The organism is Granulicella aggregans (genome assembly GCF_014203275.1).
Classification (GTDB): domain Bacteria; phylum Acidobacteriota; class Terriglobia; order Terriglobales; family Acidobacteriaceae; genus Edaphobacter.
The window spans coordinates 1-57,097 of the sequence record NZ_JACHIP010000008.1 but is presented as its reverse complement, the minus strand read 5'-3'; the positions used below and the strand labels follow the sequence as shown (position 1 = coordinate 57,097).

The 57,097-nt window shown below is 57.3% G+C and carries 53 protein-coding genes, 1 tRNA gene and 1 pseudogene (1 of these 55 cut by a window edge); 28 read left to right on the top strand and 27 right to left on the bottom strand.

What is annotated here, in order from left to right; translation table 11 throughout:
* Positions 1-180, bottom strand: partial view of a glycosyl hydrolase family 8 gene (locus HDF16_RS22720; protein ID WP_184221956.1) — the 5' end (the start) only. The gene continues 1,317 nt to the left of window position 1, outside the view; only the first 180 of its 1,497 coding nucleotides appear in the window; it begins with the start codon at positions 178-180; its stop codon lies off the left edge, out of view.
* Positions 181-279: 99 nt separating this feature from the next.
* Between HDF16_RS22720 and HDF16_RS22715 the strand changes: the two genes are divergently transcribed.
* The gene (locus HDF16_RS22715) at positions 280-609 is read left to right on the top strand and encodes a DMT family protein (RefSeq protein ID WP_184221954.1); all 330 of its coding nucleotides are present in this window, start codon (positions 280-282) and stop codon (positions 607-609) included.
* Here HDF16_RS22715 and HDF16_RS22710 read toward each other — a convergent pair.
* Positions 606-3,500 carry a ligand-binding sensor domain-containing diguanylate cyclase gene (locus tag HDF16_RS22710; protein ID WP_184221952.1) on the bottom strand — a complete coding sequence of 965 codons (2,895 nt, stop codon included), beginning with the start codon at positions 3,498-3,500 and terminating at the stop codon, positions 606-608. The two genes, HDF16_RS22715 and HDF16_RS22710, sit on opposite strands and share 4 nt — an antisense overlap.
* A gap of 520 nt (positions 3,501-4,020) precedes the next feature.
* Between HDF16_RS22710 and HDF16_RS22705 the strand changes: the two genes are divergently transcribed.
* Entirely contained in the window at positions 4,021-4,242 is a 222-nt protein-coding gene (locus HDF16_RS22705) for a Flp family type IVb pilin (RefSeq protein WP_246409726.1), read from the top strand.
* 147 nt (positions 4,243-4,389) lie between these two features.
* Positions 4,390-4,584 (top strand): Flp family type IVb pilin, encoded by a 195-nt coding sequence (locus HDF16_RS22700; protein WP_246409723.1) that lies wholly within the window; start codon positions 4,390-4,392, stop codon positions 4,582-4,584.
* Positions 4,585-4,635: 51 nt separating this feature from the next.
* On the opposite strand, the gene HDF16_RS31650 is transcribed toward HDF16_RS22700, so the two are convergent.
* Complete coding sequence (locus HDF16_RS31650; RefSeq protein WP_348641399.1) at positions 4,636-4,779, bottom strand: hypothetical protein; 144 nt, start codon at positions 4,777-4,779, stop codon at positions 4,636-4,638.
* A gap of 36 nt (positions 4,780-4,815) precedes the next feature.
* Positions 4,816-4,929 (bottom strand): annotated as a pseudogene (locus HDF16_RS31645) (hypothetical protein); the annotation flags it as partial.
* Positions 4,930-5,383: 454 nt separating this feature from the next.
* Here HDF16_RS31645 and HDF16_RS22690 point away from each other — a divergent pair.
* The 3 genes from HDF16_RS22690 (at position 5,384) to HDF16_RS22680 (ending at position 8,345) form a co-directional block, all read left to right on the top strand.
* Entirely contained in the window at positions 5,384-5,938 is a 555-nt protein-coding gene (locus tag HDF16_RS22690; RefSeq protein ID WP_184221946.1) for a hypothetical protein, read from the top strand.
* A gap of 341 nt (positions 5,939-6,279) precedes the next feature.
* The gene (locus HDF16_RS22685) at positions 6,280-7,734 is read left to right on the top strand and encodes an energy transducer TonB (RefSeq protein ID WP_184221944.1); all 1,455 of its coding nucleotides are present in this window, start codon (positions 6,280-6,282) and stop codon (positions 7,732-7,734) included.
* A 44-nt stretch (positions 7,735-7,778) separates the two neighbouring features.
* Complete coding sequence (locus HDF16_RS22680) at positions 7,779-8,345, top strand: hypothetical protein (RefSeq protein WP_184221942.1); 567 nt, start codon at positions 7,779-7,781, stop codon at positions 8,343-8,345.
* Positions 8,346-8,480: 135 nt separating this feature from the next.
* Here the strand turns inward: HDF16_RS22680 and ispG are convergent, their stop codons facing one another.
* Together ispG and HDF16_RS22670 are read right to left on the bottom strand one after the other, a co-directional pair.
* Positions 8,481-9,725: a flavodoxin-dependent (E)-4-hydroxy-3-methylbut-2-enyl-diphosphate synthase gene (gene ispG / locus HDF16_RS22675; RefSeq protein ID WP_184221940.1), complete on the bottom strand. Its 1,245-nt coding sequence runs from the start codon at positions 9,723-9,725 to the stop codon at positions 8,481-8,483.
* A gap of 151 nt (positions 9,726-9,876) precedes the next feature.
* Positions 9,877-10,269 (bottom strand): winged helix-turn-helix transcriptional regulator, encoded by a 393-nt coding sequence (locus HDF16_RS22670; RefSeq protein WP_184221939.1) that lies wholly within the window; start codon positions 10,267-10,269, stop codon positions 9,877-9,879.
* Between the two features lie 126 nt (positions 10,270-10,395).
* Between HDF16_RS22670 and HDF16_RS22665 the strand changes: the two genes are divergently transcribed.
* The 4 genes from HDF16_RS22665 (at position 10,396) to HDF16_RS22650 (ending at position 15,326) form a co-directional block, all read left to right on the top strand.
* Positions 10,396-11,250 (top strand): SDR family oxidoreductase, encoded by an 855-nt coding sequence (locus HDF16_RS22665; RefSeq protein WP_184221937.1) that lies wholly within the window; start codon positions 10,396-10,398, stop codon positions 11,248-11,250.
* A 124-nt stretch (positions 11,251-11,374) separates the two neighbouring features.
* Positions 11,375-11,451: transfer RNA gene (locus HDF16_RS22660), tRNA-Arg, on the top strand.
* A 720-nt stretch (positions 11,452-12,171) separates the two neighbouring features.
* On the top strand, positions 12,172-13,092 hold the full coding sequence (locus HDF16_RS22655; protein ID WP_184221935.1) for a DmsE family decaheme c-type cytochrome: 921 nt from the start codon (positions 12,172-12,174) through the stop codon (positions 13,090-13,092).
* A 14-nt stretch (positions 13,093-13,106) separates the two neighbouring features.
* Complete coding sequence (locus HDF16_RS22650; protein WP_184221933.1) at positions 13,107-15,326, top strand: hypothetical protein; 2,220 nt, start codon at positions 13,107-13,109, stop codon at positions 15,324-15,326.
* 14 nt (positions 15,327-15,340) lie between these two features.
* Here the strand turns inward: HDF16_RS22650 and hypE are convergent, their stop codons facing one another.
* Genes hypE through HDF16_RS22595 form a run of 11 tightly spaced genes read right to left on the bottom strand, consistent with a single transcriptional unit; the run spans position 15,341 to position 26,764 of the window.
* Positions 15,341-16,381 carry a hydrogenase expression/formation protein HypE gene (gene hypE / locus HDF16_RS22645; protein WP_184221931.1) on the bottom strand — a complete coding sequence of 347 codons (1,041 nt, stop codon included), beginning with the start codon at positions 16,379-16,381 and terminating at the stop codon, positions 15,341-15,343.
* Positions 16,344-17,471 carry a hydrogenase formation protein HypD gene (gene hypD, locus HDF16_RS22640; RefSeq protein WP_184221929.1) on the bottom strand — a complete coding sequence of 376 codons (1,128 nt, stop codon included), beginning with the start codon at positions 17,469-17,471 and terminating at the stop codon, positions 16,344-16,346. The genes hypE and hypD overlap by 38 nt, the downstream gene beginning before the upstream one ends.
* Positions 17,468-17,725 carry a HypC/HybG/HupF family hydrogenase formation chaperone gene (locus tag HDF16_RS22635; RefSeq protein WP_184221928.1) on the bottom strand — a complete coding sequence of 86 codons (258 nt, stop codon included), beginning with the start codon at positions 17,723-17,725 and terminating at the stop codon, positions 17,468-17,470. The genes hypD and HDF16_RS22635 overlap by 4 nt, the downstream gene beginning before the upstream one ends.
* Positions 17,716-19,959 (bottom strand): carbamoyltransferase HypF, encoded by a 2,244-nt coding sequence (gene hypF, locus HDF16_RS22630; protein ID WP_184222050.1) that lies wholly within the window; start codon positions 19,957-19,959, stop codon positions 17,716-17,718. Before hypF ends, HDF16_RS22635 begins: the two co-directional genes overlap by 10 nt.
* A 39-nt stretch (positions 19,960-19,998) precedes the next feature.
* Positions 19,999-20,712: a hydrogenase nickel incorporation protein HypB gene (hypB, locus tag HDF16_RS22625; RefSeq protein WP_184221926.1), complete on the bottom strand. Its 714-nt coding sequence runs from the start codon at positions 20,710-20,712 to the stop codon at positions 19,999-20,001.
* Entirely contained in the window at positions 20,643-21,071 is a 429-nt protein-coding gene (gene hypA, locus HDF16_RS22620) for a hydrogenase maturation nickel metallochaperone HypA (protein ID WP_184221924.1), read from the bottom strand. The genes hypB and hypA overlap by 70 nt, the downstream gene beginning before the upstream one ends.
* Positions 21,072-21,083: 12 nt before the next feature.
* Positions 21,084-21,656, bottom strand: coding sequence for a hydrogenase maturation protease (locus HDF16_RS22615; protein ID WP_184221922.1), 573 nt, complete (start codon positions 21,654-21,656; stop codon positions 21,084-21,086).
* Entirely contained in the window at positions 21,653-23,350 is a 1,698-nt protein-coding gene (locus tag HDF16_RS22610) for a nickel-dependent hydrogenase large subunit (protein WP_184221920.1), read from the bottom strand. Before HDF16_RS22610 ends, HDF16_RS22615 begins: the two co-directional genes overlap by 4 nt.
* A complete protein-coding gene (nrfD, locus tag HDF16_RS22605) occupies positions 23,350-24,663 on the bottom strand; it encodes an NrfD/PsrC family molybdoenzyme membrane anchor subunit (protein WP_184221918.1) in 1,314 nt (437 codons plus the stop codon). Before nrfD ends, HDF16_RS22610 begins: the two co-directional genes overlap by 1 nt.
* A complete protein-coding gene (gene hybA / locus HDF16_RS22600; protein ID WP_184221916.1) occupies positions 24,660-25,604 on the bottom strand; it encodes a hydrogenase 2 operon protein HybA in 945 nt (314 codons plus the stop codon). Before hybA ends, nrfD begins: the two co-directional genes overlap by 4 nt.
* Positions 25,601-26,764 carry a hydrogenase small subunit gene (locus HDF16_RS22595; RefSeq protein ID WP_184221914.1) on the bottom strand — a complete coding sequence of 388 codons (1,164 nt, stop codon included), beginning with the start codon at positions 26,762-26,764 and terminating at the stop codon, positions 25,601-25,603. The genes hybA and HDF16_RS22595 overlap by 4 nt, the downstream gene beginning before the upstream one ends.
* A gap of 312 nt (positions 26,765-27,076) precedes the next feature.
* Here HDF16_RS22595 and HDF16_RS22590 point away from each other — a divergent pair, with 312 nt between their 5' ends.
* Together HDF16_RS22590 and HDF16_RS22585 are read left to right on the top strand one after the other, a co-directional pair.
* A complete protein-coding gene (locus tag HDF16_RS22590; protein WP_184221912.1) occupies positions 27,077-27,394 on the top strand; it encodes a c-type cytochrome in 318 nt (105 codons plus the stop codon).
* A 10-nt stretch (positions 27,395-27,404) separates the two neighbouring features.
* A complete protein-coding gene (locus HDF16_RS22585) occupies positions 27,405-28,835 on the top strand; it encodes a NapC/NirT family cytochrome c (protein WP_184221910.1) in 1,431 nt (476 codons plus the stop codon).
* A 40-nt stretch (positions 28,836-28,875) separates the two neighbouring features.
* Here HDF16_RS22585 and HDF16_RS22580 read toward each other — a convergent pair whose 3' ends face one another.
* A complete protein-coding gene (locus HDF16_RS22580) occupies positions 28,876-30,495 on the bottom strand; it encodes an oleate hydratase (RefSeq protein ID WP_184221908.1) in 1,620 nt (539 codons plus the stop codon).
* A gap of 174 nt (positions 30,496-30,669) precedes the next feature.
* Here HDF16_RS22580 and HDF16_RS22575 point away from each other — a divergent pair, with 174 nt between their 5' ends.
* Positions 30,670-31,353 (top strand): hypothetical protein, encoded by a 684-nt coding sequence (locus HDF16_RS22575; protein ID WP_184221906.1) that lies wholly within the window; start codon positions 30,670-30,672, stop codon positions 31,351-31,353.
* Positions 31,354-31,371: 18 nt separating this feature from the next.
* Here HDF16_RS22575 and HDF16_RS22570 read toward each other — a convergent pair whose 3' ends face one another.
* Entirely contained in the window at positions 31,372-31,971 is a 600-nt protein-coding gene (locus HDF16_RS22570; protein ID WP_184221904.1) for a response regulator, read from the bottom strand.
* Positions 31,972-32,303: 332 nt separating this feature from the next.
* Here HDF16_RS22570 and HDF16_RS22565 point away from each other — a divergent pair, with 332 nt between their 5' ends.
* The 3 genes from HDF16_RS22565 (at position 32,304) to HDF16_RS22555 (ending at position 33,820) form a co-directional block, all read left to right on the top strand.
* Positions 32,304-32,831 (top strand): general stress protein, encoded by a 528-nt coding sequence (locus tag HDF16_RS22565; RefSeq protein ID WP_184221902.1) that lies wholly within the window; start codon positions 32,304-32,306, stop codon positions 32,829-32,831.
* A gap of 108 nt (positions 32,832-32,939) precedes the next feature.
* Positions 32,940-33,392: an STAS/SEC14 domain-containing protein gene (locus HDF16_RS22560; protein WP_184221900.1), complete on the top strand. Its 453-nt coding sequence runs from the start codon at positions 32,940-32,942 to the stop codon at positions 33,390-33,392.
* Positions 33,393-33,460: 68 nt separating this feature from the next.
* A complete protein-coding gene (locus HDF16_RS22555) occupies positions 33,461-33,820 on the top strand; it encodes a carboxypeptidase-like regulatory domain-containing protein (protein ID WP_184221898.1) in 360 nt (119 codons plus the stop codon).
* Positions 33,821-33,841: 21 nt separating this feature from the next.
* On the opposite strand, the gene HDF16_RS22550 is transcribed toward HDF16_RS22555, so the two are convergent.
* Together HDF16_RS22550 and HDF16_RS22545 are read right to left on the bottom strand one after the other, a co-directional pair.
* Positions 33,842-34,354, bottom strand: a complete 513-nt coding sequence (locus HDF16_RS22550) for a DCC1-like thiol-disulfide oxidoreductase family protein (protein WP_184221896.1) — start codon at positions 34,352-34,354, stop codon at positions 33,842-33,844.
* Positions 34,351-34,701, bottom strand: a complete 351-nt coding sequence (locus HDF16_RS22545; RefSeq protein ID WP_184221894.1) for a thioredoxin family protein — start codon at positions 34,699-34,701, stop codon at positions 34,351-34,353. The genes HDF16_RS22550 and HDF16_RS22545 overlap by 4 nt, the downstream gene beginning before the upstream one ends.
* Positions 34,702-35,101: 400 nt before the next feature.
* Here HDF16_RS22545 and HDF16_RS22540 point away from each other — a divergent pair, with 400 nt between their 5' ends.
* Positions 35,102-35,908 carry a nitroreductase family protein gene (locus HDF16_RS22540; protein ID WP_221313026.1) on the top strand — a complete coding sequence of 269 codons (807 nt, stop codon included), beginning with the start codon at positions 35,102-35,104 and terminating at the stop codon, positions 35,906-35,908.
* A gap of 51 nt (positions 35,909-35,959) precedes the next feature.
* Here the strand turns inward: HDF16_RS22540 and HDF16_RS22535 are convergent, their stop codons facing one another.
* Positions 35,960-36,703: a Crp/Fnr family transcriptional regulator gene (locus tag HDF16_RS22535; protein WP_184221891.1), complete on the bottom strand. Its 744-nt coding sequence runs from the start codon at positions 36,701-36,703 to the stop codon at positions 35,960-35,962.
* 228 nt (positions 36,704-36,931) lie between these two features.
* On the opposite strand from HDF16_RS22535, the gene HDF16_RS22530 reads away from it, so the two are divergent.
* The 4 genes from HDF16_RS22530 (at position 36,932) to HDF16_RS22515 (ending at position 40,930) form a co-directional block, all read left to right on the top strand.
* Positions 36,932-38,044: a zinc-dependent alcohol dehydrogenase gene (locus HDF16_RS22530; RefSeq protein WP_246409718.1), complete on the top strand. Its 1,113-nt coding sequence runs from the start codon at positions 36,932-36,934 to the stop codon at positions 38,042-38,044.
* A 140-nt stretch (positions 38,045-38,184) separates the two neighbouring features.
* Positions 38,185-38,667 carry a universal stress protein gene (locus tag HDF16_RS22525; protein WP_184221890.1) on the top strand — a complete coding sequence of 161 codons (483 nt, stop codon included), beginning with the start codon at positions 38,185-38,187 and terminating at the stop codon, positions 38,665-38,667.
* 25 nt (positions 38,668-38,692) lie between these two features.
* Positions 38,693-39,712 carry an NAD(P)-dependent oxidoreductase gene (locus HDF16_RS22520; RefSeq protein WP_184221889.1) on the top strand — a complete coding sequence of 340 codons (1,020 nt, stop codon included), beginning with the start codon at positions 38,693-38,695 and terminating at the stop codon, positions 39,710-39,712.
* A gap of 21 nt (positions 39,713-39,733) precedes the next feature.
* Complete coding sequence (locus HDF16_RS22515) at positions 39,734-40,930, top strand: VIT1/CCC1 transporter family protein (protein ID WP_184221888.1); 1,197 nt, start codon at positions 39,734-39,736, stop codon at positions 40,928-40,930.
* Positions 40,931-40,959: 29 nt separating this feature from the next.
* On the opposite strand, the gene HDF16_RS22510 is transcribed toward HDF16_RS22515, so the two are convergent.
* Complete coding sequence (locus HDF16_RS22510) at positions 40,960-41,898, bottom strand: L,D-transpeptidase (RefSeq protein WP_246409715.1); 939 nt, start codon at positions 41,896-41,898, stop codon at positions 40,960-40,962.
* Positions 41,899-42,741: 843 nt separating this feature from the next.
* Entirely contained in the window at positions 42,742-43,413 is a 672-nt protein-coding gene (locus HDF16_RS22505) for a universal stress protein (RefSeq protein ID WP_184221886.1), read from the bottom strand.
* Positions 43,414-44,440: 1,027 nt separating this feature from the next.
* Here HDF16_RS22505 and HDF16_RS22500 point away from each other — a divergent pair.
* The 6 genes from HDF16_RS22500 (at position 44,441) to HDF16_RS22475 (ending at position 52,057) form a co-directional block, all read left to right on the top strand.
* A complete protein-coding gene (locus HDF16_RS22500) occupies positions 44,441-44,866 on the top strand; it encodes a hypothetical protein (RefSeq protein ID WP_184221884.1) in 426 nt (141 codons plus the stop codon).
* Positions 44,866-45,531 (top strand): hypothetical protein, encoded by a 666-nt coding sequence (locus HDF16_RS22495; RefSeq protein WP_184221882.1) that lies wholly within the window; start codon positions 44,866-44,868, stop codon positions 45,529-45,531. Before HDF16_RS22500 ends, HDF16_RS22495 begins: the two co-directional genes overlap by 1 nt.
* Before the next feature lie 45 nt (positions 45,532-45,576).
* On the top strand, positions 45,577-46,296 hold the full coding sequence (locus HDF16_RS22490; RefSeq protein ID WP_184221880.1) for a 2Fe-2S iron-sulfur cluster-binding protein: 720 nt from the start codon (positions 45,577-45,579) through the stop codon (positions 46,294-46,296).
* Entirely contained in the window at positions 46,293-47,336 is a 1,044-nt protein-coding gene (locus HDF16_RS22485) for an FAD binding domain-containing protein (protein ID WP_184221878.1), read from the top strand. Before HDF16_RS22490 ends, HDF16_RS22485 begins: the two co-directional genes overlap by 4 nt.
* The gene (locus tag HDF16_RS22480; RefSeq protein ID WP_184221876.1) at positions 47,333-49,579 is read left to right on the top strand and encodes a xanthine dehydrogenase family protein molybdopterin-binding subunit; all 2,247 of its coding nucleotides are present in this window, start codon (positions 47,333-47,335) and stop codon (positions 49,577-49,579) included. Before HDF16_RS22485 ends, HDF16_RS22480 begins: the two co-directional genes overlap by 4 nt.
* A gap of 636 nt (positions 49,580-50,215) precedes the next feature.
* Positions 50,216-52,057, top strand: a complete 1,842-nt coding sequence (locus HDF16_RS22475) for a S8 family serine peptidase (RefSeq protein WP_184221874.1) — start codon at positions 50,216-50,218, stop codon at positions 52,055-52,057.
* 482 nt (positions 52,058-52,539) lie between these two features.
* On the opposite strand, the gene HDF16_RS22470 is transcribed toward HDF16_RS22475, so the two are convergent.
* The 3 genes from HDF16_RS22470 to HDF16_RS22460 all read right to left on the bottom strand — a co-directional run bounded on the left by HDF16_RS22470 (position 52,540) and on the right by HDF16_RS22460 (position 56,469).
* Positions 52,540-54,570, bottom strand: coding sequence for a putative bifunctional diguanylate cyclase/phosphodiesterase (locus HDF16_RS22470; RefSeq protein ID WP_184221872.1), 2,031 nt, complete (start codon positions 54,568-54,570; stop codon positions 52,540-52,542).
* Positions 54,571-55,122, bottom strand: coding sequence for a heme NO-binding domain-containing protein (locus HDF16_RS22465; protein ID WP_184221870.1), 552 nt, complete (start codon positions 55,120-55,122; stop codon positions 54,571-54,573).
* 345 nt (positions 55,123-55,467) lie between these two features.
* Positions 55,468-56,469, bottom strand: coding sequence for an HD-GYP domain-containing protein (locus HDF16_RS22460; RefSeq protein WP_184221868.1), 1,002 nt, complete (start codon positions 56,467-56,469; stop codon positions 55,468-55,470).
* Between HDF16_RS22460 and HDF16_RS22455 the strand changes: the two genes are divergently transcribed.
* A complete protein-coding gene (locus tag HDF16_RS22455; RefSeq protein ID WP_184221866.1) occupies positions 56,468-56,671 on the top strand; it encodes a hypothetical protein in 204 nt (67 codons plus the stop codon). The two genes, HDF16_RS22460 and HDF16_RS22455, sit on opposite strands and share 2 nt — an antisense overlap.
* Positions 56,672-57,097 lie beyond the last annotated feature (426 nt).

The following is a 57,097-nucleotide window of genomic DNA, read 5'->3' as shown; positions in this document are numbered from 1 at the left end:
GAGATTCCTGTAACGGCCGGTAGCGAACGCTCCCGCCCCATCGCCCGGCATGCGCGGAATCACGCCTTCCGGCGCATTCACATGCGGTGTCCTCGACGGTGGTTGTCCGACTACAACGACACCGGCCCAGCAACCCGCCGCCATAACTGTCCACGCAATATTCTTGAAAAATCGATTCACGACTGGCCTTTTCGCGATCTACGAACACAAACACTATACCCGGAGCCGCATCCGCCACGCCGCACTTCAGATCTGATTGCGAAACGCATCTAAGCGAACATGTGGACTGTAATTCTTCTCATCGGCTCAAACATCTTCATGACCTTCGCTTGGTACGGCCACCTGAAGTACAAGGAGGTCTCGTTGTGGAAGGTCATCCTCGTAAGCTGGTCGATTGCCTTCTTCGAATACTGCCTGCAGGTTCCTGCCAACCGCATCGGCGCGCGAACCTTCTCGCCCGACCAGCTCAAGGTCATCCAGGAGGTCATCACCCTCAGTGTCTTTGGCGTATTCAGCGTCTTTTACTTCGGCGACCGACTTCACTGGAACCACCTCGCCGCCTTCGGCTGTCTCATCGCGGGAGCATTCTTTATGTTCCACAAGTTTTAAGCGCCGGCTTGAACCCTGATCCCCGCGTCGGTCACGGCGAACTCCACCCGGTTCCGCCCGTTTGCCTTGGCCTGGTAGAGCGCCTGGTCCGCCGCGTGAATCAATGCTTCAAGGTCATCGCCCGCTCCCAGCCAGGCCACCCCGAAGCTGGACGTCACCCGCAGACTCGCATCGCCGCAAAGGAAAGGCTCGTCCTCGATGATCTTTCGGATGCGCTCGATCAGACTCACAGACTCGGCATCTCCGAGACCCGGAATGATGATCAGGAACTCTTCCCCACCGTACCGCCCCAGCGAATCGTAAGCCCGAATCGCCGAACGCAGACGCTGGGTCACCTCGCGCAGCACGGAGTCGCCACATTGATGCCCGTAGATATCGTTGATCCGCTTGAAGTGGTCCACATCCGCCATCACAGCCACCAGCGACTGCTTCTCGCGCCCTGCCCGTTCAATCTCCTGCTGCAGGAGCTCGTGGATCGCCCCGCGATTCAATATCCCCGTCAACGAGTCCCGCGTCGCCTGCTCCATCAACGCCGCGCGGGCGTCCAGCAGCGATGCATTCTTCTCCTCGAGCTCCCGCGTCCGCTCCTTCACCTGTCGCTCCAGGGCATATCTCCGCGCCAGCGTGACCCGGTTACTCCAGCGCCACGCACCGATGATCAGCCCGGCGAATCCAAGGGCCGCTAGTGCGAAGAACCACGGCGTGCGCCACCAAGGAGGGCGAATCACGAACTCCAGCACCTGCTGCTCCGAGACGCGGTGGTTCGCTGCGTCTACCGCAGTCACTACCAACCGATGACGCCCATCCGGGACGAAGGAGTAGCGAATATCATGCCCCTCCGTCTCCTGCGGGACGTCGTCAACCCCGGATAGCTGATAGCTATATCGGATCGCCTGTCCCCGGGCAAAATCCGCAGATGAAATATGAAATGTCAGCGGATAGTGGCCCCAGTTCACCGTGCTTCGAACGCCCCGCTTCAACTCCAGCGCACCCAGCTTCGCCTGGCTCAGCTGCGCATCCAGGGGCTCCGTCGAAAACAGCCGTTCAGGATGCAGCAGATGGGACAGTCCCCCGCTCGTCCCGATCCACACCGATCCATCCGCATCCGCCAGGAACGCGCCGGTATCGGTGTCATTCCAGACCATCCCATCCTCTTCTCCTGCGTGTCGCCACTCCGTTCCGTTAAAAACGTCGATCCCGGAGTCGGTCCCCGCCCAGAGCCAGCCCCGCTTATCCGAAGCCATCAGGTACACGTTCGCCGATGCGAGCGTCGGCACCGACGCCTCGCTCACCTCTGTTGCCTTGTCTCCATCGATCCGCACCTGTATCAGTGACGGCGACGTACCCGAGATCCACACCGTACCGCCCTTGCCCACAGCAACCTGGGTGTTGTACCCAGACTTGTATGACGCGGGCATCTGGATGTGGCTCCAGTGCTGCTTTGCCAGCCTGAAGATCCCTTCCTCCGACGTGAAGATCAGCGCGCCCGATGCGTCCTGCACAGCGCGGAAGAATCGTGTCGCCGGCACTTCGTCTACCGGTGGCGTTCGCAACTCCCTCCTTCCGCCGCTTCGATCCACCCAGAAAAGTCCGCTCGCCGTAAGCACCCACACCCGGCCCTCGCGGTCCACAAGCACCTGGTACACATTTCTCTTGCCCGGAAGCAACCTGGAACTCGAACGCTCTGCATCGAACTCCACAATGCTTCCGTCGTCGCTGCCAATCCATAGGTGATCGTCCGCAGTCTCCGCGATGCTCTGCACCCGACGCACGTGAAGGTGGTCGCCCACCCGCTGCAGCTCCCGCCCTTGTAGGGTCGCCTCCATCCGTTCCAGGTCCAACTCCGTGCCCAGCCACAGCCTGCCCCCCGAGCAGCGCATGATCGCCCATATCAGGTTGCTTGCCAGCCCGTCTTCCGTTGTCCAGTTCTCCCACTGGTCGTAGCCGACCCAGCGCTGCAGCCCCGCTTTCCCACCGTCAAACCAAAGCGAACCCTGCCGGTCGAACAGCATCGTCTGCACCAGCCCACCGGGGAGGCCGTTCTTCTTGTTGAATACCGTCCAGCTTCCCTGGCTCCATCGCGCCAGCCCATCTGCCGTATTCGTCAGAATCCGTCCCTGCGGGTCTTCAATCAGGACGGGCGTGCGAAGCTCCAATACCGCCGGCGGTACGTTTTTGTCCTCGGATACGAACTGCGCGGCCTGCATTCCAAGTCGCACGATGTGATGATCCCCACGCGCCCAGACGTTTCCGCGATGGTCCTCCAGGACCGCCGACCACTCATCGGCCGGAACACCCTGCGCCCGTCCCCAACGCGTCACACCGCCATGGCCCGTCTCGCAAAGCTCATCGTCGCATCCGACCCATAGGTGTCCCTCCCGGTCTGCATAGGCACCCTTGACCTTTGCCAGCATCGGGTACCGAGCGAGCGTCGCCTCGTCATAAGCCTCCACGATCTGCCACGACCCGCCGCCGTCGTGTGTGCGCGCCTGCATCAATCGATGCTGGCTGATGAAATACACCTGGCTCGGATCTCCGGGCGTCACGACAATTGGCGTCCGCAGATCGATCTTCAGGTTCATGCCTGCGGGGCCGACGTTGTGGACCCCGAATCGATCGCGATACAGCAGCCGCTCCGGCGTACTTATCCAGATTCGACCCGCCAGGTCCTCCGCAAGTCCCTGAATCAGTGGAGAGGAAGATCCCTCCACAGTCGGGACGAGCTCAAACCTCGATCCGTCGTACTGGTAGAGTCCAAACTCCGTACACACCAGCAGGCTGCCGTTGTCCTCCTGCAGCAGGCAATTGAAGTTCAAGTTGCGGAGACCGTCTCGTTGCGCGAAGTTCTGGAATGTAAACCGCTGAGCTACCGCTTGTGACGTGTGCAGCATGCACAACATCGACAATACCGCGCATAGCCGTGCACCCGAGGGGATCTTGAAGACCAGACGAGCAGCGCCCAGAAGGGTGTCCAGGAGATCCCGTCGGGCCCCTTCCGATCTCCGCTCTCCCCTTGATTGCACCCGATAGCCGCCCTTCAAAGAGACCTCTCCCGAATCGCTCACGCAAGCAGAGAGCGAAATCCCATCTGTATCCAGAACAATGCAAGCCACCTGCCGATCAGAACTCGCGTTCGGCAGTCTTTCCGGTATGGACGGCAAGCAAATAATGGGAGACAGTTATACCCCACACCTTAGCGCAGCCAGCGAGAATCTTCTCAATCTCTCATATCGGCATAGCTGGAAAATCTTCCACTCGATTCCCCTTCTATCTACTTCAAGGAGGAAAGGGATGGGGCGATGCTAATGAGACCCAGACTACTGAAAAATGAGACATTTGGGGGATCGTCAGAGGCTGTACGGCGGCCGATGATTGAAGGGTTAGACACCCCGGACGAGAACGGACTGCTCTATGATGACATTGATCGTTAGCTTGAAGAATGGCATTACAGAATCCGAGGCGGCAAGAGTCTGGATCCGCTTGCTGGCGGATGAGAGCGGGCAGGACTTGATCGAGTACGGATTGATCGTCGCGTTCATCGCGCTCGGGTCTGTAGCGACGATGAAGGGCCTGGCGAGCAGCCTGGGAACCTTCTTCGGAAGTCTTGGGACAACCCTTACAAGCTCCGTTTAGGGTTCCTCCATGACCTATGAGCATGAGACTCTAACGTACTTTTGTGGGATATTCGTTACTCCGGTACCGGCTTGATGATGGGAAAGCATTCATTCCATTCAGGTTCAAGTGACGGTGTCGACAATGTCCTTCCGATACGCAATCGATTTGAGAAACACTTTCAAGGCTTTCCAGAAACCTCTGCGGCGTTTTCTGCGCGATGAGGCGGGGCAGGATTTGATTGAGTATGCCCTGGTGGCTGCGCTCGTGGGCCTCGGAGCGGTGGCGTCGATGAAGACACTGAGCACGAAGATTGGAACCGCGTTCACGACGATTGGAACGTCGCTAACCAGCAACGTTTAGGGACGAGCCACGTTCAGGGCCGGGTGGGCCGGGCCTAAAGCCGCAAGATATCTACCGAATGATCAAAAGATAGACCGCCATAGCGACGCCAACGAGAGCGAGCAGCGTGGCGAGGATGATCGCGTTGCGGGAGCTCCGACCGGGGGTCCATGTGCCGGTGCTGAGTTCACGGATGAGCACGAGATGCTGGACCACGGACGCGATCAGGACGATGACTCCGAGAGAAACGATGGCTGTGCCCGACAGGACCGAGATTCCTGACTGATGGATTGGGGCGTGTGCCTGCGAGGCCTGCATCTGACGAAGGAATAGGCCGAAGCGGGCTACGGCGAAGCCTACGCCCATAAGGCCGAGGCCGGTTCTGATCCAGGCGAGGAAGGTGCGTTCGGCGGCAAAGTAGACGCGGGGGTCTTGTTCCGGAGTGGTGGGCATGGTGGTTAGAGGGTATCTGGGGACCCGAGGGTTGTGGTGGACCTGAGACCCACATCTCAGAGTCGAGATGTGGAGCGCCCGGTTTCTGTGGTGGAAGACTCACATCTGGCGATGAAGCTGCCAGATATGGGGCACCCGGTTCCTCGATAGAAGCAGAGGGCGCGCTGGCATCGAGGTTCACGGTGGAGGTGACGGGTTCGTAGGTGCTGAGGCGAGCTTCGAGCTCCTTGATTCGGTTGCGGGAGATCATAATCTCCTGATGCTGCTGCATGTTTTCGAGGAGACTGCGGGCAAAGCTGGGGCGCTCTTCGGGTTCTTCGGGATCCTGGAACTCTGAACGCGGGGCGAGGATGCCAAGGTCCGGGTCGTGGGTGATGAGATCGACCGGCTCAGCTTCGGTGGTGTTTTCTGCGGGCAAGTTCGCTGTGTGGCGGGGGAGGGCGCAGTTGGCTATCTGCAGCGCGTAGAGCATCATACCGGCGCGACGGAGGTCGATGTTGTTGGCGGCGACGGCGTGGAGGATCTGTCCGGCGGCGAGACCAATGGCGGCGCGGTCCTCGAGCATGGGGAGATTGAGCAGGCCGGAGGTGCCGAGTTCTGTCGATTGGCGCGCTCGGCGCTGACGAGCGTTGTAGATGGGGACGCGGGTGGTGTGGTGGTGGTAGCAGAAGTCTTCTCCTCGGAGACAGGCGCTGCCGCAGCGCCTGCCCTGAGTGAAGATGTGGCGGCATTGGAAGCGGGTTTGGAAGAAGGCGTCGTTTTCGGCGGCAGTAGGTGCGCCTTCGGGAAACTCTTCCAGGAAGTCGTTGTCGGAGCCAGAGATGGTCATCACGTTGTATCCCCCTCCCCCATGATATGGGGCAAGATATTGAGAACATGCGAGTTGGTGGTATACCAAGGCTTCTGTGACGGGGCCGAGTAGCTGAGGGTGCCAGGCTGTGATTCGCCGCGCATCTTTTTAGCTTTATATTTTAGTATTTCACGGAGTACGCCTCGTGTCTATATTTTTTGCGGATTGGTGCGGAAATTTTCGGAGTTGGTGGCTAAGGAAGGAAGGCGGTTCGTACTCCGCACGAATGCCCCACCCATGCGATAAAGCTGCATGGATGGGGCACCCGGCGTTGCGCTCCGGTTGATGGTGTTTCCGTTCCGCAGATCGAGGACGGCAGGAGTGAAAACGGTTGACCTGGCCGGGGCCGGGTGCGATGCTCGGTGGACGATATTGGCAGTAGTTTGCGGGCCCTGGTCTTCGACGGAGGATGCATGGCGGGTGGTATTCGCAGATGGGTTGCCGGAGCGGTGATAGCCCTGCTGGCCGGAGTGGGTGGGTCGGCTAACTCACGGGCACAGGAGCCGGTGTTTTTCTATAACAACGGCGCGATCCGGTATACGGAAGCGGCTGGGGTTTATCACTATGTGTTTCCGTGCAAGCAGCGAGAGTCAGCGGCATCGGACGCGGCGGTGAAGTTTGAGGGAATCTGCTGGCCGGTGGTGGGAACGATGATTCTGAAGTCAGCGGGCAGTGAGATGCCGAAGGCACCGGTTGCGGGAGTCCTGCTGGTGTCTGCGGGGGTAGTGCATTTCGGGCCGATCGATCCGGGGAATTCGGGTTTGATTCCAGACCAACATCCAGGTGAGGTCCGGTTCAGTTACCTCCGGGAGAAGTCGGTAGCGGTGATGGAGTCCGCGTTAGGGACGCTGGTGTTAAAGCTTCGCCCGGTGTGCGAGGGGTGCACGCCGGGAGCGCCGTCGGCGGATCCGGCGAGGCAGGCGCAGGTTGACGGAGAGTACGCGGAGTTGAAGGAGAGTCTGACCGATTACGCGGCGCTGGCGAAGCGTGTGAAGGAACGGGCGGCGTTCCTTGAGGTTGCCATCGCTCCGAAGACAGAGCCGGGAATGGAGGATGTGGCGGAGGCGATGGGGCTGTATGCGGCAATGAATGAGCGCGTGGCCCCGATGTGCGGAGAGACGGCACGAGCGTGTGTGCGGCAGTATTCGAAGTATGAGGCGTGCAAGAAAGACGACCTGCACGCGGAGTGCGGTGTACCGCCAAGCTGCGAGGCGACGTGTGCGCTTACGGAGACCGGATTCAGGTCGCTGAATGCCACGGTGTGCCGGACACCCAAAGACAAGGCGTCGATGCTGATTCCGGACTGGTCGGCTGCAGGAGAGAGGCTGAGGGCGCAGCAGAAGGCGTACCGGGAGAAGATGGCGGCTGGAACGATTGCGGCTCCTGCAACTCCGACTATCGCGCTGCCTAAGGTGGGCACGCAGCGGATGGATTTCATGGGGAAGCCGATCGATCCGGCGGCGGGATGCACCGTGGAGGAAGGCTATGCGCTGGCGATGATGACGGCGTCGACGCAGGGTGTGTTTGGGCAACTGGGGACGTCTCCCGCGGGTACGGCTCTGGATGTGTCGCGGATATCCGGGGGTGTCGCCGCGAGCAATCTTTTGAGCAAGGTTGATCCGGTCTATCCGGCGGTGGCCAAGGCCGCGCATATAGCCGGAACCGTCGCCCTGCACGTGTTGATTACGGAGCAGGGTGAGGTGACCAACCTGACAGTGGTGAGCGGACCTCCGCTGCTACGGGCGGCGGCGGTGGATGCGGTGAAGCAGTGGCGCTATAAGCCGTATGTTGTGGATGGGGTGGTGCGGAAGGCGGAGACGGTTGTGCTGGTGAACTTTAATTTTGGAGGACCGCCGGGGGCGAAGTAAACGATGAGTGGGGATGGGTAAAGAGTCTTCGAGGGGCGGCACAGATGAAAATCATTGAGAGCGTGTTGCAGTTTCTGAAGAGCCGGCAGGAGGCAGCCAAGCCACTCACTTTTGTACCGCCAGTCAGCGCCAGCTTGCAGACTGCATCGAGCGAGCGATCTGTTCCATCGGCGACAGAGGCGAAGACACCCGCGAAATCCTTGCCGGAAAGGCCGCCAGGTAACTTTTACAGCTTCGAGTTCTTCATTGAGCTGGAGTTTCGGGGAGTGGTGAATCTTGGATATCCGAAGGTCCCGCTGCGCGATATGAGGACGGGGGTCGTAAGGTGGGGATCGAGCATGGAGTGGTCCTGGCCGGATCCGGCAAAGACTCGCGCTCGCTGGCAGGACGATGCGGAGGCGGGTCTCCTGCAGAGATCAATAGAGCATCCTGAAGATGCGCTTGGAGCAGAAGGATCCATCGGGGAGATAAGGCTGACTTTTGATGCCCTTCTCGATAAGGGAGAGAACCAGGTTGTGTATGCGCTGTATTGCCCTGAGAAGCAGATACGTCTGGCGTATGGCTTTGACCGGACACTCTTTGAGCCGACACATCAAGTTACTGTTCACTGAAAGCGCTGCGGAGGTACCCCTGCGGTTGCAGACAGAGATTCTTTCGGGAATGACACCAAAAGGAAAAGGCCAGAATAAAAGCAAGATCCTCCGCCTTCGGCGAAGGATGACAAGGTTTCGTTGAAATGTTGGGGGTTAGACTTCGACGAGGGTTTCGATCAGGGCGTGGCCGTAGCGCTTTTGTACGTACTCGTCGAGAATGACCTGGAACTCTTCTACGATGCGGTCGCCCTTGAGCGTCGTGAACAACTTTCCATCGACATAGACAGGGGCTTTGGGTTCTTCGAAGGTGCCGGGGAGCGAAATGCCGATGTTGGCGTGCTTGGACTCGCCGGGGCCGTTGACGATGCAGCCCATGACGGCTAGCTTGAGTTCTTCGACGCCGGGGTACTGCTGCTTCCACTCGGGCATGGAGGCTACGAGGTAGGACTGGATGCGCTCTGCCAACTCCTGGAAATACGTCGATGTCGTTCGGCCGCAGCCGGGGCAGCTTGTGACTTGTGGCATGAAGCTGCGAATGCCGAGGGACTGGAGGATCTGCTGGCCGCAGCGGACTTCTTCGGAGCGGTCGCCGCCGGGTGTGGGGGTGAGCGAGACGCGGATGGTGTCGCCGATGCCGGCGAGCAGGAGTGGGGAGAGGCCGGCGGTGCTGGCGACGATACCCTTCATGCCCATGCCGGCTTCGGTCAGGCCGAGGTGCAAGGCGTGGTCGGTGCGACGGGCCAGCTCGGTGTAGACGTCGACGAGGTCGCGGACGCCGGAGACCTTGGCGGAGAGAATGATCTGGTCGCGGCGGAGGCCGTAGCGCTCGGCGGCGGCGGCGTTGTCGAGAGCGGAGACGACCATGGCTTCCATCATGACGTCGCGTGCGGGCAGCGGATCAGAGAGCTTGGAGTTGTCGTCCATCATCTTGGTGAGGAGGGCCTGATCGAGCGAGCCCCAGTTGACGCCGATGCGCACTGGCTTCTGGTGCTTGACCGCGACCTCTACCATCGTCCGGAAGTTGTCGTCATCCTTGCGGCCGATGGAGCAGTTGCCGGGGTTGATTCGGTACTTGGCGAGGGCCTGGGCGCAGTCGGGATACTTGGCTAGGAGCTGGTGGCCGTTGTAGTGGAAGTCGCCGATGATGGGCGTGTTCCAACCTTTGGCGGCGAGCTGTTCGACGATGTACGGGACGGCCTTTGCGGCTTCGTCGTTGTTTACCGTGACGCGGACGAGCTCGGAGCCGGCGCGCGCGAGGGCGGCGATCTGCTGGACCGAGGACTCGATGTCGGCGGTGTCGGTGTTGGTCATCGACTGTACGACGACCGGGGCGGAGGAGCCGGTGAGGATGCCGCCGATGTTGACTGTGGGGGTTTGTCTGCGGTGGATGGGCGGCATAATTTGGCTATTGCTCCGCTGGTAAGTTTACCACCGGGGCCTTGAGACACGCTTGGCGATGGCGGCTGAAGGTTCGGGCGGTTGTAGGTGTGTGGGCGGTGTGGGGGGCCCTCGCTGCGCTCAGGGTGCCGGCAGGTTTGGGGAGAGTGAGTTAGCTGGCACGTTTCGATTGAAGTTTGAGGATGGTGGAGACGTTTTCTTCTACCCAGTTGGTCAACGTGCGGACCTGAAGGGCGGCTTCGGTGCCAAGTTTGGTGAGCGAGTACTCGACCTTCGGGGGGATGGTGGGGTAGACAGTGCGGATAAGAAGGCCATCGGCTTCAAGGGTCTGGAGGGTCTGGGCGAGCATCTTTTCACTCACACCGCCAATGGCTCGGGCGAGCTCAGAGAAGCGGTGGGTGCCGTCTAGCAAGACGAGAAGGATGAGAGTTCCCCAGCGGGAGGTGACGTGGTCGAGCACGATGCGTGAGGGGCAGTTGGCATCGTATACATTGCCGCGACGGCGGCTCTGGCGCGAGGCCAGGACTCGCGATGTAGTCTCCATGTAAGTAGCTTACATTAAGGTACGTACTTACGGAAAGTTAGCTTGGGGCGTAGAGTTCTTCCTGTGGCCGCGGATGCGGCTGGATGTTGAGACAGAAACGCTGATCAAGAACAAGGGAGATTCACGATGATCGTAGTGACAGGAGCAACCGGGAAGTTGGGAAGTCTTGTGGTGAAGGCGCTGCTGGAGCGAGTTCCGGCGGGAGAGATTGTGGCTGCGGTTCGGAGTGTGGAGAAGGCAGCGAGCTTGAAGTCGTTGGGCGTTCAGGTGCGCGAAGCGGACTATGCGCGGCCGGAGACGCTAGTTGCCGCCTTTGCCGGAGCGGAGAAGCTGTTGCTGATCAGCAGCAACGTGCTGGGCGAGGAGCGGGTGAAGCAGCACAAGACCGCTATCGACGCAGCAGTGAAAGCGGGTGTGAAGTTGATCGCTTATACGAGCGTGCTGGGGGCGGACACGTCGAAGCTGATTGTGGCGAAGGACCACCTTGCGACTGAAAAGGCGATCGCTGCTTCAGGGTTGAAGTATGTATTTCTGCGGAACGGATGGTATCTGGAAAACTACACGGAAAACCTGGGGCCTGCGCTGGAGCATGGGGCGATTCTGGGCTCGGCGAAGGATGGCCGCTTCTCGGCCGCGGCCCGGGCGGACTATGCGGACGCTGCGGCAGTGGTGCTGACGGCTGATGGGCATGAGAACAAGGTGTACGAGTTGGCCGGAGATTCGTCGTTCAGCCTGAGCGAACTGGCGGCTGAGGTGTCGAAGGCTTCCGGGAAGACGGTCGTTTATCAAGACCTGCCGGAGGAGGCGTATGCCGGAGCGTTGAAGGGGTTCGGGCTACCTGCTCCGATTGCGGAGATGCTGGCACACTCGGATGTTTGCGCTTCAGAGGGTGAGTTGGAGAGCAAATCGCGGGACTTGAGCACGCTGCTGGGAAGGCCGACGACCACTCTGGCCAATGCAGTCGCTTCGGCGGTGAAATAGGAGATGGAGCGCAGGGCCGCAGAGGTCGGCCTTGCGCTTCGGTCTTTGAGCGGCGGTCGCGATACACTGAAAGAGACCCGGAGCGGCGGCCTTTCATTGCGGCACCCGGGAACTAGCCACAAGTGGCCCGGTAGCTCAGTTGCATAGAGCAGCGCACTCCTAACGCGAAGGTCGCAGGTTGGACTCCTGCCCGGGCCACCATAAGTTGCACAAAAAAATAGACTTGCTGAACTGTGTGTTTAGTCATCTCGTGAAGTGCTTGAGTTGGTACACCCTTTGGTACACCCCGCGCGGATTGCAGCTCATTGCACCCACATTCTGCTGTTTGCATGATGCCTCCGCTACGAAATTTCGGGTCGTTGATCAGGATCGTGCTGCGCAATGATTACTCCGCACAGTTCGGAGCTGATCGTCTAGCCTCACCATTTCGTCTTGGCGCAATTCCTCAAGAGAAGCCGAAATCAGCCTTCATGATGCTCGGTGCCCGTGGCCAACTACCCTTCGTTACGGCGTCCGTCAAGGCGCTTCGCCCGCTACGCGGCGCACAGAAAACGTGCGGCTTTGACCGACGCTTCCACTTCGGGTTAAGCGCGGATATGAGAAGAATCTCTTCTTCTCATGTGTCACATGAAAGAGCGACGGCAACGGGCAGTAGCGACGCAATGAGGCAGCGGTGACGGCAGAATCAAATCGCTAAAACCGAAGCATTCTGTATGGCGATCTCTAAGGAGTTGATTCTCTTAAGGCCTCCTCTTTGCCCAGCATAGGTTGACGTGAGCGCAATTGCTCAGCTATCCAGCTCTAACGCGCAGATAGTTGCACTTGACTCACCTGACCACTCCCTCGCATTTAGCTCGCATCACGCAGAGTACATTCAACGCAACGCGCATTGAGCTTTTGCAACTTCCATTGGCGAGTCCCATGAAGCGTCTTCTGCTGGTCTTCGCGTCGCTCGCATCAAGCCTCGGGCTCGCCGCGCTGCCGTCTCTCGCCCAGACGGCTACGCAAGCGATTACGAACAGCAAGACCGACATCATGAAGGTCTCTGACTTTGTGGGGTCAGAGACCTGCGAGTTATGCCACGCCGACCTCTCGAAAAAGTTCGCATCCAACCCGCACGCCGCGCTGGCTCTGGAGCATGGTGGCAAGGGCGTCACCTGCGAGAACTGCCACGGTGGCGGCAGAGCGCACGTCGAATCCGGTGGCGACCCGACAAAGATATTTCACTTCGACAAAGCACCCTCGAAAGTAGTCGACGCCAAGTGCCTCGCCTGTCACCTGGGCACGCATGCCAACTTCGACCGCACGGCCCATGGCGCAGCTGGTGTGGGATGTACGTCGTGCCACAGCACTCATTCTCCCCAGAATGAAGTCAATCTGCTGAAGGTCTCAGAGCCGAAACTTTGTTATCAGTGCCACACCGACGTCAAGGCATCCTTCTCGCAACCTTTCCACCACAAGGTAAACGAAGGCTTGATGAAGTGCAGCGACTGCCACGATCCGCACGGCACGCTCCAGGACAAGATGCTGAAGTCCAGCGCGGACCAGAACGCAGTCTGCGTGAAGTGCCACGCCGACGCCATGGGCCCCTTTGTGTATGAGCACCCGCACATCAAGACCGAAGGCTGTCTCTCCTGCCATTTTCCCCACGGCTCATCGAACCCCCGCCTGCTTACGCGCAACAATGTGAACTCGCTCTGTCTGCAATGCCATACAGCATCGATGAACTTCACAGCTCCAGGCACACCTTCGTTCCACAACATGGCCAACCAATACCAGGCGTGCAACACCTGCCACACCCAGATCCACGGTTCAAACGCCGACAGCAATTTCCTGAAGTGAGGAGGTGCCGCATCATGAACATGCCGTCTTCAATACCATCACTTCCTCACGCAACGCTCTTGATTGCGCTTCTCTGTGCCGCGATCGCCCTCCCCAGGCCCGCGATCTCTCAGATTGCCGCTCCCCCTCAGGCTCCCATCGCTGTGCAGCCCACTTCAAAGGACGCCTCCGCGCCCACTCCCACGGACAACATTCGCTACGGCTACACCATTCACCAGTCCGTCGATACGGGTGGGCACATCGTAAGCCAGTCCGGCAGTGGCGCAATGTACGACACCCTGGTGAATACCCAGACCGGCCCACGAATTCTCAACTTCTCGCTGGAGATGCGCACCGTCGACCCAAAGAACACGCCGCTCTTCGACCATCTCTCTACCAACAGCTTCGGTTATGGTGGAGATCCGAACAGCGTCACGCTGCTGGACGTCGCGAAGGGGAAGCTCTACCAGTTCCGAGGCAACTTCCGCCGCGACCGCCAATACTTCGACTACAACCTTCTCGACAACCCGCTGATTCCTCCTTCATCGACGCCCTATGTACCGCTGCTGGACTCGCCCCACCTCTTCAACACGGTTCGGAGAAACTCCGACCTGTCCTTGACCCTTGCGCCGCTGGCCCGGTTCAGCGTCCGGCTCGGATACAACCGCAACATCAGCGAAGGCCCTTCGTACAGCACAATCCATGAAGGCGCGGATGGGCTGCTCATGCAGTTCTGGCGCAACGGGACGGACACATGGAACGCCGGCCTCGACTACAAGCTGAATCGGCAGACAATCATCAGCTACGACCAATTCGTGATGCGCTTCAAGAACGACACCAACTGGCAACTGGCCGGTCTCAACTACCAGCTATCGAATGGCACACCCGTAGCTCTGGGAGTTGATCTCTCTTCGGTGTGGGCGGCCCCCTGTGCCACGCCCTTCCTTGCGAATGGCACGGTAAACCCTACCTGCAATGCGTTCCTCGGCTACAACCGATCCGCCCCCACGCGCACGCTCGCACCGACCGAACAGCTTCGTTTCCAAAGCGCATCCGTTCCGCGCCTCAGCTTCAACGGACGAGCCTTGTACAGCGCCACCACCAGCAACCTGGATCACTTCAACGAGACGTTCAACGGCCTGGAGACGCGCACTGCAATTCGTGAATCGATCATCAATGGATCGGCCCGCGTCCGCCGCATCAATGTAAATGCAGACCTTGGCGCAACCTACCAGATCACTCCCAAACTCACGGCATCCAACCTTTTCCACTTCTGGGACTTCCGCATCCCCGGCGTCAACTCGTTCACAGAGGTCGACTACACCGGCAAGTCGTTGCTTATAGCTCCCGGGGCAACGACCACGACCACAACGGCCGATGCACAGTTCCTCAATCAGAAGACCAAAACCAACACCTTCATCCTGGAGTGGGAGACCACCTCGCAGCTAAGGCTCTCCGCCGGCTACAGGTATCGCAGTCGCATCATCACGGACGCAGGCGGCGACTTCATTCCGATCCACGAGAACTGGGGTCTGTTCGGAGCCGCGTTCAAGCCAACCCCGAAGTTGCGCATCAACTTCAACGTCGAGGCCATGTACGCGGACATGTCATTCACGCGCATCAGCCCGCGGCAGTTGCAACACTATATAGTTCGTTCGACCTACCGACCGCAGACCTGGCTCACCTTCTCAGGCACGCTCAACTTTCGCGAGAGTCGCAACAATGTCCAGACTGTGAACCACCTCGAACACAATCGCGACTTCTCCTTCGGCACTACCATCGCACGGAGTGAACGCTGGTCTCTCGATCTCAACTACTCCTACGACGATGTCTTCTCCAGCACGCTCGAGTGCTATGTCTCAACGCCTGCCCCGCCTACAGCAGGCGTCGCACCATCTGTCTGCGTTGCGGCCGCCACACCGCTGCTGAGCACTGGCTACTACAACGCTCCAACGCAATACGGCTCTCTCGGATTCACGGTATCGCCGGTAAAGCGCGCTCACTTCACCGGTGGATATCGCACCACGTCGGTGAACGGGACTGCCGACGCGCCGAATATCCGGCAGGTGCCAGGCTCGCTGCAATCGCAGTTTCAAACGCCCTACGCCAGCTTCGCGATTGACCTCGCTAAGAACTGGAGCTGGAAGGGCGACTACAACTACTATGGCTATGGCGAAGGAGGAGCGATAGGCCTGACGGCTCCACGCGCCTTCCATGGCAATGTCACAACCCTCGCCGTCCACTACGCCTTCTAAGCGGCGCTCTTGACTCAGCAGATGCGCGGCAGCTGTTCCCCGGAGAGCATATCGAGCACCCGATTACCTCCGATTCTGCTTCTTACCGTAACGATCCCTGAAGCCCGCTCGTACACTGTTCCGACACGCAAAGCGCCTGCGGAAACAGTTTGCCCCCGCATCACATCAAGCGCACGATCAACATCTTCTTCCGCAACGAACACGGCGAACCTTCCCTCATTCGCGACATATAGGGGGTCGAGCCCCAACATCTCGCACGCTCCGCGAACAACATCCGAGATCGGTACGAGAGCCTCGTCAATCGTGATGCGAACGCCTGCCACGGTCGCGATCTCATTGAGCGCCGACGACAGGCCACCGCGAGTCAGATCGCGCAGGCAATGTACGTCTATCCCGGCCTCAAACAAAGCATTCACCGACGGCCATAAGCACGCTGTATCGCTCAACACCGGGCCCTCAAACTCCAGCCCGTCGCGCACCGAAAGAATCGCGATGCCGTGTGATCCCAGGTCTCCGCTTACGATCAGCGAATCGCCTGCACGAATGCGCTCTGGTCCAATCGACGTGGGCGCGACAACAAGACCGATGCCCGTCGTGTTGATGAAGACTCCGTCACCCTTTCCCTTGTCCACCACCTTCGTGTCGCCCGTAACGATGGGGACATTCGCGACAAGTGCCGCATCGCGCATTGAAGCGACGACGGTCTGAAGTGTTTCCATCGCAAGCCCCTCTTCGAGCACAAACCCCGCACTCAGAGCGACCGCCGTTGCTCCGCACATTGCGAGATCGTTCACCGTGCCATTCACGGCAAGGTCTCCGATCGTCCCTCCAGGAAAAATGAGCGGCTGAACTACATACGTGTCGGTCGTCATCGCAAGCCTCGCACCGCCAGCAGAGAGCAAAGCTCCATCATGGCGCGAGTTCAAAGCCGCATTGGAGAACGCAGGAAGAAAGACATCTTCAATCAACTGGTTCGTCAACCTGCCTCCGCCGCCATGTGCGAGCAGTATCCGGTCTTTAGCTGGCCGCGGCAAGGGACACGAGAGATTGATCATCTTCCTTCCTCCTTCCAAAGTGGAAGTATGCGGCGCAGGCGCCTTCAGAAGACACCATCGGCGCTCCGAGCGGCGAGTCAGGCGTACAGCGCTTCCCGAAAGCGGGGCAATCATAGGGTCTTTGCAGACCCTGCAACACCAGTCCGGCAATGCACTCGCCCGACTCTTCCGCGTCTTCAAGTGCTATGTTGAACCTTAGTTCGGCATCGAAGCTCGCGAAGTTTTCCCGTAACCGCAGCCCGCTTGATGGAATCTCTCCGATCCCACGCCAGGCACGATTCGTCACCTCGAAGACTTCGTTTACACGCTCCTGCGCCGCGCTGTTTCCAGCGCGGCGAACGGCGCGTGTGTACTGGTTCTCCACTTCGAATCGGCCTTCTTCAAGCTGCTTTACGAGTAGCAACACCCCTTGAAGCAGATCGAGCGGCTCGAAGCCTGTGACAACGATAGGTACACGATATCGCGCACTGATCGCCAAATACTCTTCATAACCAGTCACCATGCAGGCATGGCCCGCCGCAAGAAACGCCTGCACCCGGCTGTCAGGCGAGGCAAGCACCGCCTCCATTGCAGGTGGGACGAGGACATGCGAAACCAGCATTGAGAAGTTGGATAGCCCCTCCCTTGATGCCTGCCAGACGGCCATCGCATTCGCCGGTGCCGTTGTCTCGAATCCCACGGCAAAGAACACCACCTCACGATGAGGATTTGATCTCGCCAACTGCAACGCATCAAGTGGCGAGTAAACGATGCGCACGTCCGCACCCAGCGCCTTCACATCGAGCAGGCTCTGCGTCGATCCAGGAACTCGCAGCATATCGCCAAACGAGCACAGAATGACCTTCGACAGCATCGCCGTCGCGATTGCACGATCGATCATTGCGATGGGGGTTACGCAGACCGGACATCCGGGACCATGAACAAGCGTGATCTGTTCAGGCAGCAACTCCTGCAACCCCGTCTTCACGATCGTATAAGTCTGTCCCCCGCAGACCTCCATGAGAGTCCACGGGCGAGTCGCAACTCGGCGAATCTCCCCCGCCATTCTTTGAACTGACGCGTAGTCTCTGTATTCGTCGAGATACTTCACGTTCGAACCTCCTGCAACTCTTCGAGCAGGTCAAGCTCCCGCAAGGCATCGAAGACGCGGCCGGCCTCTGCCTCATCCACGACCGACAGCGCAAACCCCACATGCACCATCACGTAGTCGCCTACTCGCGCCTCCGGCGTGTAGTCCAGGCATACCTCTTTCCGTATGCCTCCGAAGTTCACCTTGCCCGTACGCAGACCGAAGAACGGTTCGGCGACGATGCTGACGATCTTTCCCGGCACCGCTAGACACATGAGGCAACTCCTTCGAGGATTCGACTTCCACGGAAAGCTTGTCCCAGCGCGAGCCCCCCGTCATTCGCGGGCACGAGATGATGTGTGAACACCTCGAAACCCTCGGCTTCGAGCAGCATCGATGCGCGGTTGCTCAGGTACGCGTTCTGGAAGACGCCTCCGCTCATCACCACTCTGCGATGGCCAGACTCGCGAACGACTGAGACAGTCCAGTTGGCGAGCGCGTTATGGAACTTGGCTGATATGAGCGCCAGCTCCATGCCGCAGCGCTTGTCCGCCAGCAGCTCTTCGACAAGCGAACTCCAGTCGCCCACTCCATCTCTGTGATTGATCTCGTAGCTCGCATCCGTTCGCATCCGACCCATCGCACCTTCGAGGCACATCGCCGCCTGCCCTTCAAAGAGATTCTCTTCGGCCGCTCCTGAGAGGTAAGCGATCCCATCGAAGAGTCGTCCAACACTGGAGGTTTGCGGCGAATTCACTCCACTCTCCAGTAGCGCCAGCGATCCCGCACCATTCTCCTCTGAAAAGTGCGCGTGCCCGGTCCCATAGATCTCCCACAGCAGGCTTGCCGCCGAGCGCGAACAGTCGCGCATCGCGGCCTCTCCGCCCGGCAGTGAGAAGGGCCGGAGATGAGCGATGCGATCGAAGCCATCTTGATGGACATGGAAGAACTCGCCGCCCCAGATCGTCCCATCCTCACCGAGACCTGAGCCATCCCACGCAACACCAAGGTAGTCACCGCTCACTCGATTCTCTGCGGCACAGGCGGCCAGGTGCGCATGATGATGCTGTACCTGCACAAGAGCAATTCCAAGCTGTCCCGCACGCCTCTGCGCCCAGATCGTCGAAGCATAGTCTGGATGAAGATCGCAAACGATTGCCTGCGGCTCAAAGCGATAGAGCCTGCAAAGGTCATCAATAACACTCTGAAACGCATCTCGCGTCTCGAGCGAATCGAGATCGCCGATATGTTGACTGAGAAATACCTGCCTCCCGATCGCAATGGCGACTGTGTTCTTGAGATGCCCACCCACGGCAAGCACAGGCCTAAGTTCATCCGTAACGGAGAGTGGCAGAGGAGCGTAGCCGCGCGCGCGGCGAAGCATCTGAGAGCGATTACCTTGCCTGCTGGGAAGCACACGAACGACAGAGTCATCGCACGTTCTTTCGATCGGACGGTCGTGCACAAGGAAAAGATCGGCGATACCGCTCAGCCGAGCGAGGGCTTCTTCATTGTGGATAGCGATGGGCTCCCCGGAGCGATTGCCGCTGGTCGCTACAACCGGAAACGGATACTCCCGCATCAGCAGATGTTGCAACGGCGAGCTTGGAAGCATGACGCCAAGACAAGACGATGACTGCGCCACCTCAGGAGCAAAGTCATTGTCAGAGCTTGGTCGCAGCAGAACAATCGGGGACGCCCCTGATAGCAACAGCTCTTCTTCAGCCGCGTTGAGATCGCAATGACGCCGGACGTATTCGATCGAAGGCATCATCATCGCGAAAGGCTTGTAGTCGCGATGCTTGCGTTCGCGAAGCCGCCTCACTGCCACGGAGTCTCGCGCATCCAACATCAGATGGAATCCGCCAATTCCCTTCACCGCGACGATCTTGCCCTCTGCTAATGCACGGGCAACGTGCGCGAAAGGATCTTCCTTGGTCTCTGGAACCACTCGAAGCCTCGGCCCGCAGTCAGCGCAAGCATTCGGCTGCGCGTGAAACCGCCGGTCGCCGTGTGACTCGTATTCGCGCCGACACGACCTGCAAAGCTCGAAGTTCCGCATCGTCGTGTTCGGTCGGTCGTATGGGATGCCAATCAGAATTGAGTAGCGAGGGCCGCAGAGTGTGCAGTTCGTGAAGGCATAAAGATGGCGGCGATTCGTCGGATCGAAGATCTCGGCCAAACACTCTTCGCAAGTCGCAAGGTCCGGCAGCACGGCCGCGCTCTTTGCACCCGTCTTTTCCTGGGAATCGTCGCTCGGAAGAATCTCGAAGCCGCTCGCCCCCGAGGGTGCCACACGAACCATCTCTTCAACTCCTACGACTGCGGCCCGCGGCCGTTCCGTTCTGAGTTCAGTCACAAATTGCTGAATAAAATCTGACGCGCCTTCGACTTCAATCTCCAGGCCCGCCGACGTGTTTCTTACCCAGCCGCCGAGTCGCAGTCTCGTCGCCAGACGGTAGACCGTCGGGCGAAATCCCACTCCTTGCACCGCTCCGTGAAGCGTCATACGAAGGCGTTCCGTTCGGACAGCGACGGTGACCGGCACTTACGCCCCCACCAATACACTCGCCTGTCGCGCGGCAACAGCATGCTGCAGCCACTCGGTCCATTCATCAAGGCCAACGCCACTCTTGCATGAGAGCTTGAAGATGGTCGCGGTCGGATTGACGCTCCTGATATTGGCTTCGAGCTCTACCAGATCGACATCGGACGCCGCCGCCAGATCAATCTTGTTGATCAACACCACGGCCGCTTTATGAAACATCACAGGATACTTCCTGGGTTTCTCCGCCCCCTCAGCCACGCTGCACACAACCACGCGCAGGCCCTCTCCAAGGTCGAAGGAGGCGGGACATATCAGGTTGCCAACGTTTTCAATCACTAGAAGGTCAAGCTCATCAACGGGGAAAACTGTGAGCGCCCGCGCCACCATGCGCGCATCAAGATGGCAAACGGTGCCGGTCGTGATCTGATGCGAGCGCACTCCGAGCGCCTGAATGCGCTGCGCATCGAGATCGGTCTGCAGGTCGCCTTCAATTACAGCCAAGCGGCAGCGTCCCCTGAGCGACTTGATCGTAGCTTCAAGCAGCGTCGTCTTCCCGGCGCCAGGAGCAGACATGAGATTGATCACCAACAACCCATGGTCCTCGAACATCTGGCGATTCTCCGCCGCAGTCTGTTGATTCGCATTCAGGACGTTGGTCTGGACCGAGATTCGCTCTGTTGTCCTTGCGGCAATTCCTTCTGTGATAGCTTCCATTTGATCCACTCCTCTTCTGTTTCAACCTCGATGTACTCGATTTGCAGCTCCTCACCAGTGAGGATCTCCATGGGAAAGCCGCACACGGTGCAGATCAGGCATATCCCGACGACAGGCTGCGTGGCCCTATCACAGACCGCGCAGCGAACAAGGATAGACACCGTCTCAATTTCAAGCACCGCATCTTCGGCAAGTGTCCCTTGCCGCGCAATCTCGAACGCAAACTCCAGCGCCTCCCGAACGATCGTTGTGAACTCGCCAAGCCGCAGCTTGATGAGCTGAATCGACCGGGCATTCTGCGCGCGCGCCTGTTCTTCGGCGATTTCGAGGATGCTTTCGGCAATTGAGATCTCGTGCATTCTTCGCCGCTCTCATACTGCTGTGATCGATGGAGGCTCAGTGAGAGGGAACCACCACAGGTTCGGTTTCCGGGCCTGCACCCGTTTGAAGCACGCTATTCCTCGATCTCGCAGCAATTGTGCGATGCTCGCCGAGGCCTCATAGGCAATCTCTACGATTCGTTCGCTGATTCCTTCAGCGAATGTGCAGGATTCAGGCGTCACTCCAAGCACGATCAGCTCAGCGGGTGCTCGACCTGCTAGCCGAAGGTGTGCAAGTGACTCCCACAGCCCCGGGTCATGCCCGGTGATGCGAAGCTTCGCACGGCTTGAAACGAAGTCCTCTTCACGAAAGAAAGAGATCGTGCCCGGAGCCATTGCCGAGTGAACAGCATCGACAATCACCACCAGTTCTTTGCCATAGAGATACGGCGCAAGATCCAGTCCCGGGGTTCCAAGGTCGATCACTTCGACACTTTCACTGCAGGCATACGAGCATCGGAATGTCTCGATCACGAGCGGCCCAAAGCCGTCGTCACCAAGGAAGACATTCCCCAGTCCGATCACCGAGATCGAGCACTGCGCATCCACTCCAAAGCTCGTCATTGGACCTTCACCTGTGCAATCTCTTCGCCGCTTGCATCGAGCGTGTGGCAGGAACAAGCCATGCAAGGGTCGAACGAGTGCACCGTCCGCAACACTTCAAGCGGCTTCTCCGCATCCACCACAGGATTACCGATGAGCGACGTTTCGTATGGACCCGGTACACCTTTATCGTCGCGGGGGCTTGCGTTCCATGTCGTCGGTACAACTGCCTGATAATTCGTGAAGGCCCCGTTCTCAATTACTACCCAATGCGACAGCGCCCCACGCGGAGCCTCGTGCATGCCCATACCCATAACCTCGCCCTTAGGAAAAGTAGGCACGTTATAAGTCGTGTCGTCGCCATCCAGGATGTTGGTCTTCAACAGGTTTAGGTGGTCAAGCGCAAGATCGGCCAGCATCGATGAGCGAATGGACCGCGCAAGATATCGTCCCATCGTCGATTGCATATCGTTGGGTGTGACCTTCAAGCCATGCACCGATTCAATCTGCGTGAATGCGCTGTCGGTCCATTTGCGCGTCGACGGGTGTCCCTGCGCATACCCAACCAGTATGTTCGCCAGCGGCCCGACCTGCATCGGGCTGCCATCGTAGCGCGGAGCCTTCACCCACGTGTACTTCGCATCTTCCTTGAAGTCCGTGTAATCAGGAATGGTCTCGCCCTTATAAGGCTGCAATCGCCCGCCGCCCTGATACCACGCATGGGTTGAGTCCTCAGTCACAGCCTTGCGAAACGCATCATCCTTCCAATCCTTGATGGGCCGCACGGACGCCAGATCGCCATTCATGATCACGCCGCCCGGGAGGTCGAACTTGGTGGCCTTCGCATCCAGCGGCAGATCAGGCACCGCCAGATAGTTGACGACGCCCCGGCCATACTTGAACCACTCCGGATAGGAGGCGGCCAGCAGGCAGTTATCGACAAGGAAGACCTGTTGCACAAAAGGAATCAGGTCTTCGAGAATCGCCTGCAGCATTCCGAGCCGATCCATGTTCAACGTCGCCAGGCTATTCAGATTGACCGCGTTCATCACCCCGCCCACGGCGAGGTTTTGAATGTGCGGCGTCTTCCCGCCAAGGATCGCGACCACCTGGCAAGACTTCCTCTGAAACTCCAGCGCCTGAAGATAGTGAGAGAACATAATCAGGTTCAACTCTGGGCTAAGTCGCATCGCCGGATGTCCCCAGTAGCCATGCGAAAAGATTCCCAGTTGGCCGCTTGCGACGAGGCCTTTCACCTTGTTCTGCACCGCTTCAAGTTCTTTGCGCGAGTTGCCGGACCAACTGCTCGATCCCTCCGCAATCGAGGCCGCCTTGGCCGCATCCGCCTTCGGGATCGACATAATGTCTACCCAGTCGAGCGCCGACAGATGATAGAAGTGCACGATGTGGTCGTGGAGTGCATGGCAGATCAGGATCAGGTTGCGGATGTACTGTGCGTTTGGCGGTATATCGAGTGCCAGTGCATCTTCAACCGCGCGAACTGAAGCGATCGCATGGACCGTTGTACATACGCCGCAGAATCGCTGCGCGAAGACCCAGCCCTCGCGCGCATCGCGGCCGCGTAGGATCGCCTCAAGCCCACGCCACATCGTGCAGCTTGCCCATGCCTTGTTGACAACGCCGCCTTCCACTTCCACATCGATGCGCAGATGGCCTTCGATGCGGGTTACGGGATCAATCGTGATACGGGCCATCAGGCGCCTCTTTCTAAAATGACCGACGGTGCATACGCTGCGCCGGCTGCCTTATGCGGCCATCCGAATGGCCGGAATGTGTGGTCCCATGTGCTCGCTTCGCCCGGCAGAACAGCAAAGTAATTGATGGCGAGGATGAACCCCACCATTCCCACCGCAATCCATCCTGCCGCGATGAAGAGCTCAGGGGCGGATGGGAAATAACGCGTGCTATGCGGCGGCATGTAGGCGATAGAAGTTGGAATAAACCGATACGCCGTACCCCCCACACAGGCGAGCGCTGCCATGTTCAGTAGCGAACGCGGGGTCTCGCGTACACGCCGAAAACGAAGCGCTACCGCAGGTGTGAGAATCAATGCGCTCTCGAAGAGGAAGATTAGGCTCATGCCGTTGAGTGCAAACGCAGTGTGGAGCTCGCCTCTCATCGTGAGATCGACCAACCGCACCGCAAGGAACGCCACGCACACGCCCGACAAAAGATTCGCAAGCTCGTTCAGGACATCCGCGTCGAGCGCTCTTCCATAACGAAGGCACACGATGAGCAGAAGAAAGATCGTAAACGCGAACCCGCACAGACCGGCTGCGATGAGGTAAAGCAGCGGCATCGCTGGCGACTGCCATATTGGATTGATCTTCGTTCCCGCCAGCAAGAGCAGACCTCCCAACGAGGACTGATGCATCAACGGAATAACGTAGGCCCCGATGATCAGGAATGGGTAAGCCTTGCGGATCATCGGCGAGAAGTGACGAAGAAACGCTCGTGCCTTATCGTTCCCCGTGTAATAGAGCCGCTCCAGGAACAATGGCAGAATCTCGAACGACAAAAAGACAAAGCAATACAGCGGCATGCAGATGGAGATCTCGAGCATCGCCGACTCGCTGTTCCATCGCCAAGGCAGGATGGCGCTATAGAAGTTCCATGGGCGACCGATGTCGAAGCCAAGTGCGACCAGCCCGGTGGCGTAGAACAGAAAGCCGGACACCAGCGCCGTGCGCATCACGACATGAAGATTCTGCCGATTGAAGACCCACGCTGCGATTCCCAATGCCAGTGGCCCGGATCCCAGCGCGGTCAACGTCATCACGTTGAAGGTCTTCCAGATGCCCCACGCATAAGCGTCGTTCATGCCGGAGAATGGCCCGAGCGGTGAGAAGAAGCGAAGGGCGGCCAATCCAAGGCCCAGCGCGGATACCCCCAAAAGGAAGAACACAAACGGCGTAAGAATGGGGCCATGGGTCACTGGCACACCGGACTGCCAGTGATTGATGAGCGTCGTGCCGCGCTTGTCGGATGTGGGTTGCGTGCTCGTCATAGCTGGTCTGGGAATCCTGATTGCTTCTCATGTTCGAGGCGCTCCAGCTCATGGCGGTTCCAGTTGCGCCGGATGAAGAAGCCAAGTACGCCTGACACCGCGATAGGCCCTGAAAGCCACTTATAGATGTGAGAAGTCACCTTCGTTGCATAGTGCCCTATCGAAGTTGTCCCAAGCTTTGGCAGCCCAATCTTCTGGAAAGATACGCTCGACAGATACAACACCTGTGTTCCACCGGCCTCATGCTCACCATAGACGCGTTCTTCAAAGTATTTGCCCGGCGCGGTTGCGATGCGATCCTTGGCCTTGGCAAGCAGGTCGACCCGCTTGCCAAAGATCACCGCGCCAGTCGGACACGCAGCCGTGCATGCAGGTTCCAGGTCCTTCTTCAGCCGCTGGTCGTAGCAGAACTCGCACTTGACGATCTGCGGATTCCAACTCTTCCATTCGAACTGCGGCACCTCAAAGGGACAAGCCACCTCGCAATATCTGCACCCGATACAAAGCGAGCTATTCCACGTCACAGCGCCCCAGTCGCTCTTCTTCAGCGATCCGAACGGACAACCGGTCACACACGCCGGGTCGAGACAGTGCATGCACTGCTTCTTCACAAACGCGAACTCATCGGACTTCGGGTCTTGATAGAGCTCAATGATGTTCTTCGTCTGAGCGTTCAGCCCGGTCGGCATGTCCCATATCCCGCCCGAAAGCAGGGTATCTGCGGGTAGACCATTCGCCTCGTTACACGCCGGCATACACGCCTTGCATCCCGTGCACACCGTGCTGTCATAGAGCATCGCAATTGCGTCCGCCGGTGCAACTGGATGCGCCGGATGCTCTTCCTCGGCCGCTGCTGTCTTCGGCAGCAATCCCGTTGCCACGGTTCCGCCGAGCCCTACCATCACCTTAAACGCCTGCCGCCGGCTGAGTGCGACGCTCATAGTTGTGGCCGGTCGGAATCGGATGATTCCGGTTTGCTCTTGTTGTCCGGCACCACCGAGCCCGGAACACTCTCGTCGTCTTCAGCCCTCGAAAACTTCCGTGACGCAATATATCCCGCGCCAGCCGCGGCCCCCACAGCAATTCCCACAAGCCCCGTCGCAAGCGGACTGATCGTACTGTACGTCGTACTGATCGGCGCAAAGGCGGTCGGCGGTGCGGCAATCGTATGCAGTTGCACCACCTGGAACATTGGCACTTTGAACGCAACCGCCTTCTCCGTGCATCCGATACAAGGTGCCCCAATCCCAATCGGCCATACATCGGGGATTTCGTTGAAGTGCCTGGTCGAACACCCGGCATGCGTGTCCGGCCCCTTGCATCCCATCTCGTAGAGACACCAGCCTTCGCGATGGCCCTCGTCGCCATACTGCTTTACAAAGTTGCCTGCATCGAAATGCGCTCTTTTAGGGCAATGTTCGTGAATGTCACGGTCAAACGCAAACTTCGGCCGGCGCTGCTCATCCGTCTCCGGGAAAGTTCCATCCGCTGCATACTGAAGCACAACTCCGAGCATCGTGTAGGGGTTCGGCGGGCATCCGGGGATATTGATAATGGACTTATCAGGCATAAGATCCGCGACACCCACGGCTCCCGTCGGGTCAGGATCGGCCGAGGGAATTCCACCCCACGAAGCGCAGGAGCCGATCGCGATAATTGCCGCAGCCTTGCCTCCTACATCGGCAAGCACGTCCATCGCGGGCCGTCCCGCGATCTTCATATAGATCCCGTGGTCCTTCGTCGGAATCGATCCCTCGACCACAAGGATAAACTTGCCCGCATACCGCTTCACCGCTTCATCCAGCGCCTGCCGCGCCTGCAATCCCGAGCCTGCCATCAGCGTCTCGTGATATTCAAGCGAGATCACATTCAGGATGAGATCGGCAAACCCCGGCGCGGACGTCTGCAGCATCGACTCCGTGCATCCCGTGCAGTCCTGAAAGTGCAGCCAGATAATCGGCGGTCGCAGTACCTTGTCCAATCCGGCGGCAACCTCTTCAGGCGTCTTCTTGTCCGTGATCGCCAGGCCATACGGTGCCGCCACCATCAGGCTCGTGCAGAACACAAGGAAGGATCGGCGGCTGATGCCGCACTGCAACATCCGTTCGTCGATTGTTCCAAGAGCTTTCGCGAGAACGATAAGGCCACCGGACTTTCCTGTTCGCGGTTGATCGTGACTCCGCAGATCGCGGGAATGTGCCCAGCTTATTGCAACCTACAGCCCCGCGACTGTTCCCGATTGCTCACCCCATCTTCCGCGCAATGGACACGATTATCCCCGCAACACATCGCGTGAGCACAACGGCACAGTCCTGCGTACCGTCGCAAGGCCATACTCATTCGAAGCGTTGGAAGTATGAGTGCGATCGCAAGCGGCTGCTCCACAACCGCAAAAATAGAAGAGGGATTGTCCATGAGCAACTCGTTCGTACGTATCGTCCTGGCAGTCGGAGTCTCCTGCATCGCCTTCCCCACGCACGCTCAAAGCGGAGCCGACACGTACAAGGCCAAGTGCCAGATGTGCCACGCCGCCGATGGCTCAGGTTCTACTCCCGCGGGCAAAGCGATGAAGGCACTCCCTCTCAACTCCCCAGACCTTATCAAAGCTTCAGATGCCGACCTGATCGCCGCTACCACAAACGGCAAAGGGAAGATGCCTGCTTATAAGACAAAGCTGACGGCAGCCCAAATCCAGGAAACCGTCACCTACATCCGGACACTACAGAAATAACGAGGTCAGGATGGCGGACGAAGGCTCCTTCCGTAAAGAGTGGCTTCGCCCATTCTTCTTCTACGGAAATAACTGGATAAGCCTCCTCGGGGGCGCCATCACCACGGCGTCGGCCATGGTGCTCGTGGGCTTCTGGATTGTCAGCATCTTTGGGCATGGCGGGTCGTCCAATCCTTACCTCGGCATCATCTTTGAGCTCATCCTTCCAGGCGTCTTTGTTGCTGGCCTTGTTACCATCCTCATTGGAATCCTGACCCGCCGCAGCTATCTCGTCGCCACAGATCAAGTCCCGTCGTTCTTTCCTGAGATCAGCATCCATGATCCCATCTTCCGGCATGGTCTCGACTTCGTCGTAATCGCCACACTGATCAACTTCGTCATCGTAGGCACAGCTTGTTATCGCGGTGTCGCCTACATGGATACGGTCTCCTTTTGCGGGACAACCTGCCACGTCATGCTGCCGGAGAACACCGCGTATCACATCTCCTCGCACGCTGGCGTCGCCTGTACGCAGTGCCACGTCGCGCCCGGTACCGCTGGTTATATCCATGCCAAGGTAAACGGCACAAAGCAGCTGCTTGAGGTCGTCTTCCATAACTACCCCGCGCCCATCATGGCGGCTAACAAGCTACCGGCAGCATCCACCACATGCCTCGGATGTCACGACCCCGCAAGCTCCATCGGAGACAAGTTGCGGATCTCCTCTGCCTATGCGGACGATGAAGCGAACTCGCCTACTTCATCACTCACCATGCTCCATGTCGGCGGCAAAGACTCTTTCGGCCGTCTCAGCGGAATTCATGGCGCACACATGGGCAAGATCGAATACATCTCCACGGACTCCAGCAACCAGACCATCTCCTGGGTAGGCAAAACAGAGAGCGACGGTTCACTTACTGAATTTACCTCCGGCGATCCGAAAGCAGCAGCTACCGGCCAGAGACGCACGATGGACTGTATCGATTGCCACAACACTGTCGGCCACGCATTCACTACGCCGGAAGATGCGCTGAACAAAGACATGGCTCTGGGCAGTCCGGCGGTCACTCTGCCGTTCGTCCATAAGGAGGGGCTAGCGCTCCTGAAAGAGAACTACGGCTCGCCCGAGCTGGCCCAGGCGAAGATCACTGCCAAACTCATCACCTTCTATCGATCGCAGTATCCCGCTGTATGGAACTCGCAGCAGTCACAGGTCAATGCCGCGGCAAAGACCTTGGTGAAGATCTATAACTCGAATATCTTCCCCGATATGAAGGTTGGCTGGGGAACCCATCCCAATAACATAGGCCACACCAACTCTCCCGGCTGCTTTCGCTGTCACGATGGGAGCCACAACGCCGGGAACGCGAAAACCATCACCAACGATTGTTCCGCCTGCCACAATCTACTCGTATCGGGAGAACTGCACCCCAAGCTGCTAAGCGACCTGGGATTACAGTAACGGTTGGCCTCCCCACAAGGTTAGCGGCGTAACTGCATAATTACGAAGCTGCGGCGGGGTGCATCGAGGCTTCCTTGTGCAGCGCCCTGAATGCGTCAAGCAGAATCCGAGGATGATGACTTCCCTTATAAACGGCTGGGGGAGTCCTATTCACACCCAGCAACTCGTACACTGCGGTTTGCGCCGAGCGAACCGAATACTCCACGGTGAACACTACGTCTTCGGGCATCTCACAAAATTGTCCCAGAAATGCCAAATTGTGAGACCGCTCGGGAATGATCTGTGGACGGTCTCCGGCAGACCTCGGCAAGAACTGGCTGGTGATGAAAGGCATCATGCACGGAATACAAATGCAGGACTTAAGGATCGCTTCGGCTTTGGTCTGCAAGCGCAGATGGCCGAGAATCTCGGACATGATCTCCTCCCCGCTGCACTGCGACATCGGCTTGCCTACGAAATTCCCCGGCGTGTCGACCTGCAGACCATATCCCCAGAACACGGTGACGTTCTCTGGCTGCCCGATGAAGTGAGGCTGATGCGGCAAGACAATGGACGCGAGCCAATTTGACTCGGGAAACGTGATCAGGCCACCCTCGCCGGGCGCATTTCCCGTAAGATCTCGAACCGCTTCAAAGAACGTCGGCTCAAGCAAAGTCGTCGTGAAAGAAATCCACTTCGATCCGGAGATGTCTTCACAGAAGTTCGCAGGATGTCCAAAGACGGTCCCCTGGCCGGCGATAGCCTCCCATAAGCTCCAGGCTCCGCCATCCGGCTTCGCCTTCAAGACCGGAGCAAGCGTCATTGAGCCCAGAGTGGAACCTTCCGTCATAGAACCAAGGGTCACCATCACAAAGTCTGCGTCGGAGACTTGGATCGTATGCGCGTGTGCCCCGGTGCGGCAACGGATTCCTTCCGCCCAGAAGCCCTCAGCACTGTGTTCAAGGTCCAGATTTGTTACCTGCGTATTGAGAACAAATTGGACTCCCCGCTCCACCAGCCACCTGTGTAGCGGTCGAACCAGCGAATCGTATTGATTGAAGACGGTCCGCATGATGCCGCCGAGCGTGTTAAATCCCGAGACCATGTGCGTGAATCGCACCAGGTAGCGCTTGAACTCGACCGCACTATGCCAGCGCTGAAATGCAAACGTCGTACACCACATAAACCAGAAGTCTGTCTCGAAGAACTCCGCATCGAAGTGGTCGGAGATAGCAGTCCGCCCAAGCCGCGACTCTGGCTCTAGTTCCAGCCATTCGATTGTGAGAATCTGCTTCTCGCTCAAGCCAAATAGGGGGGCTTCGACGGCCTTCCCGTCGCGAAACAGGCGCGATCTCGACGCGGTCTTCAGTATCTCGTTCCAGGCAAATATCTCTTCGGTGACCGATTGGCTGTTGTCGAGCGTCGGAATTGATGAAAAGAGATCAAAGGTGCACAGGTACTTACTCTCAAGCATGCGTCCGCCGCGCATCACGTAACCGGTCTCCGCACTTCCATTGGCGTCGAGACTCCCACCGATGTTGACGGACTCCTCAAGGATCGTGATGGCATGTCCCTTCACTCCCGCATCGCGAATCAAAAAAGCCGCGGCTGCCATGGACGCAATCCCTGCGCCGACCAGATAAACCTTTGTGTCTGCTTGAACTCTTCGCTTCAGCTTCATCGGATGCTCCCTGCCTTCAATTCCTTCTAAAGCTTCGCAGGACTAAGGGTGATGATCTGGTCCTTTCTGCACACCATAGAAAGGCCTTGGAGCCTTCGTGCGAACAGCCGATCCTGAAGGCCGGATGAGCAAGGCGATACAGCCTAAAAACCTGGCGGCTGCCAAGCTGGAACTATGAGCACCCACCTCCGCCACGATCTCAATCTCCTTCTCACAACTCTTCTGACAGGCAAGCTTCCCCGAAGTCTCAGCTGGGCCGACACTCTGGCACTGATCGGTCACATCGGCGAAGTTCAGCCTCACGGTCATGATGAATCTGTCTTTATCGTCCGCTCACAACGTGCGTTCTTCAAGCACCCTCACACCCACGATCTCGGCGTTGAAGAAGTCGCTCGTCTGCGAAAGTTCCTCCGCGACGCCGGTCCGGAGCTTCCAGCCAGCGCTCCATCTCAGCCCTGCAGGATGGTCGTGGTCATTGATCACCATGGAGCCCACATCTACAAGGACGTTGATGGTAAGGTCCCAGAATCAGAGCACACCGGCCGCCCCTACGATCCGTTCGGCTTCCACCATCACCTGATCCACAAGAAGGAAGCCAACTACAAAGGCGAGCGTGTCCCGGAAGACAAGACCTTCTACGAAGAGATCGCTCAAGACCTTCTGCCCGCCAACGAGATCGTTCTCATCGGACACGGCACCGGCAAGAGCAGCGCAGTAGATCACCTGGCGGAATATCTCAAGGCAAACCACCACGATATCTCGCGTCATATCATCGCCATAGAAACGGCCGACCTGTCGGCCCTGACCCTGCCCGAGATCGAAGCCATCGCGAAGCAGCACATGATCGCAGTCGTTTAACTGAGCATGGCCGAAGCTCTAAGCGACGGCCTGCTCGGAGACGATCTCAAACTGAACCTTGCTCGCACAGAAATCGCAATCCGCTTCGTTCAAACCTTTGCCCGCTTGCGCCACCGGGAAGGTACGCAGGCACTCAGAGCACGTCACAGCGAGCAACTCTCTACCGTTCTTCGCCCAGACTGCGGCCTTCTTCGGCCAATTTGCGGCAGGGCGCGTAGGAAGTTCGGTCAACAGATCACTTATCTTCTCGAAGAGAGCCGCAGGGTTATAACTGCCCTTCGCGAAGAACGCATCTGCCAAAACACTCTCCGGCACCGAGACGCCAGAGAACTCTCCGGAGATGACGATGACCGGCACGGTGGGGAATCTCTGCCGAACCACCGACAGGAACTCAAAACCATTCATGTTCGGCATTTGCAGGTCGGAGATGATCATGTCCGGCAGCGCGTTCCTGAGAGCCGCTAGCCCTTCAAACCCATCCTCCGCGCAATGCACCTCGTAGCCTTGCGACTCCAGGATGCTTTTACCGAGAAGGCGCAGGCTCACTTCGTCGTCAACGATCAGGACGCGGTGTCGAAATGCTCGTTCAGGCACCCACGCCGCCCTTCCGAGCTTCATTAGATTCCGAAGTCCAAACGATCGCCGAGGGCCGAAGCTTCGCGATCAATGCTGAGGCATCACTGGGACGCGTAAGCTGCGACAAGTACACTCCCCCAAGAGCAGCGATTAGACACTTCAGCATCTGCAGCACGCAATCACCTCGATTAGAAGCATGCCCCAGCAGCCGCGCGACCGTCTGTGCACTTAAGCACACAGCAAGTTTCCGAATTGCTTCCGCATGAGCCCTAAAGCTCTACATCTCCGCAGACGCAAGACCATACTCCAGTTAGGCCTCGCGGAGACAATCCCGTCAATTGCGACGCTCCGTTTTATGGACATAGGAGAAACAAATGTCGACGGTAAATTCAATAGTCGCCGTGTACAGCACGCACGCGCAAGCTGAGGCTGCAATCAAGGAACTCCAGGAAGCTGGTGTCGATATGAAGAGCCTTTCGATCGCGGCGAAGGACACCCACACCGACGAACACGTCGTTGGCTACTACAACGCGGGCGACCGGATGAAGTACTGGGGCAAGATGGGCGCATTCTGGGGCGGCTTTTGGGGACTGCTCTTCGGATCGGCCATGTTCGCTATCCCCGGCATCGGTCCCATCCTCGTCGCTGGCCCACTCGTCGCCTGGATCGTAGCTGGCCTCGAAGGTGCAGTCGTCGTGGGAGGAGCCAGTGCCATCGGCGCTGGCCTCGTCAGCATCGGCATTCCTAAGGACAGTGTCGTCGAATACGAGGTCGCCCTCAAGACCGACAAGTTTCTCCTAATCGTCCACGGCTCACCCGACCAGGTAAGCCACGCCAAGGCGATCATCGAAGGCACCCAGCACACCTCCTATACGGTGCATGGCGAAACCGTCCTCGCTTAACACTCGACCGAACGGGCTGGAGCTTCTCGTTACTCGAACTCCAGCCCAAGAGGGCATCTGCTCGTCCCACAAGTTTCCAGCGCATCATCCGCACCGCTCGGAGAAACCATGATTGAACACCTGCAAGAATCGAGAGGTCCGGCCTTCGGATTCGCAGTCCGCGGGAAATTGACGGCAGAGGATACGACCGGTCTCCTCGCTAAGCTGGACACCATGATCGGCGACTACAAAAAACCAATCGGCGTCCTCGCCGACCTCACCCGGATGGAAGGCGCGGACTGGACTGCCCGCTGGAACGAGATGCGCTTCCTGGAGCGGCACACAAGTCAAATTGCGCGGCTCGCCATCGTCGGTGCCTACAATTGGGAAGAGATCGCCAGCATGGTCCTCGTTGCAACCGCCGCACTTCAAGCTCAGACACGTTACTACCAGTCCTCCGAACTCTCCCACGCATGGCATTGGGTAAAGATGCTCAAGCACGATGAAGAGACACCGGTTCGTATCATGTACCCTGGGCACGGACTCTTTCAGGACTACACCCCTGAATACATGGGAATCTGAATCCTCCGAATGCGGAAGCCACAAGCACGCGACAATGCACCATCTAAGGTCAGGTGTAACGGGGCATCATGATCAATCGACACCGTCGCAATCGCAACCTGACCGCCTTCGGCCTTCTCGCATTCCTGTCTCTCTGGTCTGTCGTTGCCGTAGGCCAGTTCAGAACACGGGACATCTCCGGAACGGTGACCGATCACCAGCACGAACCGCTCAAAGGGGCAGTTGTCGAGGTGGAAAATTGCGTGTCGCTCGGAGTGGTCTCCTACATCACGGGTCGCGACGGAAGATACAGCTTCAAGCGTCTGGACGGCGATATCGACTATCGCGTGTGGGTCAGCTTCCGTGGGCACAAGTCCAGGGTCAGGCAACTGAGTAAGTTCGACGAATATAAGCCAAAGATCATCGACTTCGTTGTCGATCTACACTGATCGAACATCGCCTGCTTCTACCTACATACTATGTCCCATAGCGACAGCGGTGTGATTCTTGGGCATAACACGGCCTTTGATACGCTGAGCGATCCAATGAAAAGGATGGAGCCACGGCGGAGGAATTCCACAGCTCTCGCAACCAAGTAGCGGTCGCAGATCCGCCAGCACCATGTAGGCGACATTCAGGATAGCCTGAAAGGGCCTCTTCTCGAAGACACGTACATCGAAGCTACGCGCCAGCCACCTCGTGCTCGGCAGTCTGCGCAGCGTCTCGGCCACGGCCTCTCCGTTCGTTCTCATCGATCCGTCGGGCATCAGGAGATGAATATTTGCATAGGCATCCCATATGTCGAGCTGAGGATTCAGCGCACGCAGAGCGAGTGGGTCGTTGCCGATCGGCCGAATGATGAGAGGAGACCCTCCCGCCTGCCGCTTCGCGGATTGAGTGACCCAGCGTGCAATCACCCGGCATACCGCACATTCATCGTTGAATAAGAGAATGGGCTTGCTCAGGTCTTCCCGGATTGTCACGCTAATTCCTCGAACGGGCGAGTCACTGCATCCCACAGGACCTTCACCGATGGATCGGGTCCAACCGCTCGCCCGACCTCTTCTCCGTTGAGAAGCATCACAAGCGTCGGAGTACCTTCAATCTGGTAGCGTTTCGCAAGCTCCTGGTCGACCGCAATGTTCACCCTAAACACGGCCTCCTGCGAGCCTAGCGTTTCAGCCACCTCCTGCAGCACGGGCTCGAGCAAGCGGCAGTGCTCGCAACCGTAGGACATGAACTCGACGGCCACAGGGCCAGACCGCGTTCCTACCAGCGCATCGAACGTCTCGCCTGTTACCGGTCTTACAAAGTCAGTTGCCACCGTCATACGAACTCCCTCTTGAACGTAAACTTTCGATGGGACGATCAAAATCAGCGACACGAGTCGTCCGCCATGTATCCAGCAAAAGATTCGCTGCGACCAGCGTCCCTTCCAGTTGGGTAAGCGACAATCCGCTCAAACCGTGAGCGCGATTCTCTGAAACCAATTCAGTCATGCTGCCTGTCATACGTTTACCTCGAAGCTGGGAAAGGCAAATCAGGAGGGGCTAGTTGGCGGCTCTCCAAACCTTCTGCCACTAGTCTCTTCGTCCGGCTAGGTCTGCGCTGAGCAATCGTGCTCAATCTGAGATGAGCCATAGAGACCTACTCTTCCGAGCGGGACATGGCATGCTCTAGCTTAGGGATGGGCGATCAACTCAGCTCCAGCGGCCCATGAAAGGCTCATTGTGAAAACAGAATCGAATCCCACCGTGAACGATCAAGCTGCAATTGTGGATGCGTATGACCCGCTCTTGGCTCTCATCCGAAAGCGGCATTCGAGTAGAGGCGAGTTCAATCCTGATCGCAGCATCTCGAAACCGATCCTGGCTCGGATACTGGAAGCTGCACGATGGGCACCCACGCCAAACAACATGCAGAACTTCCAGATTGTAGTTGTGGATGACCCAAAGACCCTGACGCTCATCGGGGCGCTTTCAGCCGAGATGTCCGAGGCTTATCTCAAGGAAAACTACGCCTTGTTATCGGCAAGCGAAGCTGAGTTGCGCGTCAGAAAAATTGGCACGCTGGCAGGAATCTATCCCCGCGCATGGGTCGATCCCGAAGCCTGGAATCCCACTTCGGACTATAGGTCGCAGCTTACATATCTGGGGAAGACGTTGCTGCAACCCAAGGTCTTGTTTGTCGTGCTTTACGACTCAAGTTCGCGGGCTCCCGGTTCAGAGGGCGATACCCTAGGCTTCATGGGGCTCGGGTGCGTCATGGAAAATATGTGGTTGACTGCGGAATCGCTCGGTCTCGGCATGCATATACTCACTGTCTTTGCTGACAGCCCGGTGGAAGCGGAGGTGCGACGAGTCCTCAAGATAGAGCCACAAATGAAGATTGCGTTTGCCTGTGGCTTGGGCTACCCCGCCTATCCAACCGTCGAAGATTTGCGCGTCAGACGAGACTTGGACGACTTTGTGCATGACAACGCGTTCCGCCAACAGAACGTTTCTTGGAGCCTCGAGTTGAACAAGAGCCTGGAATGAGAAACGGAACATCAGTGGAGGGAATCGTTATCCGCGAGCAACGGCTACATCTCAAGCGACCTTCGCTCGTTTCTTCTTCTCTGCGGCCGTGGGTGCAGGATCGAGAAGGACCGGTCGTTTTGAGTTTTGATCCGGCAGCTTATCGTGCAGCACAACGTTCAAAAGAGACTTATGGACGTGAATCCGTCCGTTGTACGTGATGTATCCCATTTTTCGAAACCGATTCATGAACTTGCTTACTCGGGATCGCGTCGTCCCAATCATCTCCGCAAGAGCCTCTTGCGTTACCGGGGGAATCAGGGTCTGCGGAACTCCAGAGTCACCAAACTGCGCCATCAACAAAAGCGTCCGAGCTAAACGCTTTTCGCTGTTATTGAAGAGCTGGTCGACCAGATCTTCTTGTGTTCGGATGGCCCTGGTAAGGACGAACTTGAGAAACATGTCAGAGAATTCGTGCTCATGGTGCAGCAGCTGAACCATCTCATCCCGGTCAAGCTTTAGAGCGACGCAAGGCGTGATTGCCATAGCGGTCGCCGCATGGAAGCCAGCTGCTCCTGCGAGTGATTCTTCGCCTATAAAGTCGTGGGCCACCATCAGGGAGACAGTTGCCTCCTTACCCCGCTTTGAGACCACAATGAGCTTCGCTCTTCCCGACTCCAGGTAAAAAATGGCGTTCGCGTCATCTCCCTGGGAGTAGAAAACGTGGCCTGCCAGGACGCGCACCGTCTTATGTGTCAGGGCAGCGGCTGACATATATCGTGCCGGATTGAACTTCACGTGCTTGGTTCCTGGCATTCCATCCCCCATTCATGGTGATCTTCGACCACCTCAATCGCTGCGAGAGAAGTCAGAGCATACCCCCACGGTAATCTATCGGTCGGGATCCAGACTGTGTCGTTTTGCTCACACAGTGAGTATGCGCTCAACGAGGGTGAATGTGACTTTGCGGGTAGCACCCCCCACGAGCAATGGGGCTCTACTTCCGTCTGCTGCCGGGCCCACAATGTGCAGTGAGGAACTAACATGCCAATGCCCATCAATGGAACTGTTCTCGAACATCCCTCAGCGTCTCGCCCGAACGACATCTCTTCCACCACCCGCATCCCCAAGCCGAAGCAGATGCAGGCCGCTGTCGTTGAAATGTTCGGCAAGCCTCTTGTCTTACGCGAATGGGACATTCCCACACCCGGAGTTGGTCAGATCGTTGTCAAGACGGAGGCCTGCGGAGTCTGTCACACCGACCTCCACGCCGCCAACGGCGACTGGCCCCTGAAGCCGAAGCCGCCGTTCATCCCGGGTCATGAGGCCATCGGAATCGTCTCCGCTATCGGCAGCGGCGTCACTCTCGTCAAGGAAGGCGATCGTGTCGGTGTGCCCTGGCTCTACTCCGCCTGCGGTCATTGCGAGTACTGCCTCAGCGCATGGGAGACCGTCTGCCCAGATGCGCTCTTCGGCGGGTACTCCGTCAATGGCGGCTTCGCCGAATACATCCTTGCCGATCCCAACTACGTCGCTCACATCCCGAAGGGCATCTCACCCACAGAGGCAGCGCCATTGATCTGTGCCGGCGTCACCACCTACAAAGGCATCAAGGAGACTCAAGCGAAGCCGGGACAATGGCTCGCTGTCTCGGGTTGCGGAGGCCTTGGTCATCTCGCCATCCAATACGCGAAGGCAATGGGTCTCCTCGTGTGTGCGGTAGACATCGACGATCGCAAGTTGGCCTTGGCAAAGAAGCTCGGCGCTGATCTCACCTTCAATGCGAAGACCAGTGATCCAGCCGTGGAACTCAAACGAGAAACCGGCGGCGGAGCTCACGGTGTTCTCATCACTGCTCCCTCGCTGGTCGCGTTCAAGCAGGGCATCGCCATGACGCGCAAACGCGGCACCTGTGCGCTCGTTGGCCTGCCTCCGGGCGACTTTCCCGTCCCACTCTTCGATGTCGTCGCAAACTGCATTTCCATCCGCGGTTCTTTCGTAGGGACGCGCGCCGACATGGCCGAAGCCCTCGACTTTGCCGTCAAAGGCAAGGTGAAGGCGGATATCGAGCTGCAGCCTCTCTCAGAGATCAACAACGTCTTCAAACGCCTGGAGCACGGAGACGTACCTGCACGGGTCGTCCTTCAATTCAGTTAGCAGGCCCTGCAGTGGCGGATGTTGGAGATGAGTGCCGCTGCTTCAACATCCGCTACCTTCCTGAGCAATCGGGCACAGCCTCTCAACGAGCAGGTAGCGGATGATTGAGGGGCTGAGCCTCTTTGCCAGCAAGGAGCATCATGCCAATAGCCGGAGCGCGCTTCAACCCAACGAAGATCCTGGTCCCAACCGACTTCAGCATTTCGTCCCTTGCAGCTTTGGCAGCGGCTACGGATCTGGCGCTCCTCTTCCACGCCGAAGTTCTGTTGCTGCATGTCATGCCGGTCCTGCCGATCGTGAGTGGAGATGATCTCCCAACGCCGTTTCCGGAGCGCCAGGAGTTCCTTCGGGTCGCCGAAGAAGAGGCGCAGGAGACATTGACACAATGGGTTTCTGATTTATCAGGCAGAGGTATTGAGGCAAGCTTAAAAGTCACGGTCTCCAATGACGTTGTGGATAAGGTGATCTCAACGATCGAACAGCAAGGGATCAACATGTTGGTGCTCTCTACACACGGCATGTCAGGCTGGCGTCCCATGGTATTCGGGTCGATCGCGGAGAAGTTGATCAAGCTGGCAGGGTGCCCGGTCCTCTTACTTCGAAGCGCGGCAACTCCAGCCTAAGAACTTGTCAGGAAAGAAGAACTCCATGAAAATAGCATTTCTCCACACCAGAAATGAATTCACCACTGAGCTGTTTCGAGAGTTGAAGACCGCGCTCAACGATCATGAGCTCGTCTCCTGGGAAGCCGGAAGCCCCGCGCCGGCAGACGATATCGAGATCCTGTTATCAAGTGGAGAGGTGGGCAGGGAGCATCTCCTGCACCAGCCCAAACTTGCTCTTATTCAAACCACAAGCACGGGATACGAGACTGTAGACATCGACACCGCAACTGAGTTGGGCATATGGGTTTCCTATGCTCCATCTGACCTGACCGGCAATGCGACCTCCGTAGCCGAATTCGCGGTTCTTCTCATTCTTGGTGCGTCGAGAAGTCTTGGAGAGATCCTCAGATCCGAAGGCGATTCCCAGATAAAACCGCGCACTCCCCGTGCCTTGAACGGTAAGACCGTTTGCATCGTCGGCCTGGGCAGCATTGGCATCCAGATCATTGATCGCCTCCGTCCCTTCGGCGTTCTGTTCCTAGCAACGGACGAGCATCCCGAAAAAGCTCCGGCCGATGTCGTAGCCTTCAGGGCCGAGCAGCTTCACACTGCCGTCGCCGATGCCGATTACGTGGTCGTCTGCGCCCGCGCTTCCAAGGAAAACGTCAACCTTATCGATGCGAAGACCATCAAGGAGATGAAACGTGGCGCGATGTTGATCAATATCGCCCGCGGCACATTGGTTGACGAGAAAGAGTTAGCCACAGCTCTGAAATCAGGACATCTATCCGCCGTAGGCCTTGATGTTCTCAAAGACGAACCGCTGACCCTCGCGAATCCGCTCATGAGCTTCCCGCAAGCTCTGATCACGCCTCATATCGCGGCCTTCACAGATCTCATGCTGGCCGGAACCGTCACCTATGTTGACGGTGTGATTCGAGGACTGTCAGCTGGCAGGTTGCCCGCTTCGCTCCTAAACCGGCCAGCCAAGCCCAAGCATCGGTTTGACTCGAATGAAGGAAGCATCGCGACCGTGAAGAATTACTCTCAAGCGATCACGTGACCGCTAACCCTTCGAGGTCGCATGACCGAGCATGACGCGCCCCCGGCTCTGCTTGCCATCTTGCAATCCAATTGGCAGTCGGAGATGGAAGATCACACCACCTACAAGGCGCTCGCCCTGGCCGAGCTCGATGCGAGACGGCGCAATGTGATGCGGGGTTTGGCGTCGGCGGAGAAACATCATGCCCATCTCTGGGCCGCTGAGATCGCCGTTCTCGGTGGACCCAAGCCGCTCTATGTAGGCATGGAAAGCGGGCGCGCAATTGTTTTCTCCGGCCCAGCGGGCGGGGTTGATGCCGAGCTCCATCAGCTTCGAATCAAGGAACGAAGCGAGATTGAGCGGTACGATGCGCAGCGCCTACTTCTAACCACCTCGTCCAGTCAAAAGATCTTGCGAGAAGTGATCGCCGACGAAAACGAACACTACAAGATACTCAGCGCGCTTATCCGCGCACGGCCACCTCTGCCCGCAATGGATGATTCACACGCGAGGGCCGCGCTCGCCGCTCTCCTGGCTGCGCGCAGAAAGCAGCATCCACAAGTCGCGGGTTGGACGAATGAAGCCATATACGCAGCTCACGATGGTCTCGGTTCTATCTTCGGTATCGTCTCCGGCGTAGCTGGAGCCACATTCGGACAAAGCCGATATGTCCTCATAGCGGGTCTCGCAGGGATGATGGGCAGTGCTCTATCCACCGGGACCGGAGCGTATCTTACGGCGAAGAGTGAGCGGGAAATCTACGACGCCGTGATCGCGCGAGAGCGCAGGGCTGTGGACTTCGACGAATCGGAGTCGCGCGAAGTCCTTGCGCTCAGCCTCCAGGTACGGGGCCTGCCGGAAGACGTCGCGGGCAGGTTGTCGCACCTGCTGGCCGAAAACAAAGAAAGCTTCGTGAAAGCTCTCGCACGTACCGGGGCAAACCTCTCAGAGGAAAACCTCAAGAATCCATGGATTGCGGCTCTCACAGGTTTTGCCGCAACCGCGATCGGCGCCTTCGTCCCAATGATTCCATTCTTCTTTGTGTCTGGCATCTGGGCGATCGTTATCGCGGCCATCGTCTCTCTCTCTGCTCACTTTGCGATCGGATCAGCGAGATCACTCATGACCATCCGACCATGGTGGCGATCCGGACTCGAATTGACCGCCTTTGGAGCCCTGGAAGGTGCTACTACGTTCTCTATTGGAATGGCGTTGGGGCACATGATCGGCACGCGCTGATACCTCTTAGGCGATCATTCGAGACCCCGTCAGGGGCCAGCTTCAATCACCGTAACGCTCTTTCCCGTGCCGCTCGCGAGCAGCGAATCGGCAGTAACCACCAGGGTCGCACCCGGCGTCAGAATCTCATCCAAAGCACTTCGAAACGCATCGGGCATCTTCACCCTCGCACGCTCCGTGAGCGGCAGCTCCCGGCTCCCCGCCCAGCTTTGCCCTGGTAGGGGCAGCTGCATCCAGTGGAATCCCTGCTCATCCACCTTAGAAAGGCTGTACGCCGTCGTCTCGACCACGGGTCCAGATACGCTCACTGGCGTCGACCCGATAAGCACTCCATTTCGCAGGACAACCAGTCTCTTGTCCGCGCCACTCAGGATCAGAGATACCGGCCCTGACACGGCCTTCTGTGGTTCCCAGATCGCTCCACCCGCGTCCTCAGCCTTCGTCGCCGCCTCGCCCTGCAACAGGTCCGGAGTCGGAGCCAATCGCGGAACCTCGTCGAGGTCCGTTATTACAACCGTCATGCCGCGCGTCGTCATGCCATACAGGAGCTTTGCAAATGTCATTGGCATATGAATGCATCCGTGGGACGTTGGATAGCCCGGAAGATTTCCCGCGTGCATCGCTACCCCCGACCACGTCAGTCGCTCCATGTAGGGCATCGGGGCCGAGTCATAGAGGTTGGACTTGTGGCGGACCTGCTTTTGCAAAACAGTAAATACCCCGGTCGGCGTCTCACGACCTGGCCTGCCGGTAGAGACCGTGGTTACGCCAATCAGAACGCCATTGCGGTAAACGTAGCAACGCTGCACAGCTAGACTGATTACGGCCAATACCGGCCCACTTGGAGCGATCTCTGGCGTCCAGATGAATTGGCCAGGCTTCAAAGCTTGTATATCGCTTGCTAAATCTGAACCGAGAGGACTCAACTCCTGCGCCCGCATGGATCGGCTGCCAATAACCGCAATCATCAGACAGGCCAAATTTGTGCCGATGAAATTGCGTCTCGACCTTGTCACATCCATCTGAAGCCTCGTCTCATGCGCCGTTCCGGTAGATCCCGGAACGCCAATTGATGTAACCTCTGTCCCATATCTATGTGTAGAGATGCTCGTCTCCCGGCACGTCTCTTTCGTCCTCTGAGCTCACTTTCGCGCGCTTCGATGGGTCGCTCTCTGTCAAGAGTCCCTTCGGCGACACGAATCGCAATCTCGCAAGGCTCGCGGAGTCGGATCCAAGCCTTCCTTGCTGAACATCTTGCGGGCCCCGCCTATTTCGCCTAAGCCGAAATAGAGCATCCAGCAATTGCTCAGGGCGGCAACGGTGATCGATTAACTCGTCAAAAAGCGAGTCTTTTAGAATCATCTCCGCCGCGCCAAGGATCAGAATCCGTGCATTGGGCCAACTCATACGAATCTTGAGGGCCCAACCTTCCGCCGCCGCCTGCCCAAGGCTCTCGCTGAGTATGGCGACTTTTACGCTCGTGTCTTCGAGGAAGCCACCCGTGTCAGCCTCACCCGTCGCGGCAGAATAGCCGTCGGCAGCTTGAAGCAGGCTCGCCCGCGCAGCTAGCGAAATCGGATTCGGATCCACGATCAGAATGCCCGGAGGAAGCAATGCGTAATTCTTCGTGCTAGTTCTCTGAAGTTGCACTGATCCTCCGTCCTGAGCGGTTCGGCTGTCGAGGTCGTTAGCGCAGCTTTGACTTGTGAGCCTTAACAAAGACGAGTGCTACGAAAATGGTCGAGAGGCAAGTGACCATCAGGACATGATCGCCCGTCATCTTTAGACCTCATCTTCTGTCACAGCGCGATCTACTTTGTGAAGATTGAGTGCGCTTCGTCGTAGGCTTGTTCGGCTTTTCCACCTTGCTCAGCCATATCGTCTGCGACTCGATCGAGTCGCCTCTGCGATGCCGTCTCGACTTCAGGAGTGGCCGCCCCCAAACGTCCCTTCGCTACAACATGAGGAACAAAAGAGTCTTCCCAGACTTGTATTGCGGGTTCTTCGACAATGGATTCGCCACGGCCAGATTGCAATAGAAGCAGAGTGCAGTTGACTTGCTTGATCAGTTGCTCCGCGATTGATCCTAGGATCAATGGGCGCCAGCCAGATAAGCCATGGGTCGAGATCACGAGCAGGTCTGCTTTCTCACTTTTGATAACGCGCATCAAGCTCCCTACAATATCATTGCCTGTCTCGACACTGAAGGATATAGGAATATTCTTGAGCATCAATTGTTCTCTACGCGCATTAAGCTTCTCCTCGATCACCTCCCTGCGTTCCTGTAGCACCGAAGTCTCAGGGAAGAAATCCGAGCCATTAAAGTCAGGGATTTCGGGAATGATGTGGACAAGGTGAATGCCTGCATGGAATTGCTCAGCGAGGCCTGTAGCGGCTTCCAAGGCAGCCTCGGAAGATGCGGTGAAATCGATTGGCAACAGAATCTTGGTGGCTGAAAATGCCGCTTTGTGAGTATTCGACACGGGTGCACTCCTGGCTTGCGTTCAACATCGGTTGGACTTCGATTCGGCTCAGATCTGGCCGTTTGGCATCATGCCATTCGCTGCTGGTGTCTCCGGGGCTAGGTTCATCTGTGACTGGTTATTCGTCGCTGCAAGCGCCTTGTCTTGACCAATTCCCATCGTTAGAGAGGTGAGACCCGCGAGCCCGCCTAGCTGACGATGATTATTGAAACGGTAATCGAGGTATTCGTTCTCATTTGGAAGATCCTTCTGACTTGCACATGTGCGGCGCTTGGAGCTTTGCCAATTACGATCCAAAAGAAGTGCATCCGTTCGTACCGCTGCCATTACGCCGATGAGAGCTCGCCATGGAAGATGGAGGAGTGAGGCTTGTCCCCTTCAATGTCTCACCCTAGCGTCACTGTCGGCTTCGGAATGTGCGCTTGACAGCTAATCTGTAGGCCTGCTGACAGACTCTGCCAAGGTCATTACCTCGACACTCGCATTACGAGCCTCTTTAATCTGAGCAGTACAGCACACTGTTTATTAACTCAAAAAAACATAAGCTCAATCGAGACCTCGGTTATTGACCACTCCTAAGTTACGGATTGCAGGGATTCGAGTCGCCCGATGAACAGAGTCACCTATTCAGCCTGTATCACCCGCACAGGTTATCGAGATACCTCGTGATTCGTTTCTTTGAGCCGCACTGAAACTGGAAAAACGGGAAACCGATTTGCTAGTGCCTCAAGGATCGGCGCTGAAGCAAAGTTACGTAGCGATGTGTGACATCCGTTATCAAAGAAGTTCGCTGCTTTGGAGCGGGTATAAGCTGACACGTCATCCCCAATAGGGAACTGCAAAGCTACCCAAAGTTCACGATTGATAACGTGTGTGCTTTCAATTACTTGAGTTTTTTCGTTTCCGGCTGTAAACGTAGGTGCTGGGGGACAACATTCGTACAAGCGGCGACGGTTTGCAGAAACCGGTAACGCCGTGGAAGCATCCAAGCGCATCAAGGGACTACCTGTTCCAGGTGGCAAATCGAATGGCCTCCGCTAACGACAAGCCGCGAGAAACTGCTACGCCGTCGGCATCTACGGTCTCGATAAACGAGACGTCCAGTGCCCGATCCATTGCCACCCGCCTCACCGACGCGGAGTTCGGTGCGGTTGAGGCAGCGGCCGCCGACGCCGGTAAGAAGGTGGCGGAATGGCTACGCGAGGCGGCGCTTGCGCACGCCCGTGCGAGTTCTGGTGCAGCGGAGCAAACGGATCCGATCCTACTGGCTGAGATCATGGGGATGCGCTCGCTCATGCTGAATCTGTTCGCCAAGGCGTCGGAAGGTCCACTAACGACCGACGATCTACGCAAGATGTCAGCCTATTCGGACTCCATTAAGGAGCAGAGGGCACAGGATTACATGGCGCAAAGGCGTCACCGGAACAGTCCCAAAACCACGGACAAGCCGTAATGAAACTCTCCCGCATTCGGTTTGCCTTTCCCTGGCGGATCACGCTGATCCTGGTACTCCTTCTATGCCTCCCATTACTGGGCTTCTGGGCTTGGTTACGGTGGGAAGTTCCGCCACTAAAACGGTATTATCTGATCGCATATTGGCACAGTTCCGAACACGCAAATCAGCCTGATGCCAAGACTCAAATCCGCTGGCTCTTGGAAACGGCTCCCGGGCGTAAGAGACAGTGGTTGTTCGCCCCCGATGTCACCGAGGGAAGCGAGAGTGAACTCCCTTTGGAACTCTCGTCTTTTGCTCTTGAACAAGGATGGAAGGGCATAGAAAGAACCGCAGTGGAAAGCGTGGATTCCACCGAGGTCGAAAAGCTCCTGCGTGAAGATTTTTATGACGGCGAAAGTTTCCGTCGACTCGTCAATGAACCGTTACTCTATGGTGTCGCGGCTTGGCTGATCGTCGCCTATTTGGCATTCGTGATGAGAGGAGACATCGGGTACGAGTGGAGACAGCTTCGACGCGCGGTTACGGAGCCCCAATGGTCATCGAATTATGGCAGGGATTGGCCCGAGAATCGAGAAGGGATTGTTGCTCGAATCCGGTTGCGAATTGCCGACTGGATTAGTGAGCAGAAAGCATCCTTTGTCGTTTTGGGATCGTCTACTTGAGCTAAGCAGATACAGACGCTGTTAATGGTCGAGTGGGGTTCAGAGATGAGTGTTCCTTTCTGTAGTGAGCCTGATGGCGAAGAGTTTGGACAGGAAGAAAAAGAGCTTGAAAAGAGCGGATTGCACTTTGAACTGAGTCGCCGCCGATTCATGCAGACGGCGAGTGTGATCTCTGCCGGAATAGCTACGGGACTACCGGGCGTCTCGACTGCAGAGACGCCGGGGTCGAAGACTCAGGCGATCACCTTGAAGGTCAATGGAAAGTCAGCGAGTTTGTCGCTTGACCCACGTACTTCCCTGCTCGACGCTCTGCGCGAGTCTATGGATCTAACGGGCAGCAAGAAGGGCTGCGACCACGGGCAGTGCGGGGCATGCACCGTCTTGCTCGACGGACGGCGGGTGAATTCCTGTCTGACGCTGGCGTTTGCCGCAGAAGGTTCCGAGATCACCACAATCGAGGGGTTGGCGAAGAACGCCGACCCTAAAGAGATCAGCGATCTCCATCCCATGCAGGCTGCGTTTCTTGAACACGACGGCTACCAGTGCGGATATTGCACGCCGGGCCAGATTTGCTCGGCGGTCGGAGCGATCGAAGAGCACAAGCGGGGAGCGCTCTCCATTGTGAGCCTGCACACCGGCAAGTCCGACCATCCAGAGATGACGGACGACGAGATCAAGGAGCGCATGAGCGGCAACATCTGTCGCTGCGGAGCTTATCCCAACATCGTGGCTGCGGTTCGCGCAGTAGTAGGAGCGTCCGCATGAAGTCATTCAACTACGAACGTGCGTCTGCTCCCGAAGGCGCAATCCATGCTGGAGCGGCGAAAGGTGCGAAGTTTCTGGCAGGCGGAACGAACCTCGTCGACCTGATGAAGTATGGGATTGAATCGCCATCCACACTGGTTGACATCAACCACCTCGAGTTGAAGCAGGTAGTCGCGAATCCTGATGGCGGCGTAATCATTGATGCTCTGGTTCGGAACTCCGATCTTGCCGATCATCCGCTGATCAAGACGCAGTATCCCCTGCTCTCGCAGGCGCTTCTTAGCGGCGCTTCGCCGCAGTTGCGCAACATGGCCACAACTGGCGGGAATCTGATGCAGCGGACGCGATGCTACTACTTCACTGACGTGAACTTTCCGGCCTGCAACAAGCGTGCGCCGGGATCGGGATGCGCTGCAATCAAGGGGTATAACCGGATTCACGCGGTCCTGGGGCAAACCGACAAAGGATCGACGAGCGGCGAAAGCTGCATCGCGACGAATCCCTCGGATATGAATGTCGCCATGGCGGCTCTCGGCGCAAAGATTGAAGTCGAGGGGCCCAAGGGTAAGCGAACCATCTCTTTCGCCGACTTTCACAAGCTGCCGGGTGCGACTCCATGGATTGAGACGGCACTCAGGCCGGATGAGCTGATCATCGCCGTCACTCTGCCGCCTGCGAAATTCGCGAAAAACGCCTACTACCTGAAGGCGCGCGACCGTAACAGTTATGCGTTCGCGCTGATCTCCGTGGCGGCTGGTCTTGAGATGGACGGCGATACGATCAAGTCCGCTGGCCTAGCGCTGGGCGGCGTAGCGCATAAGCCGTGGCGCAATTTGGAAGCTGAGAAGGCTCTTGCGGGTAAAGCAACTTCGCCCGAAGTATTTCGACGGGCGGCGGAGATCATGCTTCGTGATGCAAAGGGTTATGAGCACAACACGTTCAAGATTGAGATGGCCAAACAAGGGGTGGTGCGCGCGTTGACGCTCGCCTCCTTGGGTACTAGCGAGACGCAGGGTACGTCAGAAGGGACGCAGGCATGATGGCTGACACAGCGCCTACACCGGCAAAGCAACTCGATCATCGTTATGAAGGCATCGCCAAGGTAACCGGGAAGGCGAAGTATGCTGCGGAGTTTTCGCAACCCTTCCCCAAAGCGAACCTCGCGTACGCCTACATTGTGCAGTCAACTATTCCAAATGGAACGATCGCATCGGTCGATCGCTACGCGGCTGACCTTGCGCCCGGAGTCATTGCGATTCTCACGCCCTTCAATGCTCCGAAGCTCGCGCAGGGGCCGCCACAGCCACCCGCGCGGCGAAATCTCAGCCTGCTTCAGGATAAGGATGTTCACTACAACGGACAGCCGATCGCGGTCGTCGTAGCAAAATCACTGAATGAGGCGAAGGCTGCGGCTCGACTGCTGACGATCAAGTACGTCACCAAGCCCGCACAGGTAAGTTTCAGGGAGCGACCGGGTGATGCGCGCTGGCCGAAGAACCCGGGTAAAGAGCCGGCAGGCAATCACCGTGGTGATGTTCAAGCGGGCTTCGCCAAATCGGCGGTGGTCATCGAGCAGACCTACGTAACTCCGATTCAGCATCACAACCCGATGGAACCGCACGCCACGATTGCCTGGTGGGAGGGCGAGAAGCTGAACGTCTACGACGCGACTCAGTACATCTCCGGTGTGAAGATGTCGCTGGCGAAGACACTAGACATTCCAGTCGACTATGTCCGCGTTATCAATCCTGTGGTGGGAGGCGGCTTCGGATCGAAGGGATCGATGTGGTCGCATGTGCCGCTCTGCGCAATGGCCGCCAAGGCGACCGGCCGCCCCGTAAAACTGGTCCTCGAACGCGAGCAGATGTTCGGGCCTGTGGGAGGGCGTCCATCCACGGTCAACAAGATCAAGCTTGGTGCCAGTGCCGATGGAAAGCTGCTTGCGATGCAACACGACGTCATCATGAATGCTTCGGCGATGGAAGACTTCACCGAACATTCGGCTGGACCGACCAAGAACCTCTACATGAGTGAATCGAACTCCGTGACCGAGAAGGTTGTGGAGGTGAATCTAGGCGTTTCGACGTTCATGCGGGCACCGGGAGAAGCTCCTGGAACGGCGGCTCTCGAGATCGCTATGGATGAGCTCGCTGAGAAGCTGAAGATGGATCCTGTGCAGTTTCGTCTGGTGAACTATGCCGAGAACGATCCAAGCCACGATCGCCCATGGACAGACAAGCACCTCCGCGAGTGCTACTCGCAGGCGGCCGAGCGATTCGGATGGTCGAAGCGGAGTGCGACGCCCGGAAGCGTGACTGAGGGCAATGCTTTGATCGGCTATGGCATGGCAACTGCTACGTATCCCGCGAATAGAAGTGCGGCGCAGGCTGTCGTGCGAATGCTACCGGGCGGCAGGATGTTTGTGGGATCAGGCACTCAGGATCTAGGCACAGGGACTTACACCATCATGGCGCAGCAGGCCGCCTCAGGCCTGGGCATCGATCCTTCCCTGGTCGAGGTGAAGCTAGGTGATTCCACGCTTCCAAAGGCCCCGGTGTCCGGCGGATCACAGTCTTCTGCTTCGGTTCTGCCGGCCATCCAGGACGCAACCACACAACTCAAGCTTAAACTGGCCGACCTGGCTATCGCCGATATAGCCTCACCGTTGCACGGCCTGAAGACCTTGGATATTGAGATCAAAGAAGGCAAGCTGTTCAACAAGAACAATCCTTCTCAAGCGGACAGCCTTGCGGATCTTATTGCACGCAACGGCAACAAGCCTGTCGAGGCTATGGGATCTGCGGAGCCGTCGGAGTCTAAAGACTCCATGACTTCGACTTCGTGGGGCGCGGTCTTTGCTGAAGTTGCAGTCGACAAAGATACCCATATGGTGAAGGTGCGAAGAGTTGTCGGAACCTATGACATCGGAACCTTGCTCAACAAGAAGACCGGACTCAATCAGCTAGTGGGCGGCATCGTCTGGAGCATCTCTTTCGCATTGCACGAGGAGGCGCACATCGATCCGGTCTACGGCAGAGTTGTAAATGAATCCCTCGCCGAATACCACGTTCCCGTGAACGCAGATATAGGGGCGATCGATGTAACGGTGCTCAACATCCCAGACATAAAATTCAATCCCATCGGGTCGCGCGGTATTGGCGAGATCGGGATCACCGGAGCCGCGGCTGCGGTTGCGAATGCCATCTATAACGCGACGGGTAAGAGGGTACGGGAGTATCCGATAACTCCCGACAAGATCATGGCTGCTCGAGGGCTCGCGTAAATCCATTCGTTGCGCCTACCTCTCCTGAAGAGTACAGAGAAAGCCTTGACCCTAGAGCAAAACGACATGGCACTCCTGTCGTTAGGGCGACACTACTCAAATACTTACGTCTCCTAGGTGACACTCCAGTAGCTCAGTTGGGGATAATTTGCCCAAATCTGGCCGGGAGCGGATGGTTGCCGTAGCGTTCTCCCACTTTAGTGGGATAGTGACTGCCACATTGAGACTTCTAAGGTTCTGACTGAAGCCTTTCGCCTGTTCATTGTTAATCAGGTGGAGACGTTCGTTCGGCCCGACCCCGGTAGAACGATTTGAAATCGTCGTCGGCACACTCTATAACTGGGTATTTTCATGAAGCATTTGAATTATTTTCTAGCTGCGAGTCTGTTTTTATCGGCAATCCCGCCTACGGTAGGCCAAGCTTCTAAAGCTGCGGCCACTAATAACCAAACTCCGCAGGTCCATGTTCGAAATCCCAAAATCTCAAAGGACGCCGACGAGGCCTCTGCGAGCAGTCTCGTCCAAGTCATCATTCAATACAAAAAAGACCCAGGCTCGGACGAAGAGAAAAAACTTGGTGCGCACGGTGCAAGTCTAAAGTCGACCCTGCATTCCATTCACGCGCACGCTGCATCTGTGACCCAATCTGAACTCGAGAAGCTCGCAGCCGATCCAAACATTGCTTATATTTCAATTGACCGTCGTATGTCACCGCGCCAGGCGGCGGCGTCTTCGAGTGCAGCTCCGATCTGCATCACAACCACGCAGTACACTACGGAACCAATCAATGCTCCAGTCGCCTGGAAGCAGGGATTCATTGGTACGGGCATAGCGGTAGCCGTTGTCGATAGCGGAATTCATAGCGTGCCAGACCTGGGTGCGGCCCCTGGCGCTTCCGGACAACGCCTTCTATATCAGCAGAGCTTTGTGACGAAGGTGACGGGCGCAATGGCAAAGGCTGCCCCAGCCCCCGATCAGAACAAAGCGCTGCAGGCCTGCCCCGCTGCACCGCCTATCCCTTCATCGGTTTCGACCTTGCCACCGCCCCCCGGAGCAGCGGCCGCCGGTCTGATCGCGTGGCCTGCCGCCGGGACATACCTTCAACTGCCTAAGGCACCGGCCGCGCCAGCAGCAGTGACAATGCTCGGACAACCAGCCGTTCAGTACGACACGCCGGATGATGCCTATGGTCACGGAACGCATGTGGCCGGTCTCATTGCAGGAAACGGTCAGCAATCAACTGGCAATCACTTCTATCGCACGTTTTACGGGACAGCCCCAAACGCTAACCTCGTAGACTTGCGCGTGTTGGACCAGAACGGCCAGGGCAACGACTCTGACGTGATCGCCGCGATTGAGCAGGCGATCGCGCTGAAGGACATCCTCGGCATTCGAGTGATGAACCTCTCTCTGGGTCGCCCCATCTGGGAGAGCTATACCCTCGATCCTCTCTGCCAGGCAGTGGAACAGGCATGGAAGGCCGGTATCGTGGTCGTCGTGGCTGCTGGCAACGATGGACGCGACCTAAACCTCAATCCCGAAGGTTATGGCACGGTCAACGCACCCGGCAATGATCCCTACGTCATTACGGTCGGCGCGATGAACAGCAATGGCACCACGCAAATCAGCGACGACATCATTGCGAGCTACAGCTCAAAGGGGCCGTCGTTCATCGACCAGATCGCAAAGCCTGACATCGTTGCTCCGGGCAATCTCGTGATCAGCCTGAATATGGGAAATAGCGGAACGCTCGAATCGCAAAACCCCACCCTCGTAACCTACAACAGCTTCTACCAAACGAACGGAAACGGAACCAAGGCTTCTGGCGACTACTTCCCGTTGAGTGGAACCAGCATGGCGACGGCCGTGGTGAGCGGGGCTGTTGCGGATCTTCTTTCGGCATCACCTTCGCTGACGCCTGATCAGGTCAAGGCGCTGCTGATGCGCAATGCGGCTCACAACCAGTTTCCACAGACCAGCAGCGTCACGGATCCAAACACCGGCATCGTCTATAACGCGAATTACGACGCGTTTACAGTGGGTGCTGGCTATCTGGATCTGGCAGCCGCTCTGAAAGATCTGCAGGCAGGAAATGCTCCTCCGGTCTCTGCAGGAACTGCGATGTCTCCAGTCGCAGTCTTCGATCCCACAACGGGCACGGTGAATCTTGTAGTCGATCAGACTGCGCTCTGGGGACGCACTGCTCTTTGGGGCAGGTCGGGCGACTGGGGTGCGTCGTCTCTCTATGGAGCCAACGCCTTCGTAGGAGGACAGACGGCACTCTGGGGACGCACAGCTCTCTGGGGCAGAAGTGATCCGTCCGGATTCACCGCACTCTGGGGTCGCAGCGGTCCCGCTGGTTCTACGGCGCTATGGGGCCGTGGGACGCCCGATGCCGCTACCGCTCTGTGGGGTAGGTCCGATATCGAGGGTGCGGGCGTTGTCGACGGCAAGACAGCTGGCGTCGCCGATCGCTAACCTATCATCGCTTGAACCCCCACCGGCGAATCCTTGGGATTCGCCGGTGGCTTTTCGTCAACGCGAAAGTGTACTGCTCGAAGCTCAAAACGATCGGCATGCTGTAATGGTTCGGCAATCCCAGTGGATGTGAGGCAAAGGACGGTGGATGCGCAATGGATTGGATTTAAAAAGCTCCACATTCCACTAGTCGCCTGTCTGGGAATCTTGCATGTCCTCATCGTGCCGACCTCGCGATGTACCAAGGCAAACGGATGGGCAAGAACAGGTTGCATCGCATCAGCCTGCTCGCCGGCGACGCTTGCCCATGAAGTCTTGCTGGCTGGACGGATATCTTGAAGTTGATTCGGAGGTCTGTCTTCGATTCACTTGTCTACGTTGACAAGCTCGATGCGATGGAAGTTGGTGGCGATTTACATTTGCGGAACCGCTCGGCTGCCTCAATCCACGCTGATCTGGACTAGGGTGTTAGCCGCAGATCTTCATCTCGCCCTGGGATGCGGCATCGGCATCTCCTGAGAGTGGAGTAGCCGCCGGACTGACGTTTCGTCTAGAGGTGGCGAATAGAAATATCCTTGTCCGAACTTACAATCAAGGGATTTCAGGCGCGCCGCTTGAGCCTTTGTTTCTACACCCTCGGCGACCACATCCATTCCGAGGTCGCGAGCCAGGTTCGCGATGGTCCGCACAATCGCCAGACTCTCAGCGTCGAAATCGATTCGGCCTGTGAAGGAGCGGTCTATCTTCAGTACATGGATGGGAAACCGATGAAGATAGCTTAGTGAAGAAAAGCCCGTCCCAAAATCATCAATGCTGACGTGAACACCCGCAGAGGCTAACTCGGCAACAACTGCGGCCGTTCGATCCGTATCATCCATTGTTACGCTCTCGGTAATTTCCAGACCGAGAGTGCCAGGAAGAATACATGTCTCCGAGACCACGCGCCCAATCTGATGCACTAAGTCCAGTTGAGAGAACTGTCGGCTCGAAAGGTTGACGTTGATTGTGAGAGGGCGCTCTCGTGGAAACTCTTGCTGTAAGGTGCACATCACCGAGCAGGCCTGTCGCAGCACCCACGCTCCGATCGGCACAATAAGTCCAGAATCCTCAGCTATTTTGATGAATTGATCCGGATAGATTAATTCGGAATCGGGTCGGGAGCGCCAACGAACAAGGGCTTCGAACCCCACTATCTCCGAAGTCTTGAGCTCTACAATCGGTTGATAGTGAAGCACGAACTCGTCATTCTTCAAAGCGCTACGCAAGTCTGTTTCCATCTGCAACCGACTAGCTCCGAGCGCCTGCATACTTTCGTCATATATGACGTAGCGGGAACCTCCGAGGGACTTAGCCCGATACATCGCCAGATCTGCGTCCCGTATGATTTCAGATGGCGTGTCATAGGCAGTTCCACTTATGGCTATGCCGATGCTGGCGCACACAGATACATCATTTCCTCCAAGCCGGAACGAATCGGCCAGCGTCTTCTGAATTCGATCTGCAACCCTGAGTGCTTGACTAGGATCACGAATCTCGTCCAAGAGAACCGTGAATTCGTCGCCTCCTAGCCGCGCAAGAGTTTCACGGTTCCCTTCCTCGTCCGCACCGCACCGAGCGATCATCTCCTCATGCCGCAGCGCTGCCGATATACGCGCGACGACCTGGATCAGCAGTTCGTCACCAGCGTTGTGTCCTAACGTATCATTCACCATCTTGAATCGATCGAGGTCAATGAACAGAACAGCGAAAGATACGTGAGGAATCCTCTTGTTACGTGCCAGCGCTCGTGTCAATCGATCCATGAACAGCGCCCGATTCGGCAACTTGGTCAGGGAATCATGAGAGGCATCGTGTATCAACTGACTTTCTGCGCGCTTTCTGTCGAGAAGACGCCCTATTTGAGTAGCGATCTGGGCCATCAATTGAAGGAAGAATTCGTCGAGGGCGATAAATTGCTCTGAGACAAATTCCAGCACAGCTGCAACCTGGTCACCAGCACGCACGGGAATGGCGAACGCCGACTTGGTTCCCTCCAGTCGCCTCATCTCCGATTCAGGGTATCCGGTATCTTCAGTCGTGTCCGCGACCCAGATAGGTTCGCCCATGGTTAGTGTGCGATCTGGCAATCCGCCCATTACTGGCTTCTCAATCACTCGGGTTGCAAGCTGAAATTCTTCCATCCATCCACAATTAATCTCCGACCAGATTCCTGAAGAGATTAAATGGAATTCATTGCCCTTTTGCCTGACAAGGTACGCATGACCTAATTGCCAGCGCGACGTAGCGCAGATCTTGTTCAGTGTGAGTTGAAGTAGTTCGTCGACGGTGGCTGATTCGTTGGCCGCAACAGCGACAGCACCCAAGAGTTGAAGCTGCTCTTTCTTTTCGTAGAGCTGGCGCAGGCCATGTTCCGCGATGGACTCTGCTTCCAGACGGGCTGCCCGCTCCCGTGCCAGGCGTTTTTTGAGCTTCCTCACCTCTTCGATGAGCTTTTCTTCATCCGGTGGGAACATTCAATGACTCCGGTCAGATGAGAACAGGATGTGACATAGGCAGCGCTCATCTCCTTTGTGCATGCACTCTCTGTGTTCGAACTGAACTGTCTCGCCGTAGTGCGTTGCCGCTCCTTCGGTGAATCCCTGCGCCAGAGCGCATAGTCGTCGCGGCGATCGATATCCCATCAGCAGGCCGCCGCCCGGGTCATCGCTAAACTCGAAGGTGGGAACCTGCGCGCCGGGATACACTTTGCGAACCTCAGGATGAATGATGCTATTGACGCTCAAGAGGAAAGACCGTGTTGAAGGCTGCGATGCGAAGAATCCAGGGTAGCGGCTATACAACCGTGGAATGGCCTGCTGTCCGAACCAGCGCAGGACTTCGAAGGGTGTCAGTCCGAGGGTCAGCGCAGCGGAAGAGACCAGCCCGTCTAGATCTCGATCAGGATAACTACCTAATGAGGTGTAGGCTCCGTCAAGGCCAGTAGCTAAAAGCAGCCGCTCCCATGTGTCTTCATCGTAGTGACTGACTATAACTTCTTCCAGCAAGTTGAAAATAATGCCTTTCATGAGGCGACCTCGTGGAACAAGTATTGGAGTTAGCCAAAGAGCTTCGCCGGCTGACGCACCGCGGCACGAACAATGAAACGAATTAATGATCGATAAGTCTTCCCAGCAGCAAGGACGAACTATGAATCATCTTTAGTGGTCAATGGATATCCTGAAACTCTTGTAGTCTTTGAGCCTCGAGATAAATCTCGTATAAAAGCGATGAGGAAAAGATGACCGAACTCCCCTCATCAAACGTAATCATGACGCCTCCCTCCGAAGTCTCCGCGTTCATTATCTTTGGCGAGACAGAAAGTCCATCGATCGTTAGCGCCCCGTTTGGTGGAGGTCTACGAGATTGTGTGGTCATGCGCTCATCCGGTCATCCCTATTGGGAACGGCGGGCCTGCTGGTCGGATATGCCTCCTCCAGCATGAGTGCAGCGAAGACGCGGAACAACTCTGCATTCCACCAGCCGTTTTCCACCTCGATATTCATCTGCGTCAATGCTCTCGAGACGCTCAATGCCGCTCGATAGGGGCGGTCAGTAGTCAAAGCGTCGTAGACGTCAACTAACTGCATGACGGAAGCAAGCAAGGGTATCTCGGCCCCGGCGAGCCCATCCGGGTAGCCACTTCCATCCTGCTTCTCATGGTGATGACGGACGATGGGGAGCACCAACTGAATTGATCGCAACGGTTTACAGATACGCTCCCCAGCCTCGGCATGTCGGCGCATAATTGACCACTCATGAAAGTCGAGGGGACCCGGTTTAAGAAGAATCGAATCCGGAACGATTACTTTGCCAATGTCATGTAACGTTCCGGCAATTTTCAAGGCTCGGAGTTCCTCTCTCCCTAAGCCTAATTTCTTTCCCAGCTGAACGGACAGCAACGAGATCCGCTCACAATGACCCTTTGTATACGGATCCTTTTCTTCGATAGTGGCGCCAAGAGCCATCAGTACATGTTCCGCACTGTCTAGCTCATCGGTATATTCCTTTCTCTTCAGCAGGCTTCTGACGCGCGCCTTGAGCTCGATCGGGTCGATTGGCTTAGTCAGGAAGTCGTCTGCGCCGGCCTCAATTCCACGGACCCGGTCATCCGATTCTGCGAAACCGGTGAGTAGCACAACCGGTATAAGTTGGGTTTCAGGATTGGCCTTCAGGGAGCGGCAGATCTCAAATCCATTGCCATCTGGAATATTGACATCGAGAAGTACGAGATCGGGTATATTCGACCGCAGTTCGTGTGCGGCCCCTCCGCCATCGCCTACACAGGTTACAGATATCCGCTCTAAAGCAAGAATCTCTTTTAAGAGGGTTCTTTGAACTGGGTCGTCTTCTACAAGCAGTATCCGATGCGGCATGGCTGAACCTCTGGGCAATGAACTACTCTGCGCAACACCCGGCTTTCGGCCGACTCCCGGGATTTTATTCACGGCGCACCAGATTGGCAAGAGAACAACCCACACCCGCTCCTCCTTGCGGACGCTGGCACTCGCCGCATTTGGGCAGCGTCACTCTTCTCGCCTGCCCGGGGCGCAGACGCTGTTCCCGGCGATGCCTTAATCAATGATATTTTGTGCGTTCGGACCACTCTAAGACCGAAAATGACAATCCTGTCATCAACAGATGCAGACCCGCCCTGTGTCGCATTAGTTACCTGCCGATGTATGGGAGTCTCCGCCGCACTGCATCAGGTGTCCTCTCCAACCGAGAGTCGCAGCTGCTGAGGACTCGACAGAACTGAGCGGAGGCTGCCTTAGACGAGTGAGGCCATTCCGTACAAGATGGGCCTCTCAAAGCCGAAGCGCGTATCAGCGTGCTACGTGGATGCCCGTGATCGGCGCGCTCACGATTGAAACGTTTTTAACGTGATCAGCACTGTTCCCCGTAAGCACGGCGGTCTCAACCGGTCGATGCAACACTGGCATGGAGTTTACTAGCTGGAGTTTCAAAATCCAACGTCTTGCGTGGGCGTTGATTGAGGCGCAG

Bases quoted from the DNA above. Each gene is read 5' to 3' on its own strand.
- HDF16_RS22465 (WP_184221870.1), bottom strand. From the start codon at position 55,122: ATGAAAGGCATTATTTTCAACTTGCTGGAAGAAGTTATAGTCAGTCAC.
- hypE (WP_184221931.1), bottom strand. From the start codon at position 16,381: ATGATCAATCTCTCGTGTCCCTTGCCGCGGCCAGCTAAAGACCGGATA.
- HDF16_RS22710 (WP_184221952.1), bottom strand. From the start codon at position 3,500: ATGCTGCACACGTCACAAGCGGTAGCTCAGCGGTTTACATTCCAGAAC.
- HDF16_RS22495 (WP_184221882.1), top strand. From the start codon at position 44,866: ATGAAACTCTCCCGCATTCGGTTTGCCTTTCCCTGGCGGATCACGCTG.
- HDF16_RS22635 (WP_184221928.1), bottom strand. From the start codon at position 17,725: ATGTGTCTAGCGGTGCCGGGAAAGATCGTCAGCATCGTCGCCGAACCG.
- HDF16_RS22575 (WP_184221906.1), top strand. From the start codon at position 30,670: ATGAGCACCCACCTCCGCCACGATCTCAATCTCCTTCTCACAACTCTT.
- HDF16_RS22500 (WP_184221884.1), top strand. From the start codon at position 44,441: ATGGCCTCCGCTAACGACAAGCCGCGAGAAACTGCTACGCCGTCGGCA.
- HDF16_RS22560 (WP_184221900.1), top strand. From the start codon at position 32,940: ATGATTGAACACCTGCAAGAATCGAGAGGTCCGGCCTTCGGATTCGCA.
- HDF16_RS22535 (WP_184221891.1), bottom strand. From the start codon at position 36,703: ATGCCAGGAACCAAGCACGTGAAGTTCAATCCGGCACGATATATGTCA.
- HDF16_RS22515 (WP_184221888.1), top strand. From the start codon at position 39,734: ATGACCGAGCATGACGCGCCCCCGGCTCTGCTTGCCATCTTGCAATCC.
- hypB (WP_184221926.1), bottom strand. From the start codon at position 20,712: ATGGAAGCTATCACAGAAGGAATTGCCGCAAGGACAACAGAGCGAATC.
- nrfD (WP_184221918.1), bottom strand. From the start codon at position 24,663: ATGACGAGCACGCAACCCACATCCGACAAGCGCGGCACGACGCTCATC.
- HDF16_RS22555 (WP_184221898.1), top strand. From the start codon at position 33,461: ATGATCAATCGACACCGTCGCAATCGCAACCTGACCGCCTTCGGCCTT.
- HDF16_RS22510 (WP_246409715.1), bottom strand. From the start codon at position 41,898: ATGATTGCGGTTATTGGCAGCCGATCCATGCGGGCGCAGGAGTTGAGT.
- hypA (WP_184221924.1), bottom strand. From the start codon at position 21,071: ATGCACGAGATCTCAATTGCCGAAAGCATCCTCGAAATCGCCGAAGAA.
- HDF16_RS22490 (WP_184221880.1), top strand. From the start codon at position 45,577: ATGAGTGTTCCTTTCTGTAGTGAGCCTGATGGCGAAGAGTTTGGACAG.
- HDF16_RS22570 (WP_184221904.1), bottom strand. From the start codon at position 31,971: ATGAAGCTCGGAAGGGCGGCGTGGGTGCCTGAACGAGCATTTCGACAC.
- HDF16_RS22650 (WP_184221933.1), top strand. From the start codon at position 13,107: ATGAACATGCCGTCTTCAATACCATCACTTCCTCACGCAACGCTCTTG.
- HDF16_RS22595 (WP_184221914.1), bottom strand. From the start codon at position 26,764: ATGTTGCAGTGCGGCATCAGCCGCCGATCCTTCCTTGTGTTCTGCACG.
- hypF (WP_184222050.1), bottom strand. From the start codon at position 19,959: ATGACGCTTCACGGAGCGGTGCAAGGAGTGGGATTTCGCCCGACGGTC.
- HDF16_RS22585 (WP_184221910.1), top strand. From the start codon at position 27,405: ATGGCGGACGAAGGCTCCTTCCGTAAAGAGTGGCTTCGCCCATTCTTC.
- HDF16_RS22665 (WP_184221937.1), top strand. From the start codon at position 10,396: ATGATCGTAGTGACAGGAGCAACCGGGAAGTTGGGAAGTCTTGTGGTG.
- HDF16_RS22470 (WP_184221872.1), bottom strand. From the start codon at position 54,570: ATGTTCCCACCGGATGAAGAAAAGCTCATCGAAGAGGTGAGGAAGCTC.
- HDF16_RS22655 (WP_184221935.1), top strand. From the start codon at position 12,172: ATGAAGCGTCTTCTGCTGGTCTTCGCGTCGCTCGCATCAAGCCTCGGG.
- HDF16_RS22520 (WP_184221889.1), top strand. From the start codon at position 38,693: ATGAAAATAGCATTTCTCCACACCAGAAATGAATTCACCACTGAGCTG.
- hybA (WP_184221916.1), bottom strand. From the start codon at position 25,604: ATGAGCGTCGCACTCAGCCGGCGGCAGGCGTTTAAGGTGATGGTAGGG.
- HDF16_RS22545 (WP_184221894.1), bottom strand. From the start codon at position 34,701: ATGACGGTGGCAACTGACTTTGTAAGACCGGTAACAGGCGAGACGTTC.
- HDF16_RS22455 (WP_184221866.1), top strand. From the start codon at position 56,468: ATGGCTGAACCTCTGGGCAATGAACTACTCTGCGCAACACCCGGCTTT.
- HDF16_RS22670 (WP_184221939.1), bottom strand. From the start codon at position 10,269: ATGGAGACTACATCGCGAGTCCTGGCCTCGCGCCAGAGCCGCCGTCGC.
- HDF16_RS22480 (WP_184221876.1), top strand. From the start codon at position 47,333: ATGATGGCTGACACAGCGCCTACACCGGCAAAGCAACTCGATCATCGT.
- HDF16_RS22705 (WP_246409726.1), top strand. From the start codon at position 4,021: ATGATGACATTGATCGTTAGCTTGAAGAATGGCATTACAGAATCCGAG.
- HDF16_RS22615 (WP_184221922.1), bottom strand. From the start codon at position 21,656: ATGACGAGCTTTGGAGTGGATGCGCAGTGCTCGATCTCGGTGATCGGA.
- HDF16_RS22610 (WP_184221920.1), bottom strand. From the start codon at position 23,350: ATGGCCCGTATCACGATTGATCCCGTAACCCGCATCGAAGGCCATCTG.
- HDF16_RS22685 (WP_184221944.1), top strand. From the start codon at position 6,280: ATGGCGGGTGGTATTCGCAGATGGGTTGCCGGAGCGGTGATAGCCCTG.
- HDF16_RS22580 (WP_184221908.1), bottom strand. From the start codon at position 30,495: ATGAAGCTGAAGCGAAGAGTTCAAGCAGACACAAAGGTTTATCTGGTC.
- HDF16_RS22525 (WP_184221890.1), top strand. From the start codon at position 38,185: ATGCCAATAGCCGGAGCGCGCTTCAACCCAACGAAGATCCTGGTCCCA.
- ispG (WP_184221940.1), bottom strand. From the start codon at position 9,725: ATGCCGCCCATCCACCGCAGACAAACCCCCACAGTCAACATCGGCGGC.
- HDF16_RS22565 (WP_184221902.1), top strand. From the start codon at position 32,304: ATGTCGACGGTAAATTCAATAGTCGCCGTGTACAGCACGCACGCGCAA.
- HDF16_RS22680 (WP_184221942.1), top strand. From the start codon at position 7,779: ATGAAAATCATTGAGAGCGTGTTGCAGTTTCTGAAGAGCCGGCAGGAG.
- HDF16_RS22590 (WP_184221912.1), top strand. From the start codon at position 27,077: ATGAGCAACTCGTTCGTACGTATCGTCCTGGCAGTCGGAGTCTCCTGC.
- HDF16_RS22530 (WP_246409718.1), top strand. From the start codon at position 36,932: ATGCCAATGCCCATCAATGGAACTGTTCTCGAACATCCCTCAGCGTCT.
- HDF16_RS22460 (WP_184221868.1), bottom strand. From the start codon at position 56,469: ATGCCGCATCGGATACTGCTTGTAGAAGACGACCCAGTTCAAAGAACC.
- HDF16_RS22715 (WP_184221954.1), top strand. From the start codon at position 280: ATGTGGACTGTAATTCTTCTCATCGGCTCAAACATCTTCATGACCTTC.
- HDF16_RS22485 (WP_184221878.1), top strand. From the start codon at position 46,293: ATGAAGTCATTCAACTACGAACGTGCGTCTGCTCCCGAAGGCGCAATC.